Below are 56,653 nucleotides of genomic sequence, written 5' to 3' on the forward strand. Positions count from 1 at the left end.
CGGGATGGGCGAACAGAAGTCAGCCGAGGCCGTAGTAGTTGCTCGAAACTGGAGTGACGAAGGGCTGAACCTGCCATGAGTGGACAGTCGGGTGTGATCTCTGTTGGATCGTAAAGCAGAAACTCCGCGTAGCGGGGGTCGAGACCATCAGGAGGTAGGAGCCGGAAGCTCCGAGGGCCGGTCTGGGCGCTTAGATACCGCAGGCGACACATCAACGGAACCAAGCTCGCTGACGCTGTTGGTTAGTAGGCAGGAACCGCCGTATACGGAACCGTATGTACGGTGGTGTGAGAGGACGGCGGGGGCAACCCCGCCTCCTACTCGATTCCCGTTCCTGGCGCCATGCCGCTGCGGCCTTTCGGTCCGCAGAAAACCCTGTTGCTTTCGCCTTCACGACCTGTACCGCGACCATAGTGGCTGGCTGGGGTCGGTGTCGTCGCGCGAGGATTTTCTAGGGGCTGCGGCAAACCGTCATCTTGTGTTCATCTGCCTGCTCTAGCTTGATTGGCATGCTCCTTGTAGAGCCTGGAGTAGCAGTCACGCAATCAAGCAGGAGGAACCGGCAATGGATGATTATCAAGAAGAGTTGCTCGAGTCGCGCGGCGTTGAGCAGGACCTGTCGGAGTGGGATGAAGACGCCACCGAGCTGTGATGGTGCGCGTCACACCTGCGCCGCTCGGCGTCAGGGCTCCTGGTTGGCCCTGCGCTGGCTGCGACGGAATTCGCCCGGAGTCTGCTGGCTCCAGCGTTTGAAGGCGCGCTGGAAGGCTTCGGCCGAGGCGAAGCCGAGCAGGTAGGCGATCTCGCCGAAGGCCAGCTCGGTGTCGCGGATATAGGCCATGGCCAGGTCGCGGCGGGTTTCGTTGAGGATGGCGCGAAACTGCGTGCCTTCCTCGGCCAGCTTGCGCCGCAGGGTCCAGCTTGGCAGTTGCAGGCGCGCGGCGACTTCCTGCAGGTCGGGCTCGCGGCCGTGCAGCAGCGGCCCGAGCAGGCGGGTGATGCGCTCGCGCAGGCTACGGGTGCGGGTCAGGTGCTCCAGCTCCCCTTCGCAGAGTTCCAGCAGCTGGCGCCAGGTGCTCGGGCAGTGCTCGGGATTGCGCAGGTTGAGCGTGCTCTGCTGCAGGCGCAGTTGATTGTGTTCGGCAGCAAACTCCACGGGGCAGTCGAACAGCTCGCCGTACTGTGCGCCGTAAGCGGGCGCGGGAAACTCGATCTGGATTTTTTCCACGCTCAGGCGTCGCCTGGCCAGGCTGCCCAGCTGCTGGGTCCAGCCGGCCAGCACCGAGTCGACCACGAAGCGGTTGTAGGCGTTGTACGGGCTGATCGAATAGAAGCGCAGCCAGGCGCCGCGGGCATCTTCGTGCAGGCTGGACTGGCCGCGGCAGTTTGTTGCATACAGCGGCTCGAAGCGGATCAGGGCGCGGGCCGCCTCGCGTACGGTTGGCGCCTGGGCTGCGGTGACGCCGGCCAGGCCGACCTGGCTGAGGCGGCTCAGGTCGCCCATCAGCAGGCCGAGGCCGGGTTCGCCGGTCAGTTGAATGGCCGCATGCCCCAGGCGCATGTAGCGTGGAATCGACAGGCGCGCGCCGGGTTCGGCCAGTCTGGCCGGGTCAAGGCCATAGTTCTCGAGCAGGGGCTGGGGATCCTGTCCAAGCTGGCGCACGGCATCGGCCAGGCTGTGGACGAAACCGACCGAGAGGTCGCCGAGGCGCACCCGTTGCGGTTTCACTCGGCGGCTATCCAGATGTTCAACAGATGACTGCCTGGCGCCGGGCTGGCTTGCTCGACCTCGCGGGGGATCAGCAGAATGTCCCGCGAGGCGCCGCCAATCGGCCAGTCCAGCTTGCCGCGCAGGAACAGCGCCGGGCTGCTCAGGTCGCCGTCGACCAGGTGCAGGCTGCTCTGCGGATAGCCGGGGCGCCAGTCGCGCTCGACCCGGTAATCCACTGTGCCGACGCTGAGGCGTTGCGCCGGGGTGGCGTCGGCACGCCAGGGCCAGGGTTCGAGGTGCGGGCTGCCCTGGATCGTGCCTTGTGGGGAAAACACCAGGCTGAGATTGCGCAGCGGGCCTTCGCCGCTGAGCAGCCGTCCATCCTCCACGCGCGGCTCGGGCAGCAGGATGGAGCCGGCCAGTAGGGTGACGCGGTACTCGCGGGCCAGCCCGCCGAACAGCTGCTGGTAGTCCTCGGCCATCTGCTCGGCCTTCATGCGTAGCAGGGCTTCGTCCAGGCGTTCGGCATCCAGGTTCAGCAGCAACGCCTCGATGGCCAGCAGCGGGTTGCCGAGCAGCAGCCAGTCGCGCACTTCCTGGCGGCTGCGCGCCTGATAGAACTCGACCTTCTCGCCACGGGCCAGCAGCCAGGTGCCGATGTGCTCGGGCAGCGCCACCAGGGTATCGGGGCCGAGCAGGCCGGCGTCCCGGGCGTTATCCAGGGCGGCGGCAAGCTTCAGGCGCAGGTGGGCCGGGCTCTGGTAATCCATGGGATAGAGCTGCGGGCGGATCAGCAGCAGGTTGCCACGTGTCTGCGCCGGGGCCGGCGCGCTGCTGATCGAGCTGCGCAGGTCGGACAGGTAATGGGCGGCCGGGCGCCGTTCGGCCCAGATCAGGAAGGCGACCAGGCAACTGCCGGCGATCAGTGCGATCAGGAGTATCGAGAGTTTACGGATCATGGCTACAGGGTAGGTCGATGAGTGGCGGTCTGCCAAGTTCTGGAGTTCATTTTGATCATAAAGTTGTGATTTTTGATCATTGAGGCGCCTGCTCCGGCTCTTTATCGTCTAGTGCATACCGACTGCGGTCCAGTTGAGACCACGGCATTCCGTGAAACGCATACGCTCGATGTGGAGATATCCATGACTGCTCGCTACCCGCACCTGCTCGCCCCGCTGGATCTGGGCTTCACCACCCTGAAGAACCGCACCCTGATGGGCTCGATGCACACCGGTCTGGAAGAGAAGCCGGGTGGCTTCGAGCGCATGGCGGCCTATTTTGCCGAGCGCGCCCGTGGCGGTGTCGGCCTGATGGTCACCGGCGGCATTGGGCCGAACGAAGAGGGCGGCGTGTACTCGGGGGCGGCCAAGCTGACCACCGCGCAAGAAGCGGAGAAGCACAGGGTCGTCACCCAGGCGGTGCATGAAGCCGGCGGCAAGATCTGCATGCAGATACTGCATGCCGGGCGCTATGCCTACAGCCCCAAGTCGGTGGCGCCGAGTGCGATCCAGGCGCCGATCAACCCGTTCAAGCCCAGGGAGCTGGACGAGGAGGGCATCGAGAAGCAGATCCAGGACTTCGTCACCTGCTCGCTGCTGGCCCAGCAAGCCGAGTACGACGGCGTCGAGATCATGGGTTCGGAAGGCTACTTCATCAACCAGTTCCTCGCTGCCCACACCAATCAGCGCAACGACCGCTGGGGCGGCAGCTACGCGAACCGCATGCGCCTGCCGGTGGAGATCGTCCGCCGGGTGCGCGAGGCTGTGGGGCCGAACTTCATCATCATCTATCGCCTGTCGATGCTCGATCTGGTCGAGGGCGGCAGCAGTTGGGAGGAGATCGTCCTGCTGGCCAAGGCCATCGAGGCGGCCGGCGCGACCCTGATCAACACCGGCATCGGCTGGCACGAAGCGCGCATTCCGACCATCGCCACCAAGGTGCCGCGCGCGGCCTTTACCAAGGTCACCGCCAAGCTGCGCGGCGAGGTGCAGATCCCGCTGATCACCACCAACCGCATCAACACCCCGGAAGTGGCCGAACAGGTGCTGGCCGAGGGCGATGCCGACATGGTCTCCATGGCCCGGCCGTTCCTCGCCGACCCGGAGTTCGTCAACAAGGCCGCCGAGGGCCGCAGCGACGAGATCAACACCTGCATCGGCTGCAACCAGGCCTGCCTGGACCACACCTTCGGCGGCAAGCTGACCAGTTGCCTGGTCAACCCGCGCGCCTGCCACGAGACCGAGCTGAATTACATCCCGACTACCACCGTGAAGAATATTGCCGTGGTCGGCGCCGGCCCGGCCGGGCTGGCTGCCGCGACCGTAGCCGCCGAGCGTGGCCACAGCGTGACCCTGTTCGATGCCGGCAGCGAGATCGGCGGCCAGTTCAACGTGGCCAAGCGGGTGCCGGGCAAGGAAGAATTCTTCGAGACCCTGCGCTACTTCAAGCGCAAGCTGGAAACCAGCGGGGTCGAGCTGCGCCTGAATACCCGGGTGTCTGCCGACGATCTGGCCCGGGGCGGCTTCGACGAGGTCATCCTGGCCACCGGTATCGCCCCGCGCACCCCGGCCATCCCCGGCGTCGACCATCCCAAGGTGATCGGCTACCTGGATGCCATCCTCGAGCGCAAACCGGTGGGGCAGACCGTCGCGGTGATCGGTGCCGGCGGTATCGGCTTCGATGTGTCCGAGCTGATCACCCACCAGGGCCAGGCCACCAGCCTCGACCGCGAGGCGTTCTGGCGCGAATGGGGCATCGACACCGCGTTGCAGGCCCGCGGCGGTGTGGCCGGCATCCAGGCCCAGCCCCACGCTGCGGCGCGCCAGGTGTTCCTGCTGCAACGGAAGAAATCCAAGGTCGGCGACGGCCTGGGCAAGACCACCGGCTGGATTCACCGCGCCGGTCTGAAGAACAAGCACGTGCAGATGCTCAATGCGGTCGAGTACCTCAAGGTCGACGATGCGGGGCTGCACATCCGTATCGGCGAGGGTGAGCCGCAGGTGCTGGCGGTGGATACCGTAATCCTGTGCGCCGGCCAGGATCCGTTGCGCGAGTTGCAGGACGGGCTGCTGGCAACCGGACAACGCGTGCACCTGATCGGTGGGGCCGATGTGGCTAGCGAGCTGGACGCCAAGCGGGCGATCGATCAGGGTTCGCGTCTGGCGGCGCAGCTGTGACGGGCGCGCCGAACTCGACTGCAGCGCTGGCAGTGCAGCCGGCGGTGGCCGAGGCGCTGGATAAATGGCATGCGATGATTGCGGCCGGCGATCTGAGTGGCTTACCGGCGCTGCTGCACCCGCAGGTGGTGTTCCGTTCGCCCATGGCCTTCAAGCCCTATGTCGGCACTGCGCTGGTGACCTTGATTCTTGGCACGGTAGTCAAGGTGTTCGAGGATTTCGTTTACCACCGTGAACTGGCCAGCGTCTATGGTTGCGATGTGGTGCTGGAGTTCGCCGCCAAGGTGGCTGGACGCGAGCTCAAGGGTATCGATATGATCCGCTTCGATGAACAGGGAAAGATTGTCGAATTCGAGGTGATGATCCGGCCAATGAGCGGCTTGCAAGTGTTGGGCGATGAAATGGCCAGACGTTTGGCGCCGTTGCTGTCGGGCCAAATGTCTTGATCGATTGCGGCTAACCCATCACAGTTTCGCTCCGTCGCCGGCTCGTTTTGCTCTGGCGGCCGAGCGACTGCCAACCCAGTCACATTGCCGGAGTCGGCTTTTCCCCTAGACTTGCCTGAATATAGGAACAGCGGCTGCAGTGCGGGCGTGGTCTTGCGTGCCAAACATCCCGCCAAGCCGTGGCGTGGCTATGAGCGGAGCGCCCGTGCTCCGGCGTGTTGCCCGCATTAGCTGATTCCAGCGTATTGGCCTAGAGGGAATCCGATGAGCATGCAGAACAAGCCGCAGATGGTTGAGGCCGTGATGTTCTTCAGTGAGCGTGGCGGTGTCTGCAAGCAGATGTTCTTTGCCGAGTTCGAGGCCTTGCTCGACGGCGTGGTCAACATGCCGGAATTCGCCGATCAGCAGATGCGCATTGCCTATGTGTCAATCAATCCGCGCCTGTTGATCCGCGCGGCAGTGTTCTTCTATCTGGACTTCGACGAGAAAGGCGCACCGGACTCGGGCTGGAATATTCCCCTGCAGCATCTGTCCGAGCGTGCCGGCCGCGGCCCCGACTTAGGCGCCGGACCCATTCGGCTGGCCTGCCGCAGTCAGTGCCCGGTGTCGTGGCATCAGATGCACCTGTGGGATCCGAATCTGGCACCTGGGCACAACGACCTGGTGCTGCTGCGTGACGCCGTCAAACGCAACAACCTGGGCTTGCTGATCGAGGATGACAGCACTCAGGCGCTTGCTCCCGAGCGCCTGCACATGGCGTCGGAAGACAAGTGGTATGCACCCGATGCCGCCGCGGAGGCGGCTGGTAAAGTCGCCGAGACCATGGATCAGGAACACCGCCTGAAGACCGCGCAACTGATCAAGCAGCAGCGCTTGCGCATCAGCAGTCTGAGTCAGCAGCATGAAGAGGAAGTGGCCAAGCTCAGGTTGGCTACTGAAGAGCAGAACCAGAGCCTGCAGGCGCAGGCGCGTGAGCTGGATCAGGCGCTGCGCCAACAGCAAGAGTTGAACGTCGACCTCAAGGCGCAATTGGCCGCGCAGGCGGCAAGCATGCAGGCATTGCGCGAGGAAGTGGCCGTGCAAATGCGCGAGCTGGAGTCTAATGAGCGGAGTGCAAGCGAGATTCTGCGAGAGCAGTTCGAGAATGAGCTGCAAGCAAAAATCGCCTCGGCGGTGGCCGAGTACAAGGAGCAAGTCGCCATTCGCGATGTCGAACTCGCCTACCGCAATGAGCAGGACGCGCAGTTGCACGAGGACGTCGAACGGCTCAAGCGTGAGCGTGACGAATTGGCCAGCCAGGGCGGTGGGCAGATTCTCGAGCGGTTGGCCAAGCTCGGTGTGGTCTTCGTGGTTTATCACCCCGGCGCCGGCCACCTGACCATTCCCTTGCAGGACATCGGCAGCTATCGGGACAACCCCATGGCCTACGCCGCGGCCAAGTGCTTCGTTTCCGAAGTGCAGTACCGCCAGTGGCTGGCACACTACCAGCAACCGAGTTGTGAGGCGCTGCTGCCCAGCGGTCAGCGCTGCGCCATCCCGATCGACCGGGTCGACACCCCGAGCCGTTTCAGCGTTGGCAACTCCAACTGCTGCGAGCGGCACAAGTCCGCTAGTCGCTTGCGTACAGTCGGCTAAGCCTTGCCGCTGGTTGCCCCCGCTTGGGCGCCCAAGGCGCCGCTTCAGCCATTGCGACTGGACTGGCTGGCGCTGGCCGGCGTCGAGCTGGCGGTGTTGCGTCTGGATCTGATCGACCCGCTGATCAGCGGCAACAAATGGTTCAAGCTGGCGCCCTACCTGCAGGCGGCCTGCGCTGTCGGCGCCGAGGGGCTGATCAGTCTCGGCGGCGCCCATTCCAATCATCTGCATGCGCTGGCCGCTGCGGGCAAGCGCTTCGATTTTCCGACCGTGGGTTTGCTCCGCGGCACGCCGCAGGACACGCCTACCGTGCGCGATCTGCAGCGCTACGGCATGCAGCTGCACTGGCTGGGCTATGGCGGCTATCGTGCCCGCCATCGGCCGGGTTTCTGGGAGCCGTGGCGTGAGCGTTACCGCAGCCTGCATCCGGTGCCCGAGGGTGGCGGTGGCTTGCTGGGGGCCCTGGGCTGTAGCGGGCTGGTGAGTCAGGCGCAGGAGCAGCTGACAACGCTCGGTTGGGCGGACTATCACGGCTGGTGGCTGGCTGCGGGCACGGGAACGACCCTGGCGGGCCTGGTGCTGGGCGAGGCGGGTGCTCATCCGGTCTATGGCGCGCTGGCGGTGCCCGACGATCATGGCGTGGCGCAGCGGGTGCGGGCGATTCTCGACGAGGCGCAGGCGGCGGATTGCACCTACCAGTTGCTGGATGCCAGTCGCGGCGGTTTTGCCAAGGTCGATGCGGCGCTGCTGGAATTTCTCCTCGCCAGCGAGGCGGCCAGCGGGCTGGCGCTGGAGCCGCTGTATACGGCCAAGGCCCTGATGGCGTTGCGTCAGCGCGTCGAGGCCGGTTACTTTGCTCGCGGCAGTCGTCTGCTGTTCGTGCATACCGGCGGCTTGCAGGGACGCGCCGCGGCGTTGCGCCAGTATCAACGGTCGTGCACACGCGCTATTGGCGCGTCTTCCGAGTCTTGACCAGCGGAGCCTGGATACCCATGAACGCCCCCCTGAACCCCGAGCAGTTGCGCAGTTTTACCCCGCTCAATGTGCTGTCCGAACAGCAGTGGCGGGAGCTGCGCCGTCAGTTGGTACCGCAGCCGCTGCTGGCCGGACAACTGCTCTTTCGCCACGGCGAACAGACGGGCCTGACCTACTACCTGCTCGCTGGCGAGCTGCTGCTGCAGACGGCCGATGGCCAGCAGCAGCGTCTGCTCGCCGGCAGTGCGGCCAGTTGTCACCCGCTGTCGCCGAGCTTGCTGCGTCTGCATGAGGTGCGTGCCGCCACCGATGCCAGCCTGCTGGCGGTGGACACGGCAACCCTCGACCGGCTGCTGACCTGGCGCCTGGCCTATCAGGATTTGCTCCTCGAGCTTGGTCAGAAGCATGCCGATGTGGAGTGGCTGGAGCGACTGCTGCAGAATCCCCTGTTCGCCAAGGTGCCGCCGAGCAATGTGAGTAGCATGCTTGAGCGCCTGCAGCGCATCGAGCTGGCAGCGGGCACCACCCTGTTGCGTGAAGGGGAGTCCGGCGCTTGTTGTTATTTTCTCGAAAGCGGTCGTGCCGAAGTGATTCGCGGTGCCGGTAGCGAGCAGCAGGTATTGGCCGAGCTGGAAGTGGGCGCCTGTTTCGGTGAGGAAGCCCTGCTCGCCGATCGCCCGCGCAATGCCACTGTGACCCTGCTGGAGGAGGGCGTGGTGTTGCGCCTCGCTCGGCAGGATTTCTTCTCGTTGCTCAAGGCTCCGGTGGTCGCCGAAGTCTCCCTGGGCGAAGCGGCGCGCCTGCTGGCGGCCGGCTCCCAGTGGCTGGACGTGCGCCTGCAAGAGGAATACGAGCGCGGCCATGCATCGGAGTCCCTGCATATGCCGTTGCAGCTGCTGCGCCTGAAGGCGCGGCTGCTGGATAGGGCGCGCACCTATCTGTGCTATTGCGACAGTGGCAAACGCAGCGCCAGTGCGGTGTTCTTGCTGGCGCAGCTGGGCTACACCGCCTATGTCCTGCGCGATGGCTTGGACGTGTTGCCGGCCGTGCAGCGCGATGCCTTGCTCTGCGAAAGCGGCTCGGGCTACCTGGCGCGCTCGGGCGGGCGTACCGAACGCAGCGGCTGACAATTGTCCTTGGCGCTAGATCGCTGCGGGTTCGGCAATGCTTGTCGGCCAATCGTCGCTGACCAGAAACAGCCGCTCCACCTCCTGCCAGTCGTCCTGCGGGCCGTGCTGCAGCCTCACCAGTAATTGCGCCTTGGCCTGCGGCTGCAGGGCGTGTAACCAGTCATGCAACCTCTCGGCGGGCCACAGCTCGGCCCGGCCAACGCGCGCGGGCGCCAGCCAGGCCGCGCGTGGCAAAGGCTGCCAGCAGCCGTCGCTGTTCTGCGCGGCGAAAGCTGGCCAGTCACGCCGGTACAGCCAGCGCCCAGTCAAGTGCTGCGGATTGGCGCCCGCAGGCGGCAGGCACGGTTTCGGCCAGGGGTAGAACAGGTAACCGCCGAGCCAGAGCGCCGCCTGGGCATCGTCCAGGTCGAGTTCGGCCAGCGCCGGGCGCGCTTCGCCGCGGGCCGACATGGGCAACTGGTGCTGGCTGAGATGGTCGAGCTTGATATCCAGGCGGTCATGGCTGCCCGGGCCGATCCAGTGGGCGAGTTCGGCGCCGCTGTGCTGTTGCGGGCCGAGGTAGAGTTTGATCGCCAGTTCCAGGTGGTGCACGCCTTCCTCGTCGCGCAGCAGCAAGTCGAGTTCGCCGAGGGTCTGGCCGTTTTGGCGGATCGGCAGGTTGGCCGCCAGCAGCTCGATACCGGGGGCGGCGTGCAGGGCGAATTGCCAGAGACGTTCGTAATACAGGCCCAGGCGCCGCACCGAACTCTGTGCCAACCAGTCCGACAGGCCGCCTGGATCCTGGTCGAGGCGGGTCAGCCAGTCGGCCAGCAGGCCGGGCGCACGGCCCCATTGGCTGGCGCTGAGCGGGTGGCGTTGCGGCCACGGCAGGCTGCTCAGCAGCGGCGGCGAGAGCAGCACCCAGGCCAGATCCCGCACCACGGGTTGGCGCAGTTGCTGCTGCAGGTCGGTAAGCGCGGGAAAAGGTGTCATGGTTCGAGCATAGCGCCAAATCCTGGCGCGGCGGTTGCGGTTTGGTTTGGTGCAAATGCCGCGAGTTTGCCGCTGCCGCAGGCTTTCGCCCATAATCGAACCTCTCTAGATCCAGAGCCTGCGGGAGTCCCATGGACCAATTTCGTAATATCGGCATCATCGGCCGTCTGGGTAGCACCCAGGTGCTGGATACCATCCGCCGGCTGAAGAGGTTTCTGCTCGACCGTCACCTGCATGTGATTCTCGAAGACACCATTGCCGAAGTACTCCCGGGTCATGGCTTGCAAACGTCCTCGCGGAAGATTCTCGGCGAGGTCTGCGATCTGGTTATCGTCGTTGGCGGCGACGGCAGCATGCTCGGCGCGGCCCGGGCGCTGGCGCGGCACAAGGTGCCGGTGCTGGGGGTTAACCGCGGCAGCCTGGGCTTTCTCACCGATATCCGTCCGGATGAACTGGAACTCAAGGTCGCCCAGGTGCTGGAAGGCAACTACCTGACCGAGAACCGTTTTCTGCTGGAGGCCGAAGTGCGCCGGCATGGCGAAGCGATCGGCCAGGGCGATGCGCTCAACGACGTGGTGCTGCACCCGGGCAAATCGACGCGGATGATCGAATTCGAATTGTTCATCGATGGCCAGTTCGTCTGCAGCCAGAAGGCTGACGGCCTGATCGTCGCCACGCCGACCGGCTCTACGGCCTATGCGCTGTCCGCCGGTGGGCCGATCATGCATCCCAAGCTGGATGCCATGGTCATAGTGCCGATGTACCCGCATACCTTGTCCAGCCGGCCGATCGTGGTGGATGGCAACAGCGAGCTGAAGATAGTGGTGTCCAAGGATCTGCAGATTTACCCGCAGGTTTCCTGCGATGGCCAGAATCACTTCACCTGCGCGCCGGGCGATACCGTCACGGTGAGCAAGCGGCCGCAGAAACTGTGCCTGATCCATCCGCTCGATCACAACTACTACGAGGTCTGTCGCAACAAGTTGGGTTGGGGCAGTCGGCTCGGGGGCGGGGGCGACTGAATGCACCTCGATCCCGCGCGTGGCTACGACCTGATTGGCGACATTCACGGTTGTGCACTGACCCTCGAGCGCTTGCTCGATAGCCTCGGTTATCGGTGCCAGGGTGGTGTCTGGCGTCATCCGCGGCGCATGGCGATTTTTCTCGGCGATCTGGTCGATCGTGGTCCGCGTATCCGTGAAGCCCTGCATCTGGTGCATGCCATGGTCCAGGCCGGCGAGGCGCTGTGCATCATGGGCAACCACGAATACAACGCTCTCGGCTGGAGTACCCTGGCCGCGCCCGGCAGCGGCCAACACTATGTGCGCGAGCACACGCCGCGGCACGCGCGGCTGATCAAGGAGACCCTGGAGCAGTTCGCCGCCTATCCCGCGGAATGGTCCGAGTTTCTCGCCTGGTTCTATGAGCTGCCGCTGTTCATCGACGCCGGGTATTTCCGTGTGGTGCATGCCTGTTGGGATAGCGATCTGATCGAGCCGTTGCGCGCGCAGTTCCCCGATGGCTGCATCGACGAGCACTTCCTCCAGGCCTCGGCCGTGCCGGGCAGTTTTGCCAATACCGCACTGGATCGACTGCTGCGCGGTACCGACATGCGCCTGCCGCACGGCTTGACCTTGACCAGTGGCGAGGGATTTACCCGTGCGCATTTCCGTACCAAGTTCTGGGAGGAAGACCCGCAGACCTACGGCGATATCGTCTTCCAGCCCGATGCCCTGCCGGAACTGGCCGCGCAGACGCCGCTGAGCGAACTGCAAAAAGACCAGTTGCTGCGCTATGGCGCCGATCAGCCACTGCTGTTCGTCGGCCACTACTGGCGTAGCGGTAAGCCGGCGCCGATCCGCCCCAACCTGGCCTGCCTGGATTACAGTGCGGTGATGTACGGCAAGCTGGTGGCCTATCGTCTGGATCAGGAAACGCGCCTGGATCCGCACAAGTTCGTCTGGGTCGACGTCCAGCGCCCGGAGGCTCCGCGGTGAGTCCGGTTGCCGTCCTGCGTCTGCCGATCCAGGCCGATCTCAGCGGCTTTATTGCCCTGCTGCGGCGTTTGCAGGTACCGCACCGGGTCGCCGAGGAGGCTGGCGAACAGGTGCTCTGGGTCCCGGACGAATTGGCCGAGCAGGTGCGCGATCTGTATCTGCGCTACCCGCAGGGCGATGCGGCGCTGCAGTCGCCTGCGTCGTCGCAGGCCGCGGCGGGCTTGGTCCGGCAGTTGCGCGCCAGCCCGCTGACGGCCAGCATGCTCGGACTGACCCTGCTGGTGGCCGCACTGACCGCGCTGGGCGACAATTTTGCGGCGATCCGCTGGTTGAGTTTCGTCGATTTCCGCATTCAGGGCGATTACATCTATTTCGCCTACCTGGCCGAGATGCTCGAAACGCGGCAGTGGTGGCGCCTGGTCACGCCGATGCTGATTCATTTCGGCCTGCTGCACCTGGCGATGAATGCGCTCTGGTACTGGGTGCTGGGGCGGCGCATCGAGGCGCGCCAGGGGCCATGGATGCTGCTCGGGCTGACGCTGCTGTTCAGCCTGGCCTCCAATCTGGCCCAGTACAGTTTTTCCGGGCCGGCCTTGTTCGGCGGCCTGTCCGGTGTGCTCTACGGCCTGTTGGGGCATTGCTGGCTGTTCCAGCGCCTGGCCCCCACGGCCGAGTATCAGCTGCCGCGGGGGGTGCTGGTGATGATGTTGGCCTGGCTGCTGATCTGCATGACCGGGATCTTCGAGCTGCTGCAGTTCGGCGCGATTGCCAATGCCGCCCATGTCGGCGGGCTGCTCGCCGGTTGCGTTACCGGTCTGCTCGGCGGCGTGTTGGCGCGCCAGCGCAGCTGACAGCCTGTTAAACTGCCGCATCGTATTTCGGAGGTAGCCATGTCGTCCTTTCTCGAAGCAATCGAAAACATCACCCCGCAGATCTACCAGAGCCTGAAACTGGCGGTGGAAATCGGCAAATGGCCCGACGGGCGCAAGTTGTCCCTGGAACAGAAGGAACTCAGCATGCAGGCGCTGATCGCCTGGGAGTTGCAAAACCTCCCCGAGGAACAGCACACCGGCTACATGGGCGGCCAGGCCTGCGGCTCCAAGTCAAAGGCCAGCGCAGAGACCGAGCCGAATCCGCAGTTCAAGGCCCTGCACTGATGGCCGAGTTGGCCCGCGGTGCCCTGAGCAAGATGGCGGCGCGCCTGGATGCGCCCGTGCAGTACGCCTTTCGCCTGGACGAGCAAGAGCTGGCGGTCAACCCACTGCTCGGCAAGACCCTGCGCCTCGAGTACCTCGGCGCCATCCATTGCAGCCACTGCGGGCGCAAGACCAAGACCAGTTTCAGCCAAGGCTACTGCTACCCCTGCATGCAGAAGCTGGCGCAGTGCGATATCTGCATCATGAGCCCGGAGCGCTGCCACTACGACGCCGGCACCTGCCGCGAGCCGAGTTGGGGCGAGCAGTTCTGCATGACCGACCATGTGGTCTACCTGGCCAACTCCTCGGGCGTGAAGGTCGGCATCACCCGCGCCACGCAGATTCCGACGCGCTGGATCGATCAGGGCGCGAGCCAGGCCTTGCCGATCCTGCGGGTGGCGACCCGCCAGCAGTCGGGCCTGGTCGAAGACCTGCTGCGCACACAGGTCGCGGACAAGACCAACTGGCGCGCCTTGCTCAAGGGCGACGCGTCGCCGGTCGACCTGCCGGCAGTTCGCGAGCAGTTGTTCGCCAGCTGCAGCGCCGGGCTCACCGAGTTGCAGCAACGCTTCGGCATTCAGGCGATTCAGCCGCTGAGCGACCAGCAGGCGCAGGACATCCGTTACCCGATCGAGGCCTACCCGGCGAAGATCAGCAGCTTCAATCTGGACAAGAACCCGATCGCCGAAGGGACCCTGCTCGGCGTCAAGGGCCAGTACCTGATGTTCGACACCGGCGTGATCAATATCCGCAAGTACACCGCTTATCAGTTGGCCATCCACCAGATCGCCGCCTGACCACCACTTGCAGCCTGAAGCTTGCCGCTTGAAGCTGCCGCGAAGAGGCCTCCCATGCGCACCGAACAGCCGAAGATGATCTACCTCAAGGACTATCAGGCACCGGACTACCTGATCGACGAGACGCACCTGACCTTCGAGTTGTTCGAGGATCACAGCCTGGTCCACGCGCAACTGGTGATGCGCCGCAACCCCGAGCGCGACACCAAGGAGCTACCGCGGCTGGTGCTGGATGGCCAGGAGCTGGAATTGTTGTCGCTGTCCATGGATGGTCAGCAGTTGAGCGCCGCGGCCTATCAAGTGAGCGACAGCCACCTGAGCCTGCAACCGAAGAGCGCCAGCTTCGTCATCGACAGCAGCGTGCGCATCCACCCGGAGCGCAATACCGCCCTGGAAGGCCTGTACAAGTCCGGCAGCATGTTCTGCACCCAATGCGAGGCCGAGGGTTTCCGCAAGATCACCTACTACCTCGACCGCCCGGACGTGATGAGCAAGTTCACCACCACGGTCAGCGCCGAGCAGCACAGCTACCCGGTGCTGCTGTCCAACGGCAACCCGATTGCCAGCGGCCCGGAGGAAGGCGGCCGGCACTGGGCGACCTGGGAGGATCCGTTCAAGAAGCCGGCCTACCTGTTCGCCCTGGTCGCCGGCGACCTCTGGTGCGTGGAAGATACCTTCACCACCCTGAGCGAGCGGGAAGTGGCGCTGCGCATCTACGTCGAACCGGAGAACATCGACAAGTGCCAGCACGCCATGGACAGCCTGAAGAAGTCGATGAAGTGGGACGAAGAGGTCTATGGTCGCGAGTACGACCTGGACATCTTCATGATAGTCGCGGTCAACGACTTCAACATGGGCGCCATGGAGAACAAGGGTCTCAACATCTTCAACTCCAGCTGCGTACTGGCCAAGGCCGAGACCGCCACCGATGCCGCCCACCAGCGGGTCGAAGCGGTGGTGGCCCACGAGTACTTCCACAACTGGTCGGGCAACCGGGTGACCTGCCGCGACTGGTTCCAGCTGTCGCTCAAAGAAGGCTTCACCGTATTCCGCGATGCCGAGTTCAGCGCCGACATGAACTCGCGCACGGTCAAGCGCATCGAGGACGTGGCCTACCTGCGCACTCACCAGTTTGCCGAGGATGCCGGCCCCATGGCCCATCCGGTGCGTCCCGAGTCCTTCATGGAGATTTCCAACTTCTATACCCTGACCGTCTACGAGAAGGGTTCGGAAGTGGTGCGCATGATCCGCACCCTGCTCGGCGACGCGGGCTTTCGCCAGGGCAGTGATCTGTACTTCGCGCGCCACGATGGCCAGGCGGTAACCTGCGACGATTTCATCAAGGCCATGGAAGACGCCAATGGCGTCGATCTGACTCAGTTCAAGCGCTGGTACAGCCAGGGCGGCACGCCGCGTCTGGCCGTCAGCGAGGCCTACGATGCCGCCGCCAAGACCTACAGCCTGAGCTTCCGCCAGAGCTGTCCGGCCACGCCGGGGCAGCGCGAGAAGTTGCCCTTCGTCATCCCGGTCGAGCTGGGCCTGCTGGACGGACAGGGCGGCGAGATGCCGTTGCGCCTGGCGGGCGAGGCGAGCGCCGGTGGTACGTCGCGGGTGCTCTCGATCAGCGAGGCCGAGCAGCTGGTGACCTTTGTCGATGTGACCGAGCGGCCGCTGCCGTCCTTGCTGCGCGGCTTCTCGGCGCCGGTCAAGCTGAGCTTCCCTTACAGCCGCGATCAGTTGATGTTCCTCATGCAGCACGACAGCGACGGCTTCAATCGCTGGGAGGCCGGCCAGCAACTGTCGGTGCAGGTCCTGCAGGAGTTGATCGGCCAGCATCGGCGCGGCGAGACGCTGGCCATGGACCAGCGCCTGGTCAGCGCCCTGCGTGCGGTGCTGGAGAATCAGGCGCTGGACCAGGCCATGGTCGCCGAGATGCTCTCCCTGCCGGGCGAGGCCTACCTGAGCGAGATCAGCGAGGTGGCCGATGTCGATGCCATCCATGCGGCGCGCGAATTCGCCCGCACCCAGTTGGCCGAGGCCCTGTTCGAGCCGCTGTGGCAGCGTTACCAGGCCAACCGCGCGATCTCCCGCGGCAGCGCCTATGTCGCCGAGGCCGAACATTTCGCCCGGCGCAGCCTGCAGAACATCGCCCTGTCCTACCTGATGCTCGGCGCCAAGCCCGAGGTGTTGGCCGCCTGCCTGGAGCAGTTCGAGGTGTGCGACAACATGACCGAGCGCCTGGCGGCGTTGGCAGTGTTGGTCAACTCCTCGTTCGATGAGGAGAAGGCCAAGGCTTTGGCCAGCTTTGCCGATTTCTTCAAGGACAACCCCCTGGTCATGGACCAGTGGTTCAGCGTGCAGGCGGCCTGCAGCCTGCCGGGCGGCCTGGCGCGGGTACAGCAGCTGATGGCGCACCCGGCCTTCACCCTGAAGAACCCGAACAAGGTGCGCGCCCTGATCGGGGCGTTCAGCGGGCAGAACCCGGTCAACTTCCATCAGGCCGACGGCAGCGGCTACCGCTTCCTGGCCGATCAGGTGATCACCCTCAATGCCCTCAACCCGCAAATCGCCTCGCGCCTGCTCGGGCCGCTGACCCGCTGGGGCAAATACGATGACGCGCGTCAGGCCCTGATGAAGGCCGAACTGGAACGGATTCTCGCGTCTGGCGAGCTGTCCAGCGATGTCTATGAGGTGGTCAGCAAAAGCCTCGCCTGACAGCTGCGGTGCCTCCCTGGTGTCGCGTCAGCGTTGAACTGTCGGAATGCGGTGCTTGCTGCTTTTGTAGGAGCACGCCATGCGTGCGATCGATGTTCCGGCTACCGCCGGTTTCGCAGGCATGGCCAGCTCCTACAAGCACGCCATGCGTGCGATCGTGATGCTCCACTACTGCCGGTTTCGCAGGCGCGCCCACGCAAAGCGACAGATGATTGGTGTCGCGACAGCGTTGAAATTTCGGCAGCCCGCGTCGTCTCAGTACAGGCCGATGTTCGTGTAGTGTTGGCAAAAGGCCGCTACAGTGAGGGTGGCCTTTGCACATCAGTGCGTCGAGCAAGCGGTCAAGCTCGCGGCTCGGCCTTAACAAAACATAACGTCACGCCGATTGTCAGGCCTTTCGAAAGCTCGCTAGCATAGCCGGTCTGCTAAAAAGCAGGACCACCGATAACAACAAGGGGGAAGGTATATGAGTGAGCCCGTCATGCGGCGCACCCGGGCCGGTCTGTTCAACGCACCGGCGTTGCGCTTCTACTCGCCGCTGGCTAAAGCGCTCTCGCTCTGCAGTGTGCTGTCCATTGTGATTTTCGCTGCCGCGCCATTGCAGGCGCAAACCGCCGCCGACTCAACCGTCCGTTACTCGATCGAATCGCCGAAAGCAGTGGAAAAGCTGCTGCTGGACGTCACCCGCGTCGGTCAGCGCCTGGTAGTTGTGGGCGATCGTGGTCATATCCTCTACTCCGACGACAACGGCGCCAGCTGGATCCAGGCCAAGGTGCCGACCCGGCAGATGCTCACAGCGGTGTTCTTTGTCGATGATCAGCACGGCTGGGCGGTCGGCCACGATGCGTTGATTCTCGCCAGTAACGATGGCGGTGCTACCTGGGTCAAGCAGTTCGAAGACCTGGAGCGCGAGGCGCCGATGCTCGACGTCTGGTTCAGGGATCGCAACAACGGTTATGCCGTAGGCGCCTACGGCGCGCTGCTGGAAACCACCGATGGTGGGGCGAACTGGGAAGATGTCAGCGAGCGCCTGGATAACGAAGACGGTTATCACCTCAACGCCATAGTTGCAGTCAAGGATTCCGGGCTATTCATCGTCGGCGAACTGGGTGGCATGTTCCGTTCGGCCGATTGGGGGCAAACCTGGGAGACCGTCCAGGGGCCCTACGAGGGTTCACTGTTTGGCGCTCTGGGTACCAGCGAGCCCGGCAGTCTGTTGGCCTATGGCTTGCGCGGCCACCTGTTCCGTTCCGCCGATTTCGGTGACAGCTGGCAGCAGATCGAGCTGAATACCCCGAATAACGGCCCGCTGGAGTTCGGCCTGGCCGATGGCAACCTGCTGGCCGATGGCTCGGTCGTGGTGGTCGGGCATGGCGGCACCGTGCTGAAAAGCAGCGATGGCGGGCGTGTCTTCAGCCTGCTCAATCGCGTCGACCGGCTCTCGCTGGCGGGCGTCACTGCACTGGATAACGGCAACCTGATTCTGGTGGGGCAGGGCGGCGTCCACGTCGCTTCGCCGACTGGCGCTGGTCTGGGCCAACAACAATAAGCCGGGAGAGTTTGCATGAGTAAGCATCAACACCAACCAGCGTCTGTCCTCGAACGGCTGATCTTCAATAATCGTCCGGCCGTGATTGTGCTGTGCCTGCTGATCAGTGTTTTTCTGTTCTATCAGGCTGCTCAGGTGCGTCCACAAACCAGCTTCGAGAAGATGATCCCGCTGGGGCATCCCTATATCCAGAAGATGCTCGAGCACCGCAATGACCTGGCCAACCTGGGCAACACCGTGCGCATCTCGGTGGAGGCGGTCGAGGGCGACATCTTCAGCAAGGAGTACATGGAGACGCTGCGTCAGATCAACGACGAAGTGTTCTACATTCCCGGTGTCGATCGTTCCGGCTTGAAATCGCTGTGGAGTCCGAGCGTACGCTGGACCGAGGTGACCGAAGAGGGCTTCGCCGGCGGCGAGGTGATTCCGCAGACCTACGACGGCTCGTCCGACAGCCTTGAGGATTTGCGCAGCAATATCCTCAAGTCCGGGCAGATCGGTCGGCTGGTGGCCAACAACTTCAAGTCGAGCATCGTCGATGTGCCGCTGCTGGAGTCCTATCCGGACCCTGAGGACCAGAGCAAGCTGATCCCGCTGGATTACCAGAAATTCTCCCACGAGCTGGAAGAGAAGATTCGCGAGAAGTACCAGGCGCAGAATCCCAACGTCAAGGTGCACATTATCGGTTTCGCCAAGAAAGTCGGCGACCTGATCGATGGTCTGGTCGGTGTGGCCTTGTTCTTTGCCGTGGCCATCGGCATCACCTTCGCCCTGCTGTTGTGGTTCACCCATTGCTTCAAGAGCACCCTGGCGGTAGTCGTCACCACCCTGATCGCGGTGATCTGGCAGTTGGGCTTGCTGCATACCCTGGGCTTCGGCCTGGATCCCTATTCGATGCTGGTGCCGTTCCTGGTGTTCGCCATCGGTATCTCCCATGGGGTGCAGAAGATCAACGGCATCGCCATGGCCTCGGGGGAGGCGACGAGCCCGTTGGTGGCCGCGCGCATGGCGTTCCGTCAGCTGTTCATTCCCGGCTTGGTCGCCTTGTTGTCGGATGCGGTCGGCTTCATTACCTTGCTGCTGATCGATATCGGCGTGATCCGCGAGCTGGCCATCGGCGCATCTGTGGGCGTGGCGGTGATCATCCTGACCAACCTGATCCTGCTGCCGGTGATGATTTCCTATATCGGCATCAGCAAGAAGGCGGTCAAGATCAGCCGTGAAGAGGCGGCCAAGGATCATCCGCTGTGGCGTCTGATTTCCAACTTCGCCCACCCGATGGTGGCGCCGGTGTCCGTGCTGATTGCCGTGGTGGCCCTGGCTGGTGGCGTCTGGTATGGCCAGAACCTGAAGATCGGCGACCTCGATCAGGGCGCGCCCGAGCTGCACCCGGACTCGCGCTACAACCTGGACAATGACTTCGTCATCCGCAACTACTCGACCAGTTCCGATGTGCTGGTGGTGATGGTCAAGACCGCTTCGGAAGGCTGTTCGACCTACCAGACCCTGGCGGCCATGGACGAGCTGATGTGGACGATGGAAAACACCGAGGGCGTGCAGTCGGCCATCTCCATGGTTTCGGTGTCGCGTCAGGTGATCAAGGGCATGAACGAGGGCAACCTGAAATGGGAAACCCTGTCGCGCAACCAGGACGTGCTGAACAACTCGATTGCGCGTGCCGACGGTCTGTACAACGCCGATTGTTCGGTGGCGCCGGTGCTGGTGTTCCTCAACGACCACAAGGCGGAAACCCTGGAACGGGCGGTCGCAGTGGCCGAAGACTTCGCCAAGCAAACCAACAAGGACGGCCTGGAGTTCATCCTGGCGGCCGGTAACGCCGGTATCGAAGCGGCCACCAACGAGGTGATCGCCGCGTCCGAGACCACCATGCTGGTGGCGGTCTATCTCGCCGTGAGCTTCATGTGTCTGCTGACCTTCCGCTCGATTGCCGCCACCCTCTGCGTGATTCTGCCGCTGGTGTTGACCTCGGTACTGGGCAACGCGCTGATGGCCTACATGGGCATCGGGGTCAAGGTGGCGACCCTGCCGGTGATCGCCCTGGGCGTGGGCATCGGTGTCGACTACGGCATCTATATCTACAGCCGTATGGAAACCTACCTGCGCCTGGGGCTGTCGTTGCAGGAGGCCTATTATCAGACCCTCAAGTCGACCGGTAAGGCCGTGCTGTTCACCGGCGTGTGCCTGGCGATCGGGGTGGCGACCTGGATCTTCTCGGCGATCAAGTTCCAGGCCGACATGGGCCTGATGCTGACCTTCATGTTCCTCTGGAACATGATCGGCGCGATCTGGCTGCTGCCGGCACTGGCACGCTTCCTGATCAACCCGGAGAAGCTGCGCAACCAGGCCTGACAGCCAGGCGCAGCACTGAAAAACCGCGACCTTTAGTTCTTTGCAGCGACTAAGGATGTACTAAATCTACCAACAGCCCTCGCCAAGAGGGCTTTTTTTCGCAATTTTCATATTAATATTGACAGCCCTAAATATACCTTTAATACTACTTGCATGATGAGGTGAGGATCGTTCGATGCCGGCAGTGGATACCTATGCGAAGGTCGTGGTCGATGACTCAGGATTTCGTAGCGAAATTCCTGTCTTGCTGACCGAGAAAGGGGTTGTCCAGCCACTACTTGACTATCTGCTGAATAAGCAAACCGAACGCGGCCAGCACTGGCAGCGCCACGTGGTCAGTGCGGCGAAGATGCTGCTTGAGTACATGGAGGTCAATCAGCACAACTTTTCAGATCCCGTCACGCTGTTTCAGTCATTCGCAGCCCGGCTCTTTACCGGCACCATTGGCGATGACGGCCTTGATCCATCAGGCCTCTATTGGATACCTTCCAGTACCGCAATGGCCAATCGGCACCTCAATGCCCTCAAGGGGCTGACTGATTACCTGGCCGATCACCAGGGCGTTCAGCACATGAACCCCTTAGTTAAGGCCAGCAGTTATGATCAGCGCCTGAACTACGCCGCTTGGTATCGCCGCAACCAAAACGATTTTCTCGGGCACATTAAAGACAAGACAGTCAACGAAACGGTCAGAACAGCCCGCAACGTCAGGGGCCGGCGCGCATTGAGCAAGGCCGACGACGATGCTGTTGCCTTTCCCGAGCAGTTGTTCGAGCGTTTCTTCCTAGAGGGGCTGGGCGGCGCTCAGGATCGGCGCTGCGCCGTCCGCGACCAACTCATTACGATCCTGATGCACGGCGCTGGCGTGCGAGAAAGCGAGCCCCTGCACCTTTGGGTACAGGATGTGCTGATCGACCCGCATGATCCGACTAAGGTCATCGTCCGTATCTACCACCCCGAAGAGGGCAAGGCGCCGGACGGTTGGAGAAGTCGAACAGGAAAGACCAATCGCTCGGCCTATCTGCGGGAAGTTCATGCCCTTGCGCCGCGCAATCGGCTCAGAGGCACCCACAACGTGGGCTGGAAAGGTCGACAGCATGACCACCAGCGCGACCACTACATTCAGATGCATTGGTTTCCAGTCGACTTTGGCCGTCTGTTCCGAAAGCTGTGGCGCGAGCATCTGCACTACCTTTCCAGCATTGAACGCCATCACCCCTATGCTTTTGTCTCCTATGAGAAACGCACCTTGGGGCGGCCTTACACCCTGAATGCTTTCAACAAGAACTACGTTGCCGCGCTGGCCCGCCTGGGGCTGAGCGCCGCCAAGGTCGAGGGGCGTTCGCCCCATGGCCACCGCCATGCCTATGGCCGCCGACTGACCCGCGCTGGTGTTGACCCCGTGATGCGCAAGAAGGCGCTGCACCATTCATCGCTAGAGTCCCAGGCCGTCTATACCGCTCCCGGCATAGCCGATGTCAGCCAATCGCTGGAGCAGGCGAGCGGGCGATTGGATGAGCTTTCAACGGAGGGTCGGATTATCCAGCCCTTCAGCAACTGGGACGAACTGGTGAATACCGGATTCGAAGACATTGACCCACGGGGCCTGCTGTCGGGGCCACATGCAAAACTCGGGAGGCGCTGACCATGCCAGCAAAGGGAAATAAGAACAATGGCCGCACTACTGATCTAACCTTTGCCTGGCTGACGCAGGATCAGGGCGCGGATTGGGAGAAATGGCGCACGCTCATGGCGGGGTGGATGGCGGTTCAGCATCAATCCGTTGACTTGAAATTGGGCGCGCTGGTTATCCTTGTATTGCGCTATCTGCCCAAGGTGCCCAACGGGCACCAGCCTGCCGGGTTGTTTCTGGCGGATAAGAATGGGACGCTGCCCGACCTCGTGGGCATGATTGGCGAAACCCGAAACGGTGCGCAGGCTGTCAAGACACAGAACTACATCGTCGCTTTCATCGACTGGGTGATTGAGCAGCACTTCAGCGAACCGAACGACCGGGGCCGGATGCTACCGGTAGTGGACAACCCCTTCGATAAGGCCAGCAAGAAGGGCTTGAGCACCACGGAATCGGTGCATAACCCGCTGCCCTATGCCTACATCAAGGAGTTGCGCGGCATCCTCTGCCCGCAACCCTTTGGCGACTTCCGCGACTGGGCCTGGGCGCAACAGGCTAGCGGCCAGGAGCGGTCTAATGGAAGAACTGCTGGCGTAACCGGCGACTGGTTCGAGGTCGATCCAGCCCTGATCGACCCCGCCGACCGTGACTGCGTATGGCGCACCCGCACCGTGCATCGATACATGGCTGGGACAGGTAATCGGGCGGTCGAAATCCACGAACTCTGGTCGCCTGCGCGCGCCATGGCCCTGCTGCTCAAGCTGCATCTGCCGCTGCGCACCTATCAGGTGCGCTTTCTCGACTCGGGCGAAGTCGATACCTGGCGCTACGAAAAAGGCGAATGGGTGCTCAACCAGCAGCACCCGCTCAAGAACGGCAACGAGAAGAACCCCTGGAAGCGGGGTGTGTTCTGCCGTATTCGCAGCGCCGACATTGGCGAGATCATGACCGGGCTGTACATCAACACCAACAAGACCGCTGACCAGAACAAGGACGAGCGCGAGCGCGGCTACACCATCCCCTGGCAGCACGCCGAAGTGCTGCACTGGCTGGAGAAGCTGCGCAACTGGCAGGAGAAATACAATCCGATTGACTCGCCGACGCCCTGCACCGAACTGGAAGCCAAGCATTTCGGCAGACCCAAGTCGGAACAGCAAAAACGCGAGATGGGTGCCATCTGCTTCCTGTTCCGCGATGCCAGCGCAAAGGGCCATGAGCGCGACAAGCCTTTTCAGCCGCAGCAACTCAGTGTGCTCTGGTATCGCCTGCTAAGTACCTTGGAAGACCGGGTGGCGGCGCGCGGGCAGATGCTCAGCGACGGCTCGCAGCTGCGTTTCGTGCAGCCGTACCCGGACGACTACCGCTCCCAAAAAAAGGGCACCGAGTTCCCCCTGCACAGCCTGCGGGTTTCCCTGCTGACCTGTTACGCGATGGAAGGCCAGGTGCCCATGCCGGTGCTGTCCAAGCTGCTCGCCGGGCATTCGCGGCTGCTGATGACGCTGTACTACACTAAGCCGACGCCGGCCATGATGACCCAGGCGCTGGATGCGGCGACTGTGAAGGTGGATGCCGCCCAAGGCGAGACCTTGCGCACCTTCTTGCGCGATGCCGACCTACGCCAGATCACCTGCAAGGTTGCCTACCGTGACGAAGCCTCGCTGCAAGCGGCGTTGGCGAACCGCAATCCCATCGGCTGGGAGCATCGCCACGTAGGCCTGTGCCTGGTCGGCGGCAACAGCGCCAAGTCTGACGAATCGGGCAGCGTCGGTGGCTGCTGGAACGGAGGCGAGTTCATTCGTAGTTTGGGGAGTGCCGGGAGTCAATACGGCCCCGTCCCCAATGGCCCCGAGAACTGTGTGCGCTGCCGCTGGTTAGTCACCGATGCGCGCTATCTGGATGCGTTGCGGGCGCACTTCAACACCATCAGCTACAAGGCGTCCCTGGCCGTCAACCTGGCCATTGAACATGAGCAGGCGCGGGACGACTTGCTCGATGCGCGTTATATAGCCACGGAACAGGGCCGGCCCTTCCTCCAGCAGAATGATTTGCAGGAGGCCGAGCGGCGCTACGAGAAGCAGATCGTTCTCGCCGACCAGTATGCCAAGGATCTGGTGGCCTGCTTCCAGTTGATCGGTCGCCTCATCGCCATCGAGGAAGGCCGCGCTGAAGACGACAAGGCCACCAAACTGGTGGCCGTGGGCAGCATGCAGGACATCCATCAGCCGATCAGCTTCATCGAAACCCGGTCGGAGTTGCTGCAACTGGCGCAAATCTGTGAAGACGCCGAGATCTACCCCGATCTGGCCGATGACCTGCGCAAGACGCCGGCCATCGAAAAACGCTCGCGGGCGCTCAACAACTTGCTGATGCGCAATGGCTACAGCCCCGTCTTCATGCAGATGGACGAGCGCATGCAGTTGATCGCCGGCAACGCCATGCTGCGGGCGATGGCGCGCCAAGCCTCGCCCAACGACCAACTGGAAGGTTTCAGCTACGTCGTCGGGGTAATTGAAGCCGGCCAACATCTGAAGCTGCTCCCAGACGGCATCAAGTCCCTTGAAGAGGTCTACCAAGGCCCGGTGATCAAGCTGTCCGATCTGATCGCCACTTCCGCGAAAGCCGTTCGGGAGTTGAACCATGATTGATGCTCAGTCGATCTTTGAAGACCTCAAGGAACAGGCTTCAACGCGGCAGGCCAAGTCGCTGACGGCGCTTAATGACGTGCTGAAGGCGCAGTATGCCGCTGGCGAGCGCAACTTCTCGATTGCAGAGATTGCGCGCCTTTCAGCCGGGCGGGGCGGCCCCAGTGCCCAGACCATTCGTAACAAGACGGGGCAGGTCTTCCGTCAGCTCATTGAGGCGTGGGCCGCCCAAGCCGGGGCGTCGATGAAAGCCCCTATCAATCCGCTGGCCAAAGCAAACCGGGTTCCGAAGGACAACGAGTTGCTTGAGCGGATCGCAGACCCAGCATTGCGGGCGCTTTTTGGCCAGATCATTGCCGAGCGCAACCGCTACCGCAATGAACTCAATATCCTCAAGGCGCACAGCGAATTGATTGTCGATAAGCGCCCGGTGCGGCAATTCGAGCAGACCTCAGAGAACGGTGCTGTGCAGCTATTGCCCGCACTGAACCTCAACGATATGGAGATCGATGCGCTGAAGGCAGCTGTTTCGGATGAGTTCTTCCAACAGCGGGAGTGGACTGTCAATGCTGCCGGCCAGGTCAAGGACGAAAACAGACGCGAGATTTACAAACATGGCTATGTGAATGCCATTAAGAAGGTTCTCAAGGAAGTCTAACCATGGCTAACGGACAGCAGGCAGCCGAACAGAATCTGGCTGCATTCATCGCCTGGTCGGTATCGAAGTCGGACGATGACTTTCGTGAGTACGTCCACCGAGGCAAGCTAAAACGCTCAGAAATCGCCGCTGAATGCGCTTTTGGCAAAAGCGCACTGGTGCAGAACCCCTCGATTAAAAACGCACTGGAAACGCTTGAGGAACGCTTGAGGGGTGCTGGTGTACTGCCCCCGCTGAACGAAGCAATTCAGCTAACACACCAAGAGTCGCCGATGCGCGACCGCGAAGCCAATACGCGCCGCCAGGACGGCCAGCGCCTGAACTCGCTAGAACAGGAAAACGCGGCCTTACGAGCGGAACTTGCTCATGCCAAAGCCATGCTTGAGCGCTACAAGCTACTGTCCTCGTTCATGGAAGAAACCGGACGGATGCCGCGATGAATGCTCCTGCGCCCAATCTACTGACAGCCACCGTTCGCATCACTCGCATGCGCTCTAAAAGCCGCCAAGGCTGCATTGCATTCGGCCATCGTATTGACTTAACGACGGGCATCAACGACCGCGCCAGTGCGCTGGTAATCAGCGTGCCGGCTGCCATTGCGGAGCCCGCGAATATCATTGTTGGGTGCATCTACGAGGTCTATGGCGAAGCGCATACCATCCAGCGCACCCATGGCTCCTTCACCGTGTCGGAAACCCAGGTAGAGGCGCAGGATGTTCGCCTAGTTCGTCCCTCTGGCAGTCAATTGATTCAGTGGCTGGCCGACAATGCCAAAGGCATCGGTGAAGTAAAAGCCACAAAGCTATGGGATACATTGGGTGAGCGCTTGTATGAGGTGCTTGATAGCGCAGAGCACTCAGCCATCGAGGGGCTCATCCCGACTCTTGAAGTCCGTGCCGCCCTGTTCAAAAAATGGACTGAGAATGGCGACGCCAAGACGCTGCGCTTCGTACAGGAATGCAACATACCGCTGGATCTGGCCCGCAAAGCCATCAAGTTTCACAAAAAGAACACTATCACTGCCCTGACCGAAGACCCCTACCGGCTGCTGTCTTTCGAGGGCAGTTGGCAGCGCGTTGACGGCATCGCCCGAGACAAGTTCCACGTTGCACTGGACGACCCACGTAGGCTGGCCGCTGCACTGGAAGAGGCGTTGTACCGAGTGGCCGAGAAAGGCCATACCTGCGCCACCCTGAATGACCTGCAAGATACAGTTGGCCGGCTGGTCAAGCCCTATCGGGCACCCGAGGCGGCGCTGGCAAAGGCGTTGCTTCAGGGGAATAAAACCGGCCAGTTCGTCAGCCGCGAAACCGCCAACGGCGACCTGATGCTGCACGCGCCAGGCACTTTCCTAATGGAGCGTAAGTGCGCCGAGTTCATCCACGAGCTGTTGCGTAACCCCGAAACTCAGCAGCCGTTATTCCCGACCGATATTGACGCCGTAATTGGCGAGTTCGAGCGCACAGAGCGGTTGCACTTGGGCATCCCAGCCTTTGCGCTGAACGACGCCCAGCGGGCAGCGGTCAGGACTTCCTTTGAAAACCGCTTCAGCATAATCACTGGCGGTGCTGGTGTTGGTAAAACCACGGTGCTTAAGGCTCTTTACCGAGCGCTTGACACCTTGGGCCGACCCCGCTTCCAAATGGCCCTTTCGGGCCGTGCAACGGCCCGAATGATGGAAGCGACCCAGCAGGAGGCCACGACCATTGCGGGTTTCCTGAAACGTGTCAGCGCCGAGGAAATGGGGCCTGCGCCAATCATCGTTATCGACGAAGCCTCAATGCTTGATCTGGTGACCTTCCACCGGCTGGTCTGCAAGCTGCCTGCCGGCACCCACTTGATCCTGGTGGGCGACCCTTATCAGCTTCCGCCGATTGGCGCGGGCCTTGTACTTCATGTGCTGTGCGATCTTTCGAGCATGCCGGTTACGCGGCTCACCGAGGTCAAGCGCCAGGCCAAGGAGTCGGCCATTCCTGCGGCATCCTTAGCGATCCGCGAGGGGCGGTGGCCGGCATTCTCAGCGGATGCAGCGGGCGAGGTCGTGTTCCTACCTTGCGCCGACGACCAGATCATCCCGACCGTTATCGAGCTGTACGAGCGGGATCGCGACAATACCCAGATTCTTGGTGCCACCCGTTCATGCGAATTCGCCGGGGTGGAGACCCTGAACCGGGCCTGCCATGTGCGCTACACCGGCCAGGGGCGGCATCTGATGGCTACCAACCCGGAAACCGGCGAGATCGAAGCCACAGGCTTCTGCGAGGGCGATCTGCTGCTATACACCGCCAACAACTGGGATCGGAACCTGCAAAACGGCTGCTTGGGCAAACTTACTGATATTTTCGACCGGCCACAAACGGTCAACCTGGGCGACGATGAGAATCCCGACATGCGAATCGCCTTGGGCCGTGCCATCTACGAGGGGGTCGAGCACTATGTCCTCGACAGCGATGTGGATGTGATGCATCACGCTTTCGCGATCACGGTTCATAAAAGCCAGGGCAGTCAGTTTAAGCGAGTGATCGTGCCGGTACGAAAGTCGCGGGTGCTTGATCGCACCTTCGTCTACACAGCTGTCACGCGGGCGCAGATGCAGGTGATCCTCGTGGGGAATGCCGATGCGGTAAGAGAAGCTGTTGCGCTACCGCCGAAGGCATTTGGCCGGCAGGTTGGGCTAACCGAGATGCTGAATGCGAAATTGCATCTGACTCGACCGCCCATTTGCATGTGAATCGCCCCTGATTTCGTAGACGCCACGACCGACCCGTAACTGCCGGTGGAAAAGGCAGGAGCCGGCCAGAAACGGTCGGTCGATCAGTAGCAAATAAATCGGTCACCTTTTCCGGTAGGATCTTGCGTTTTGCCTTCACGAGAGCAATAAGTAAAAGGCAAGTCCTGCCCCCTATCACTTCCTTTGCTTGCTTGGGGATCATAGGCAGTAATGTTGGATTAGTGCATAGCCAAGTGAGCCGGGGTGATTACCAATATCAAGTGAGCTTGCTACGCGTTTGTCAAAGTGATTCTTGGATGTACTCTCTAGATAGCCTATATTTTTTTTGCTGCAATTGAGTGATAGCTTATAGACTGATTGTTTGATTTCGTTTTTTCTAAACATCATGCACATGCTCTTGGCAGATAGTGTGGTGTCATCGCTGCCTTCTAAATTATTGCAGTTTGTCTCGTCGAGGCTGAAGGTTGCTCGCAACCAGATAATTACTTCTTTAGAGAAAATTCCATTCTTCTCTATTAATATTGTCTCGTAGATGCCCTTGTTTTCAGGTGTACCTTGGAAAGGTTGCCACTCGTCAGCATATGCGCCTTGAGTTAAGAGGAAAGATATCAAGATTAGAAGCGACTTAGGCGTATGCATTATGGGATCCTTATTTATGCAGGAAATATGTTGTCGCAAGCTTCTAATGTTATCTTGCTCTCATATAAATAATTCCCTCGCATGTCGTACATTACGTGAAGAAGACTAAATCCATTTTCCATTAAACGAAGCGTGGCGGGCGTGGTGCAGTTTTGGTTCTTATATAAGGGGGCTACGTATTGATCTCCCCAGGCTTTCAGCCATTGATCAACGCTGCCGAATTTCTTTAGTGCATTGGTTGTAAGTTGATCGGTGCTTATATTTGCTTGTTTTGCGGCATCGTTGATGGTTTTATCAAAGTCGATGGCGTATTTGTAAAGTATAATCTTGCGCGGGGAGACCAGTATTGATGTTAGTGATGTAACACTGTCTAGCTGCATGGGTAGCTTTTTAACCAGAGGCTTCAACTCTTCTCTAAGCTGTTCCTCAGTGAGCTCTGCCAGCGAAAATGCTGGCGATATAAAAAATAGAGTGGAGATGATGGCTGTAAATTTTTTCATTGCTGATTATCTCTAAGCTTGAGATCATTATTGGACGCAACCTCCTAGGTAGCAGGGGTTTATAAACCAGCCAATGCTGATGTGCCTAACTGTACTGAACCTGCAAATAATGATTTAATAAGCTCAGCTATGGAGCCTTTTGCGCCTTCACTCACGACACCACGGAGCTGCTCTGCAAAAGGTCGTCGGTCTACTGCCCCATCTACTGCGCTGGGCACGCTTCCTAGCAGTGTGAATCCTTTAAGTGTAAGTCTGGCTCCCGGAAAGCCGGGGCCGCTCATGGTTCTTAACGAGGGTTCATAGCGGAGAAAACCCTCCTCAACAAGAAATGCAATAGAGCTGCTTGCTACCGTAGTAATGACGTCAAAGGCTTCATGCTCGTCATTTGCGTCGTGTGCAGCCTCATAGCCAATTTTTCCAGCATCGATATCTGTTGGAGTTGGGAAAGAGTCATATAGCTTTGCGAGCGTTAGCAAAACTACCCGATTGAAAATTTCAATATTCCTAGGCTGTTCCATTTGTGTATTCACCTCCAATCCTTGATGTTGGGCCTAACGACTAATTAGGCAACACGCAGAGTCGCGTTTGTAAACGGCATCGTGTAGCCCTGAAACCTCTTCCCCGTCCTCGGTGCTGTCGCAGCTGCTAGGTAGCCATGGAGAGCACAACAGAGACACCAGCAGCCTAGCCGCAGAAGCCATCTATGTGCCACCAGTTTGTGCATCATCGGCTCTTTGGTCGGGCCAGGGCGCCCAGCAAGACTGAACGTAGCGGGTATCCGCCGATTGGCTGCCAGGTTTGTTGGGCAATACCAATATGAAATTCGAGGTCAAAGTTGCCTCCGGACTTGTTCAACCAAGGCAGCCAACTCTGTGGCCATTGGCTCAGGTGCCGGGGTTTGCATTCCATGGATCCCCGTGGAATACCGCAAGAAATACGGCCGGTTGTGCAGATGACTCAGGCAATCGACCCATTGTGGGGGGTGGGGTTGAATGCTTAGACCTTCAGAGAAAGCGAGGAGCCACAGCTCTTTCAAGTCGTGTCGAATATTTGTTCTTTTCAAACGGGCGTCGTCGCCTGACCTAGACAGATAGGCTTTCAGCGCGCATTCAAGGACGTGCGCACTGACCATTGCCAGAGGTAGCGCTGGCAATGGTGAAGCAGTAGCGAGGACACAAACACCCGGCAACATCGCGTATGCAATCCCCAGGTATGTGTGCGGCGGGCCTGCTGGCCTAGCCGTTAAAGGAGCCAGTGTTGCCGATCCGTTGCCGACTATCGGTTTCATCGCTTCAATGTCCAATTACTATTATTAGGCGACGTGCCATGTCGCAGTAAGCGCGACATCTATCGAGGGGAAGCCCAACTGCGGTAAAGGTTCAGCGTAGCAGGTCGACATCGCTTATTGGCCACTATTCTGTCCAACGTTCGCTCTTCGCTGAGCGTCCTACCCCAGCACGGCTGAATCACCGTCAGCATCTGACGGGTAAGGTACAGGCACCAAAACTGGCGCTTAAAAATTCGTGGTACCTATCGTGGTAACCAGAAAGTATCGACCTGCTTTTAGCCAGCATTCATGGGCCTTGCAGCCATTTCTTTCGCTGCGTGAAAAGCAGGGGAGTTTAGTGAGCTAAATGCCCCTGCTTTTCACGTAGAGCAACGTCAGCAGCGGGGGGGGGGGGAGCGTCTGGAGGCCACGGAAAAGGTGATTTATTTGCTACTTACCGACCGGCCGCTTTTGGCACTTTTCTGCCGGTTGCCACCTGACCGCGCGTTAATGCAAATGGATGGTCGAGGCCATGCAATTACGCAGCTGATCGCCTGAAAAAGAAAACTCCCAGCGGCTTGCGCCAACTGGGAGTGGTACACCTAATGGTACATGTACTAAAAAGCAAATTAGCCTGAAGGCCTATCACTCACTCACTCACAGAGTTTTAGTACAATTTTGTGCTGTAAAGAGCTTGGGGTCGCGGTTTTTTTATGTCGGTTGTGCCCGCGATGAGCCATAGCTGTCGCTCGATGGTCGCCTCGAGGTTATCGTGGGTCATGTTCAACGCGCTCAAGGTGGAGTAACGCCATGCTCCCGAGTCTGGCTGCCGCTGCCGTGTTGCTCCTGCATCTGCTGTTCATTGCCTTCGCCCTGCTCGGTGGTTTGCTGGTGCTGCGCTGGCGTTGGCTGGCCTGGCTGCATCTGCCCGCCGTGCTCTGGGCGGTTGCGGTTGAATCACTGCAGTTGCCGTGTCCCCTGACACCACTGGAAAACAGCCTGCGTCAGGCTGCCGGGCAAGCAGGCTATGGCGCCGGTTTTATCGAGCACTACCTGCTGCCGATCATCTATCCGGCCGGGCTCACGCCCGCTATCCAGCTATGGCTGGCGGCCTTGGTCGTGCTGCCCAACCTGCTGGTGTATGGCTTTTTGCTCTGGCGTTGGCGCAGCCGTTAGCCGCTCTGCCAGTGACGGCAGTTTGCCTTGGTCATTCAGCAGCATGATGGTACGTGGGGCTGAATATTTCCTTGGCTACACTGCGCCTTGTCTTCTCTTTCAACGCACAAAACAAGGCGACTTCCATATGCAAAATCGCATGATGATTACCGGCGCGGGTTCGGGCTTGGGGCGTGAAATCGCCCTGCGCTGGGCGCGCGAGGGCTGGCGTCTGGCGCTCGCCGATGTCAACGAGGCGGGACTCGCCGAGACCCTGCAATTGGTTCGCGCAGCCGGTGGCGAGGGTTTCACCCGGCGTTGCGACGTGCGCGACTACAGTCAGTTGACCGCCCTGGCGCAGGCCTGCGAGGAAAAGTTCGGCGGCATCGATGTGGTTGTCAATAACGCCGGGGTGGCCTCGGGTGGTTTCTTCGATGAGCTGTCGCTGGAAGATTGGGACTGGCAGATCGCAATCAACCTGATGGGCGTGGTCAAGGGCTGCAAGGCGTTCCTGCCCTTGCTCGAGCGCAGCAAGGGCAAGATCGTCAACATCGCGTCGATGGCGGCCCTGATGCAAGGCCCGGCGATGAGCAACTACAACGTGGCCAAGGCCGGCGTAGTGGCGCTGTCGGAGAGCCTGCTGATCGAGCTGAAACAGCAGGAAATCGGCGTGCATGTGGTCTGTCCGTCGTTCTTCCAGACCAACCTGCTCGACTCCTTCCGCGGCCCGACGCCGGCGATGAAGGCCCAGGTCGGCAAGCTGCTGGAAAGCTCGCCGATCAGCGCCGCGGACATCGCCGACTATATCTACCAGGAGATGGCCAAGGGCGAGTTCATGATCCTGCCCCATGAGCAGGGCCGTTTGGCCTGGGCGTTGAAACAGAAGAACCCGCAATTGCTCTATGACGAAATGACCAGCATGGCCGACAGGATGCGCGCCAAGGGCAAGCCGGCGTAATTGAAGGCTATCCACCCGTTAACAGTTGAGCCAGATCGCAACCTGGTGGGAGGGGCTTTAGCCGCGAAACATTGTCAGTGTTTCGAAGATTTTCGCGGATGAAGCGCAACGCTGCCCGGCCGCTCCTACAAACGTTATCTCTCATGCAACGGATAACGGGTAGATAGCCTAATTGAATACCGAGCTGCGGCCAGCCTGGCGAGGCGTCACTTCCTTGCCAGCGGCTACTCAACGCGCCATGCGCGCCGAGAAGAAAATCGCCAGGATGATCAGCGTGCCGCCGAGGAGCATGCGCAGGGTCGGTATCTCGTTGAACAGCCACCAGGCGAAGGCGATGCCGTAGACCGGCTCCAGGGCGAAGATCACCGCGGCGCTGCGCGCCTTGATCACGCGCAGGCTGGCGACGAACAGGCTGTGCGCCAGGCCGGTACAGAACACCCCGAGCAGGGCCAGCCAGAACCAGTCGAGCAAGCGCAGGCCGGGCAGCAGGGGCCAGGCGAACGGCAGGAAGCACAGCAGCACCGTGAGGTTCTGGCAGAGCGCCGCCTGCACCGGATCCAGGCCGCGGGTGCTGGCGCGGTTGAGCAGCGACAGCAGGGCGAACAGCAAGCCCGAGAGCACGGCCCAGAGCAGGCCGGCGGTAGCCTGGCTGGCGAGGTCGAAATCCGGCGTGACCAGGATCAAGCCCAGGCAGACCACGGCGACCATGGCGAATTCGCCGGGCCTTGTGCGTTCGCGAAACAGTAGGCCTTCGAGCAGCACGGTAAACGCCGGGAAGCTGGCGAAACCGAGGGTGGCGATGGCCACGCCGGACACCTTCACCGCCTCGAAGAAGGTCAGCCAATGGCTGCCGAGCAACACGCCGCCGAGTGCCAGCATGGCCAACTGGTGGGCGCTTGGGCGCTGGCTGTGGTGCTGGCTGAGGAGGCGGGCGAACAGGGCCAGGGCGACGACGGCGAAGATCGCCCGGCCGCCGACAATGGCCATGGGTAGGGTATTCGCCAGCTTGCCGAAGATCCCCGACAGGCCGAACAGCAGCGCGCCCAGGTGGATCGCCAGCAGTGCCTTGCGCTCGGTCATGCCAGGCGCGCGCCATTGGCCAGCGGTTTGTCGAAGCTGGCCAGGACCACCTTGTTGTCGGCGTCGTAGACGCCGGTCACCAGCACCTCGGAACGGATACCGGCGATGCGCTTGGCGGCGAAATTACACACGCAGAGCACCTGGCGGCCAACCAGTTCGGCGCATGGGTAGTGCTCGGTAAGCTGCGCGCTGGAGGTTTTCACCCCGAGTTCGCCGAGGTCGATCCGCAGCACGTAGGCCGGCTTGCGGGCCTTGGCGTTCGGCTCGGCGCAGAGCACGGTGCCGACGCGCAATTCCACCCGCTGAAAGTCTTCCCATTCGATCTGCTGCATGGCGTTTCCCCGACTGGCTGATGCTGCATGCAGTCTAGGGAGAGAAGCGCGCCCTGTCTGTCGCGGGAGTCGCGGGTTTTGTCGCGTTACTCGTGGCGCTGGCGCAGCGCGCGCGGGGTGCAGCCGAACTGGCGCAGCAGCGCTGCGGTAAAGGCGCTTTGCGAACTGTAGCCGACCCGCGCGGCGATCTCGCCGACCGCCAGCTGGCTGGTGCGCAGCAACTGGCGGCCCAGGTGCAGGCGCCGGCTGCGCACATAGGCCATGGGCGTCTGGCCGGTCTCGTCGAGAAAGCGCGCATGAAAACGCGCCGCCGACAAACCGGCCAGCCGCGCCAGGTCGCCGACCTGCAGCGGGTAGGCGGCATGCCGGTCGATATGCGCGTCCAGGGCGGCCAGCGGCAAGCCTGGCACGCCCGGCAATTCGATGTGCTCGCTGGCCAGGCTGGCCAGCAACAGCGCTGCGCCTTGCCGGGCGATTACCGGATCATCGATCGGGCTGGCCGCCAGCCAACTGACCAGCTGGCTTTGCGCCGGGTTGAGGCTCAGGGCGCCGGGGCGCTCGAGCAGGCGGCGGCCGGCATCGGCATGCAGGCCCAGGTGCTGTTGCAACCAGTGCTCGGAGGGCACGTCGAGCACCAGGCACTGGCTGCCGCTGCTGCTGCCACAGGCGTGTTGCGCCGCCGCCGGCACCACGGCGAGGGTCTGGCGGATCACCTGACTGCCCAGCCCGGCCACTTCGAAGTCCAGCTGGCCACTCAGGCCGAAGACCAGCTGCGCATGATCATGGCTGTGGGTGAGCAGTTCATGGCTGTAGTGACACAAAGAGAGCGGCGACGGCATGGCAAGGTCCTCGTGACAGGCGGCCAGTTTAGCAGGCCGTTGCGTCTGTTCGTGGTAGGGCGTTGTCATCGAACTGCCACGGCCTCGTCACAGTCGTTTCACCGCAGGCAGGCAGGCTCGTGAAAACCCAGCCGGAGGCCGCCCATGACCAGCGCCCAGCTCGCCAAGCCGAGTCGCAAGCAACGAGTCCGTACCCTGTGGATTTCCGATGTCCACCTGGGCACCCGGGATTGCCAGGCCGAACACCTGGCGGCGTTTCTCAAGCGCTATCAAACCGAGCGGATTTACCTGGTGGGCGACATCATCGACGGTTGGCGGCTGCGCAGCGGCATCTATTGGCCGCAGGCGCACAGCAACGTGATCCGCCGCCTGCTGACCATGAGCAAGCGCGGCACCGAGGTGATCTATGTCACCGGCAACCACGACGAGTTCCTGCGCCGCTATTCGTCGCTGATGCTGGGTAACATCCAGTTGCTCGACGAGGCCGAGCACGTCACCGCCGACGGCCGCCGGCTGCTGGTGATCCACGGCGACCAGTTCGACGTGATTACCCGTTACCACCGCTGGCTGGCCTTCCTCGGCGACTCGGCCTACGAGATCACCCTGACCCTCAACCGCTGGCTCAATCACTGGCGCAGCCGCTACGGCTACGGTTACTGGTCGCTGTCGGCCTACCTCAAGCACAAGGTCAAGGGCGCGGTGAACTTCATCAGCGACTTCGAGCAGGCGATCGTCCACGAATGCGCCAAGCGCGGCTTCAATGGCGTGGTCTGCGGGCATATCCATCACGCCGAGATCCGCCCGATGGGCGAGGTGGAATACATGAACTGCGGCGACTGGGTCGAGTCCTGCAGCGCCTTGATCGAACACCTGGACGGGCGCATCGAGCTGTTTCGGCTGGCCGACGACCAGGCCCGGCAAACCCTGGCCTTGGCCGAGCAGTCGGCGGCATGAGGATACTGATCGTCTCGGACGCCTGGCTGCCGCAGGTCAACGGCGTGGTCACCAGCTTGCAGGCCCTGGTCGGCGAACTGGGCGAGCTGGGCCATCAGGTCAAACTGCTGTCGCCACAGGATTTTCACAGCTGGCCGTGCCCGACCTACCCGGAGATTCCGCTGGCGTGGAACCTCTGGCGGGTCGGCCCGGCGGTCCGCGAGTTCCAGCCCGACTGCGTCCATCTGGCCACCGAAGGGCCGCTCGGTTGGGCCGCCAGACGCTGGCTGAGCAAGCGCGGCCTGGCGTTTTCCAGCGCCATCCATACACGCTTTCCCGAATACATCCATGGCCGCTGGCCGTGGTTGCCGCTGCGCTGGGGCTATGCCTACCTGCGCGTCTTCCATCGCCCGAGCCAGGCGGTGCTGGTGACCACCGAACGTCTGCGTGCAGAGTTCGCCGGCTGGGGCCTGCAGCGTCTGCTGCTGTGGCGCAAGGGCGTCGATACGCGCTTGTTTCAGCCGCAGGTGCCGCTGCTCGGGGCGTTCAAGCCGGTGTTCCTCTGTGTCGGGCGGATCGCCGCGGAAAAGAACCTGGAGGCCTTTCTCGACCTCGACCTGCCCGGCGAGAAGCGGCTGATCGGCGATGGTCCGCTGCGTGAGGCCTTGCAGGCGCGTTATCCCCAGGTGAAATTTCTCGGTTATCGGCATGGCGCAGAGCTGGCCGAGGCCTATCGTCAGGCCAGCGTGCTGGTGTTTCCCTCGCGCACCGATACCTATGGCCTGGTGATGCTCGAGGCGCTGGCCTGCGGCACGCCGGTGGCGGCCTTTCCCGTGCCCGGCCCGCTGGATGTGCTGGAGGCGGGCGTCACCGGGGTGATGAACGAGGACTTGCGCGCGGCCTGTCTGGCAGCGCTGGAACTGGATCGGACGCGCTGCGCCGAGTTGGCGGCAGGGCAGTCCTGGCGGGTCTCGGCGCTGGAATTCCTGGCCCGTCAGCCCTTGCTCGACGGCGAGCCGTGCCTGGGTCTGGAGCCGGTCGTGGAGAGGTTGTAGGGGGGGGCGGGGGCAAAGTCCTTCGCGGCTAAAGCGGAGTGCCGCCCGGACCGCCCTGGATTCTGCTCTGCCCTGATCTGCCGGCCTCTGTGATGGGTATCGCTGCGCTCAACGCCATCCTACAAAAGCGCTGATCGCGCTGCGCCGACCCATTACCTCGAGTGTATCGAGGTCAATGGTGCGCGCGGCGCCCCCTATCCTGGCGAACGCAAACCCGGCGGGTTACATGATCACCTTGTCGCGCAATTTCTCGGCGGCCTGTTGCAGCGCCTGGATCACCCGTTGCTTGTCGAAATTCTGGATGCCGTTGGTGTCCAGGTACATGGAGAAGCCAGGCAGTTCATGCTCGACATAGCTGGAGGTGGCGCCGAGATCACGGCGGAAATCCACCACCTGATAGATCTGCACCGGCCGGGTGAAGCCCTTGACGCTGATCTGGCCCTTGTCGCGGCACATGATCAGGTCCTTGACCAGCGAGTAGGTCTCGTGGGAAATCAGGATGTCGCCGGCTTCGGCGGCGCTTTCCAGGCGGCTGGCGAGGTTCACGTCGCGGCCGATGATGGTGTAGTCCATGCGCGTGTCGGCGCCGAAGTTGCCCACCGTACAGTAGCCGGTGTTCAGGCCCATGCGGATTTCCAGCGGCTTGGTGATGCCCTGGGCGCGCCACTGCTGGCGCAGCACCTTCATGTGTTTGCGCATGGCCACGGCCATCGATACCGCGGCCACGGCATCCTGCTTGGCGCCTTTGCTGGCCGGGTCGCCGAAGAACACCATGACGCTGTCGCCGATGAACTTGTCGATGGTGCCGCCGTATTTCAGGCAGATTTTCGACATCTCGTTGAGGTAGCTGTTGAGCAGATCGGTCAGGGCCTCGGCTTCCAGTTCCTCGGACAGCTCGGTGAAGCCCTTGATGTCGGAGAAGAACACCGTGAGCTTCTTGCGCTGGGTCTCCAGGCGCACGCTCTTCTTGCCGGTGAAGATCGACTCCCACACCTGCGGTGACAGGTACTTGGCCAGATTGCGTGCCAGACGGGCGGCTTTTTCCTGTTCGCGCTTGATCTCGCAGCGTACCTGGGCCAGGCGCAAGCCTTGCTGGTGGACGAAATAGGCGGTGGTGCAGATATACAGGGTGCTGAAGGCGATGCTCGCCAGGGCGACCAGGGCCGGGGTGTCGAGGTTGAGTTTCAGCTCGATCAGCGCCGCGTTGAGCAGGGTGCTGCTGGCCGCGATCAGCAGGCCCAGGCCCAGGTAGCGCAGCCCCCCCGCCACCATCGAGCTGAAAGCCAGGATCAGCAGGCACATCAGGCTGGGCACGACCGAGAAACCGAACAGGACCAGCGCCGCGCCACAGTGCAGGGCGTCGATGAACAGCAGGATCAGGGTGGTGGTGTGCGCATGATCACGCTTGAAGCGTTGGCCCAGGTGGTAGGCCAGATGCGGGTAGAGCAGGGCATAGGGCACCATCCACAGAATGTCGTAGCCGAAATGCCGGGTGTAGGTGCCGGCAGCGATGCTCGCGGCCACGGCGATATAGGCCAGTGTGCGCGAGTAGTATTCGCGCAGAGGTGGCGCCGGCAAGGAGTGGAGCCGGTTCTGGGTGATGGTGTTCATGCGGTGGAAACGATCCCTGCTGATTATCCGACGTCTCTGCTGGACGTCTAATTAGCGCGGCAAGCGCTGGACCAGGATTGCGACAGAGCAGGGATCATAACCAAGCGCGGTGACACGAGCCAAGCTCCGCAGCCGAACGGCGTGAAGATGCCGGCCAGTGGGCGGCTGCGACGCAAGCTGGACGCTGGCGGATCAGAATCTGATGCGTCCGCTAAAGGCATCCTTGAGCATTACCCAGTCGCCCATGAAGCTGTACAGCGGGTATTGAAAGGTGGCCGGCCGGTTCTTCTCGAAGACGAAGTGACCGATCCAGGCAAAGCCGTACCCGGCGACCGGCATGGCCAGTAGCCATAGCCACTGTTGGGTGGCCAGGGCATAGGCGAGGAGGCCCAGTACCAGCAGGCTGCCGACATAGTGCAGGCGGCGGCAGATCGGGTTGCTGTGCTCTTGCAGGTAGTAGGGATAGAACTCGGCGAAGCTGCTGTAGCGAGCGCTGGTGTGGGTAGCCATGGCGTGCCTCCTGGTAGTGTTCTGGCCGCACCGATGCTTTGGGTCGGCTGCAGGGTTTTGCAGTCTAGGTCGCGTGTCCTGTTGGGCCAGTGACATTAGGTGCCAGTTTAGTATCCTTGCGCGCGGCCAGAAGCGACTTCCAGTTGACTCGAACAAGAATAACGCCATGAGCGAACGCACCCGGTCGCACGCTGAAGGATGGCTTTGTCCGGTTGGTGCGCTATCAGCGGATCATTGCCGAGGGCGCCGACCTCCGCTTCCGTCCCAGGGCCAAGGGCTACGAGTTGACATTGGCGATTCACGGCGACCGCCGGCCCGGCCCGGCAAGTGCTGTGCCGCCTGTTGCCCCAGGGCGAACCCAGGCGCGAGGCGGTGGCGCAGGCGCTGCCTGGAGTCATTAGCCGGTGGTCGCCTCAGTGCCTCCAGAACGCCGGCATCAACAGTACCAGCACGGTAAGGATTTCCAGGCGCCCGAGCAGCATGCCGGCGGTCAACAGCCATTTGGCCGTGTCCGGTAGGCTCGAGAAGTTACCAGCTGGCCCAATGATCGGGCCCATCCCCGGGCCGACGCCGGACACGGTACTGGCGGCACCGCTGAGCGCGGTGATCCAGTCCAGGCCGCAGAGCGTCAGGGCCAGCGCCAGCGCGGCGATGGTGATGGTGAAGAAAAACGAAAAAGTCAGGATCGAACGAACGATGTCCTCGTCGAGGCGGTGCTGGTTGTATTGCTGCTTGATCACCGCGCGCGGATGCACCAGTTGCAGCAGGTTGGCCTTGAGCAGGGTATAGGCGACCTGGAAGCGAAAGATCTTCAGGCCGCCGGCGGTCGAGCCGGAGCAGCCGCCGATAAAGCCCAGGTAGAAGAACAGCATGCCGGCGAAGCCCCCCCACAGGGTATAGTCGCCCAGGGCAAAGCCGGTGGTGGTCATGACCGAGGTGGTGTTCACCGCCACGTGCCGCACCGCCTCCAGCCAGTGCAGTTCGGTGGACAGGCTGTACCAGGTGCCGAGCGCCAGCCAGGTACTCACTAATATGGCGAGGAAGCCGCGCACCTGCTGATCCCTGAACAGCGCCAGGAAGTTGCCCCGCAGGGTCGACACATAGAGCACGAACGGCAGGCTGCCGAGAATCATCACCACCACGGTCACCCAGTGCACGGCCGGTTGCGGCCAGTTGCCGATGGAGCTGTCAGAGGTGGAGAACCCGCCGGTGGCGATCGCCGACATGGTGTGGTTGATGGCGTCGAACAGGCCCATGCCCGCGAGCCAGAGCGCCAGGCAACTGAGCAGGCTGATACCGACGTAGGCCGCGACCATGTACTTGGCCACCATGTGCGAGCGCGGCATGACCTTGTCCGAGCGATCCGAGGATTCGGTCTGGAACAGGCGCATGCCACCGATGCGCAGCATCGGCAAGATCGCCACGGCCATGGCGATGAAGCCGATACCGCCGAGCCAGTGCAGCAACGAGCGCCAGATCAGGATGCCCGGCGACATGCTGTCCAGGCCGCTGAGCACAGTGGCGCCGGTGGCGGTGATGCCGGACATGCTCTCGAAAATGGCGTCGGCGAGGCTCATGCGCTGGGCCAGCATGAACGGTAGCGAGGCGAAGATGCACACCAGCAGCCAGCTCGATACCGTGAGCATGTACATGTCGCGTGGTCGCAGTTCGACCCCTTTCGGGTGGCCTTGGGCGACCATGGCCAGCCCGACGACGAAGGTGATCAGGCTCGACCAGAGAAAGGCATTGAGCTCATGGGCACGCTCAAACATCACCAGGGTAAGCATCGGCACCACCAAGCTCACCGCCAGGGTGATCAGGAAAATGCCATTGATGAAGGCGATGATGCGTAGGGTCGGCACGGCCATCTAGTGGGTTTCCAGGCGAATAGTGACGTGATTCTAGGTGGAACTGCCGGCAATGCGCCGAGTCATCGGCAGCCTTACCGGTATTTAATGTCTCCAGAACGCTCGGGTGACCAAAACCAGTACGGTGAGAATCTCCAGGCGACCGAGCAGCATGCCGAGGGTCAGCAGCCATTTGGCCGCATCCGGCAGGCTGGAAAAATTGCCCGCCGGACCGATGATCGGACCCAGGCCCGGACCGACATTGCAGACGGCGGTGGCTGCTGCCGTCAGCGCGGTGGTCCAGTCCAGCCCGATCAATGCCAGCCCCAGGGCGATCAGGCCGATGGTGATGGTGAAGAAGAAAGAGAAAGTGAGAATCGAACGGACGATCTCCTCATCGAGGTTGTGCCCGTTGTAGCGCTGCTTGATCACCGCGCGCGGATGGACCAGCTGGTTGAGGCCGCTACGCAGCAGGGTATAGGCCACCTGAAAGCGGAAGATCTTCAGGCCGCCTGAGGTCGAGCCGGAGCAACCGCCGACGAAGGTCAGGTAGAAGAACACCATGACTGCAAAATCGCCCCAGAGACTGTAGTCGCCAAGGGCATAACCGGTGGTGCTAACCACCGAAACCACGTTGAGGGTGACGATGCGCAAGGCATCGAGGTAGGCGTACTCGGAGTGCATCCACAGCCACAGGCTGAACAGCAGGCAGGTGAAGACCAGCATCGAGACCAGGCCGCGTACTTGCTGGTCCTTGATCAAGGCCCGGCGATTGCCGCGGATGGTGGCGACGAAAAGGGTGAAGGGCAGGCTGCCCAACAGCATCAAGACGATGGCTACCCAGTGCGAGGCCGGGCCGAAGTTGGCCATGGAGTTGTCGGAGGTGGAATAGCCGCCGGTGGCGATAGAGGTCATTGCATGGTTGACGGCTTCGAACCAGCTCATGCCCGCCAGCCAGTAAGCCAGGGTGCCGACCAGGGTCATGCCGACGAAGATCGCGATGATGTACTTGGCCGCCATATGCGAGCGCGGCATGACCTTCTCGCCCCAGTCCGATGATTCGCTCTGGAACAGGCGCATGCCGCCGACGCGCAGCAGTGGCAGAATCGCCACCGCCATGCCGATGAAGCCGATACCGCCCAGCCACTGCAACAGCGAACGCCAGATCAACAGCCCCGGTGAGGCGTTATCGAGGCCGGTCAGTATGGTGGAGCCGGTGGTGGTGATGCCCGACATGGTTTCGAAGAAGGCATCGGTATAGCTGATGTGCTGAATCAGCATCATCGGCAGGGCGGCGTAGATGCACACCACCAGCCAGCTTGTGGTGGTCAGCATGTACATGTCGCGCGGGCGCAGTTGAGCGTCGCTCGGGCGTCCGCTAAGCACCAGGGCGAGGCCGCTGGCAAGGGTGATCAGGCTCGACCAGAGAAAGGCATCGAGATCATCGGTGCGCTCGAACACCAGCAGCGTCAGCATGGGGATGGTCATGCTGACGGCCAGGGTGATCAGAAAAATGCCGAGGATGAAACCGATGATGCGCAGCGTCGGCAAGGCCATGCAGAGAGCTCGGGTTGAGGGCGGCAAAGGGCGCCATTGTACTCGCGCGACCGGGCCTGTAAAACAGCCATCATTCGGCACTTTACAAGCGCATGGCTCGGCCTAGAATAGCCGCCAGGTGCCGGCCCTTGCCGGTTTCTGAGCCCTCTTGAATCATGTCGAACGTTAATCCTTGTCTTACGTGTGGCGCCTGCTGCGCGCATTTTCGTGTGTCTTTCTTCTGGGGTGAGTGCCAATCGGCTGGCGGCACGGTGCCGGATGATCAGGTGGTGCTGATCTCTGCGCATCGGGTTGCCATGCGCGGCACCGAGAGCAAACCAACCCGCTGTGTCGCCCTGCTCGGTGAAGTGGGCCAGGGCGTGCGCTGCACGCTCTATGATCAACGCGCCAGCCCATGCCGCGATTTCGAGGCGTCCTGGGCCAATGGCGAGCCTGAGCCGCGCTGTGACGATGCCCGGCGCGCCCACGGCCTGCCGCCGTTGACGCCACCGGTACGGCCGAGTGTGGCGCCGGAGCGGGTTGCGTAGGAGGCTTGACGCAGTCATGCGCCGGGCTTTGCACGCGGATGCTGGCAAAGACGGATTAGCAGGCTGTTGAAAAACTACCTGCGTTGCCATCGCCGCGTTAAAAACAGGCTCGTGTGCGAGCCCAGGCTAGGCGCCCCCGTCAAAATGCTCATTTACAACACGTAAACGCCGCTTTTGACTCGCTTCGCTCGCCCTGCGGGCCAGCCTACGGCTGTTACTCCGCTGCGCTGCGTTGCGCCTGTTTTTGCCTTGCGCTGGCTGCCTCGCCTACGTTTTTCAACGGCCTGTTAGCTGCAGGTTAGTGCCGCCGCCAGCAACGCTGGCGGCGGCAAGTCTGCGCGTTTGTTTGCGCTGATCCGTGCCGTTTATTTTCCGCTGGCGGTTTGCTCGCCGAGCCACAGTTTTTTCCCGCCATCCTGCGTCACGCTCTAGAATTCCCACTCAATTTTGTTCAAGAGGTAGCCGATGGATGCTCTCGATGCTCTGCTCAATCGTGTTTCAGTGCCGCGCTTGTGCGAGCCTGCACCGGACCAGGTTCAGCGCGAACTGCTGTTTCGCGCCGCCCTGCGTGCCCCCGATCATGGCCAGTTGAGGCCGTGGCGTTTTCTTACGATCGAGGGGGCTGCGCGTGAGCACCTGGGTGAGTTGTTTGCCCAGGTTCTGGCGGCCGGCGCAGGTGACGTCAGCGAGGAGGCCCTGGCCAAGGCGCGGGCCATGCCGTTGCGGGCGCCTTTGCTGGTAGTGGTAGTCGCACACGTGCAGGCGCATGCCAAGGTGCCGCCGCAGGAGCAGGTGATCGCCGCCGGTTGCGCCGCCCATGCCATCCTGCTCGCCGCCCATGCCCAGGGCATAGGTGCGGTCTGGCGCACCGGCGACCTGGCCTATAACGCTCAGGTGGCGAAGGGACTTGGCTTGGCCAGTGACGAACAAATCGTCGCCTTCCTCTACCTGGGAACTGCCGAACGCGAATTGCGCAAACCCGCGCCTTTGGCTGTCGCCGATTTCGTCAGCGCCTGGACGGGCGCGTAACGGGCGATTCGCAGGGGGGAGGGCGCAGGCTCATCGGCGCTACACAAAAGCTGGCGGGCTGTCGCTGCGCTCCGAATGGATCGCCGCCCGAGCCGCCCCTACAGTCTGGCCTGGGGCTTTAGCGGTAGCAGCAGGCTGGCGCTGAAGCCGCCTGCGGGATGATTGTTCAGCACCAGTCGGCCACCGTGGCGCTCGGCGGCGCGCCGGGCAATCGCCAGGCCCAGGCCATGCCCGGGGGTGCTCTGTCCGGGGGCACGGAAGAAGGGCTCGCCCAGGCTGGCCAGGTATTCGGCGACAACCCCAGGCCCGTGGTCGCGGACGCTGAGGCACAGTTCGTCGGCCTGGCGCTCGGCCTTGAGTTCGATCGGCTGGCCTGCCGGGTTGAAGCGCAAGGCATTGCGCAGAAGGTTGTCCAGTGCCCGTTCGAGCATGTCCGGCCAGCCGTGCAGGCTCACGCCGGGTTTCAGTTCGATCTCCACCCGCTGCTCCGGGGTGTCGAGTCGTGCCTCTTCTTGCAGCTTGCGCAGCAGCGCGGCGAGGTCGACCGGTTGCGCGGCGCCAGGATCGGCGTCGAGGCGGGCGAGGGCGAGAATCTCGCTGATCAGGGCCTCCAGGCGATCGCACTCGCGGGCCAGGCGTGGCCAGAGTTTTTCCCGCTCGGCGGCGTCGGCGCGTTCGGCCAGGGCCAGTGCTATGCGCAGGCGCGCCAGCGGCGAGCGCAGTTCGTGGGACACATCGCGCAGCAACTGGCGCTGGCTGCCGATCAGCCCTTGCAGGCGTGCGCCCATGCGGTTGAAGTCGCGGGCCAGTACGCCCAGCTCGTCGTGTCTATTGGCCAGGCGGGCCAGGCTGTTCTGCTGGTAGGCGGTCTGGCCGAGGTCGTGCACGGCGCCACGCAGGCGATTCAGCGGGCGGGTGATGGACAGGGTCAACAGCAGGCTGAACAGGGTCAGTACCACCAGGGCAATAGCGAGTGCGCTGAGCGGCCAGAGCAGGCTGTCACGGTGCCAGGCGGCCAGTTCGCGGTGCGGGATGCGGTAGATGAACAGGTAGGTTTCGCCGCTCTGCGGGCTGCTGTAGTCGGTGGTCAGGCGGCGCCAGGGCAGGCGCTTGTCATTCTGCTGGCGTGCCTCGAAGGCGGCGGCGCGGGGTGGGAAGGTGCCTCTGACCAGGGCTTGGCCGTTGTCGTCGAGCACCTGCACGTTGAGGCGCGAGGCCTCCTTGCGCTGCTCGAGAAAGGCCTGGGCGGCGCCGGCGCCCCGCTCTTCATAAAGCCGGGTCCAGGTTTCGGCCAAACCTTCCAGGGCCGGGTGCTGGCTGAGAATCCAGGCGTCCTGGTTCAGCGCCCGCCCCAGCAACATGGATAGCCCGGCAACCAGGGCAAGGGCCAGCCAGAAGCTGGCGAAGATGCGCCAGAACAATGAACGCACGGATGACTCCTTCCTGGTCGCGAGAAAACCCATCAAGCCAGGGCTTGATGGGTGGGCTGGTGTGGGCATGCACGGCTGGCCGGGGTCAGCCTGCCGTGGTTATTCTGCCTTGGCCTTGTCGGCCTGCTCGGCTTTCCAGGCTTTGAAGGCTGCACGCTCGGCGCGGCGTTCCTGCATTTTCTTCTGGTGCTCGTCGAAGGCCTTCTGCTGCTCGGGTGTGAGCAGGTCGCGAATGCTGCTGTGCTGCTTGTCCTTGGCGGCCTTCAGCTCATCCTGCATGGCCTTCTGCTCTGCAGCCGGCAGTTTTTCCAGGTAACGCTGGGTGATCTCGTGGCGGCTTCGCATCTGCTCGCCCATCAACTTGCGGATGTCACGCCGCTGCTCCTGGCTCAGGTCGAGATCCTTGAACATCCGCGAACCGTGTCGGTCGCCGTGTCCGCCGTAGCCGCCGCCGTGGTGCGGGCCGCCTTCGGGCATGGCCATGGCCAGCGTCGGCAGGGTCAGGGCGAGCAGCAGTGCGGTGAGAGTCTTGCGCATCATGGTGTGTCTCCTTGTCTCGATGCCGGTCAGTTACCGGATGTGCCCAGTTTAGAGCGGTCAAGGTCAAGGGCCGTCAGGCAAGGGTAAAGCCTGAGTAAAGGCGAGCCGGAATTGGCTTTACCCGGAGTCTCAGGCGCTGTAGTAGTAACCGCGGCTGCGCAAGGCGAGGATGCGCGGGCGTCCGTCAGGGTGAGGGCCGAGTTTCTTGCGCAGGTTGCTGACGTGCATGTCCAGGCTGCGGTCGTACAGGGTCAACTTGCGGCCCAACGCCAGTTGCGCCAGTTCCTGCTTGTCCACGGGTTCGCCAGGCTGCTGCAGCAGGGCTTCGAGCAGGCGACTTTCCGATAGGGTGAGAATGACCTCGTGCTCGCCGACAGTCGCCACGCCGCGCGCCTGGCTGAAGCACAGGTCACCCAGTTGCAGTTGGCTGGACACGGCGGGATGCAGGCTGCGGCGCAATACGGCGCGCAAGCGGGCGGTCAGCTCACGGGGGTCGCAGGGCTTGGCCAGGTAGTCGTCGGCGCCTAGCTCCAGGCCGAGGATTCGGTCCAGCGGCTCGCCGCGGGCGGATAGCATCAATACCGGCAGTCCGGGATGATCGCCGCGCAATTGTTTGAGCAACTCCAGGCCGCTGCCGTCGGGCAGCATCACATCGAGCACCACAGCATCGGGAGCCTGGTCGGCCAGGGCGCGGCGTGCGCTGTTGCCATCATGGCAGGCGCTGACCTGGAAACCTTCCTGGGTCAGCCAGTTGGCCAGCAATTCGCACAATTCGATGTCGTCGTCGATTAACAGGAGGGTGCTCATACGGGTTTCAGTTTATCCACTCACGCCGCGAGCGACGATTGCCACGCAGCAGTGCGCCGAGGATGACCCCCAGCAGCGCGGCGCCAGCGCCGGCGACAAACCATTGTTGCCGATCGCCGAGCAAAGGCTGGGGTGCATCGGCCTGGGTTTTCTTCAGGTGCAGCTTGAGGCGTTGGTTTTCCTGGCGCAGGCGCTGCAATTGCGCGCTTTCGCGTACGCCGGCGCTGGCTTGCAGTTCTGCGCCCAGTGCTTCGCGTTGTTGCTCGCTGGTGGCCAGGCGCTGTTTGAGGACATCGATCTGCGCTTGCTCTGCCGTAGCCGTTGCGGCGGGTGCAGGCGGGGTTTGCTCGGCGTGCAGAGCAAGAGGCAACAGCAACAGCGCAAACAGAAAAGACCACGGGCCTGGACGCATCGGAACTCCTATGTCCTATTAGATTGTTGTCAGCAAGCAGCGACTAGCAGGCTGTTGAAAAACTACCTCGGCTTTGGCTTCCTGCGTCGCCCTACCTCCTGCATCCATGCAGTCGTGCGTTGGCCCTCTTGATAATAGAGAGGGGCGTTAAAAACGGCCTCGCGTGGGAGCCAAGTCCTCTTTTGACCCGCTTCGCCTGCGTTTTTCAACGGCCTGCTGGCGGGTCAAGGCAGAACCAGTTTGAACGGCTTGACCAGCACCGAGGCGTAGACACCCGCAGCGCGGTAAGGGTCGGCATCGGCCCAATTTTGGGCGGCATTCAGCGATTCGAACTCGGCAACGATCAGGCTGCCGGAAAAGCCTGCCGCACCGGGATCGTTGCTGTCGACCGCGGGGTGCGGGCCGGCAAGTACCAGGCGGCCTTCAGTTTTTAGTTGCTCCAGCCGAGCGACGTGCGCGGGGCGAGCAGCCAAACGTTTTTCCAGGGAGTTTTCGACATCGGTGGCGATAATGGCGTAGAGCATCTCAATCCTTAATGGCTGGTGCACCAATCGGTAGTAGCGCAGAAAAGCAGTACGGACTGGCAAAGTCGAGGAATTGTTTAGCCGGCTGTAGAAAATTTACCCGACCTGCACTCTGTTGAAAAATTTAGCGGATGGGGGTAGGTGCCCCATCCCTACGTCCAGTTACAGCATCTGGACCCTGTTTCTGATTCGCTTCGTTCGCAAGTTTATTTCAACAGTCTGCTGTGCGATATCTGCAAGAGTTCGCCGGTGTCGGCATAATAACAAACATAAATTACCGAGAAAGCGTTGCTTATGGATGTTGATTTGCATTGCCACAGCACGGCTTCAGACGGTGCGCTTGCGCCAGCCGTGGTAGTTGCGCGGGCGCATGAACGTGGCGTGCGGCTATTGGCGCTGACCGATCATGACACCCTGGAAGGCCTCGAGGAAGCGCGTGCCGCGGCCCAGGCGCTGGATATGCAGCTGGTCAATGGCATCGAGTTGTCCTGCACCTGGGGTGGCGCCACCATTCATGTTCTCGGTTATGCCTTCGTCAGCGATGCGCCAGCGTTGCTCCAGTCGATTGCCGAGTTGCATGAAGGGCGCTGGCTGCGCGCCGCAGAAATCAGCAGGCGTCTGGACAACAAAGGCATGCCCGGTGCACTCGAGGGTGCGCGGGCCGTGCAACAGGAGTTGGGTGACAGTGGCAACGCTCCGGCCCGCCCGCACTTCGCCGAGTTCCTGGTGCGCGCCGGTCACGTCAAGGACCGCGCCGAAGCCTTTCGCAAGTGGCTCGGCTCGGGCAAGTTGGGTGATGTCAAACAGCATTGGCCGACGCTGCCGCAGGCCATTGATACCCTGTTGCAGGCGGGCGCCTTGATCAGCCTGGCGCACCCGTGGCAGTACGACTTTACTCGTAGTAAGCGACGCAAGTTGATCGCCGATTTTGCCGCTGCCGGTGGCCATGCGCTGGAGGTGGTCAACGGCATGCAGCCAGCCGAGCAGGTTGGCGGTCTGGCGATTCTGGCCCGCGAATTCGGTCTGCAGGCAAGCGCCGGCAGCGACTTTCATGCACCTGGTGACTGGTCCGAACTGGGTATGTACCGCCCTGTACCCGCAGACTTGTCGCCCCTATGGGCGCGTTTTCAGCATGTCCAACAGCCTACTGCAATTTGAACAGGGAGTTAGCGTGAGTCAATTTTTCCAGGTTCACCCGGAAAACCCACAGCTGCGCCTGATCAAACAGGCGGTGGAAATCATCAGGGCCGGGGGCGTGGTGATTTATCCCACCGATTCGTCCTATGCGCTCGGTTGCCATATCGGCGACAAGAGTGCGGTGGAGCGTATTCGCCGTTTGCGCCAGTTGGACGACAAGCACAATTTCACCCTGGTCTGTCGCGACTTGTCGCAGATTGGTCTGTTCGCCAAGGTCGATACAGGGGCCTTTCGTTTATTGAAGAACCATACGCCGGGGCCCTACACCTTTATTCTCAATGCCACGCGCGAAGTGCCGCGCATGTTGCTGCACCCCAAGCGCCGCACCATTGGCCTGCGGGTCCCCAGTCACCCGATTGCCCAGGCGTTGCTCGGCGAACTCGGCGAGCCGCTGATGAGCGTCAGTCTGATTCTGCCGGGCGAGACGTTGCCGCTGAGCGATCCCTATGAAATGCGGCAGATCCTCGAGCATCAGGTTGACCTGATCATCGACGGCGGTTTTGGCGGGTTGGAGGCCTCGACCGTGATCAATCTGGCCGATGACCAGCCGCAAATCATTCGTGTCGGCTGCGGCGATCCCGCGCCTTTCGGCGAGGCGTGAGAGCCGCATCGAAGGGCGTGGCGCATTACGCCGAGGCTAAATTAGCAATGCCACCAGGATAGCCACCAGCAAGATGATGATGAAGTCGTTGCCACTGAGTGCACCGCCGGCCGGCAACGCATCGATCCGCTGGGCCAGGGTGGCGACTTCCGCGGGCGTCAGCGCATCCACCCGGCTGTTGGCCAGGGCCGCGGGGACATCCATGGCCTGCAAGCGCTCCTCGACGTCGGCACGGTTGAGAAACTCACTGACTTTGTCGCGATCGGCCTGCAGGGTTTGCTCGGCGATGACTTCCTGGGTGCCGATCATGGCGGCCTGAGCGGTTAGCGGAGGCAGCAGCAACAGCAATGCTGTCAGCAGGGCGACGACGAAAGTTAGGGCGGGAGTTTTCATGCTGTGACCCTCGACGAATGGTCGGGATTCGCGCCGAATCGGCACTGCTGCTGGCGCGTGGTGCTGCCGTCAGTTTGCTTGGGCGGCTTCATTAATTATGACTGGCCTTTTGCCTGAACGGTTCCGCGGTCGTTTTTCCCGCGGCAGCTGCGGGGCTCGCTATACTTCACGCCTTGTCGATTCGCTTAGGTAACCCGGTTTGAGCCTTGTTGATTCCGAACGCCGCGTGCTGTCCGGCATGCGTCCCAGTGGCCGTTTGCACCTTGGCCATTATCATGGCGTGCTGAAAAGCTGGGTCAAGTTGCAGCACGAATACGAATGCTTTTTCTGCATCGTCGACTGGCACGCATTGACGATCAACTACCAGGAGGTCGGGCAGATCTCTCAGCATGTCATGGACATAGCGGTGGATTGGCTGGCGGCCGGGGTCAGCCCCAGTTCCGCGACCCTGTTCATCCAGTCGCAAGTGCCGGAGCACGCCGAGCTGCATCTGCTGCTGTCGATGATCAGCCCGCTCAGCTGGCTGGAGCGGGTGCCGTCCTACAAGGAACAGCAAGACCGGCTGCCGGGGCGAGAACTCGCCACCTATGGCTTTTTGGGTTATCCATTGCTGCAGGCGGCGGATATCCTGCTGTACCGGGCTGGGGTGGTGCCGGTTGGCGCCGATCAGTTGGCGCATATCGAATTCGCCCGCGAAGTGGCACGACGCTTCAATCATCTCTATGGGCGCGAGCCCGGCTTCGAGCTGAAAGCCGAGGCGGCGATCCGCAAGCTCGGCAAGAAAACCGCCACGCTCTACAACAACTTGCGCCGGGCATACCAGCAGCAGGGCGATGTCGAGGCTCTGGAGACCGCCAGAGCCTTGCTCAAGGAGCAGCAGAGCATCACCATCGGCGACAAGGAGCGCCTGTTCGGCTACCTGGAAGGTGGCGGCAAGGTGTTGTTGCCCGAGCCGCGACCGTTGCTTAGCGATGCGCCCAGGCTGCCGGGGCTGGATGGTGGGAAAATGTCCAAGTCCGGCGGCAATGCCATTTTTCTGCGTGACAGCAGTGCCGAAGTCGAGGAAAAGATCCGGCGCATGCCCACCGATCCTGCGCGGGTGCACCGGGATGATCCCGGTAATCCTGCCCGTTGCCCGGTATGGCCGCTGCACGAGATTTACACCGGCGCAGAGACGCGTGTTGCGTTGCAGCAGGGCTGCACGAGCGCCGGCATCGGTTGCCTGGACTGCAAAGGGCCATTGATCGAAGCGGTGCAGAAAGAGCTGCAGCCCTTGCAGGCGCGTGCTGCCGATTATCAGGCCAACCCCGAGTTGCTGCGCAGCATCCTCGCCGAGGGCGCCGAGCGCGCGCGCAATGAAGCGCGGGAGACCTTGACCGAGGTGCGTTTGGCCCTGGGTCTTAACTACCGTTGAGCAGGGATTTCAGAGATTAATATGCACAGCCAGTCCCCCGAACAGCCTGCCGACAGTCAAGCGGACGCCCAGCAAGAGCTGCCGTTCGCCTTGGTATACGGCCGGGCGGTGACCGAGATGCCGCTGGATCTGTATATCCCGCCGGACGCGCTGGAGGTGTTTCTCGAGGCCTTCGAGGGGCCTCTGGATCTGCTGCTCTACCTGATCCGCAAGCAGAATATCGATGTGCTGGACATTCCCGTGGCGGAAATCACCCGGCAGTACATGGGCTATGTCGAATTGATGCAGTCGGTGCGCCTGGAGTTGGCCGCCGAGTACCTGGTGATGGCAGCGATGCTCGCCGAGATCAAGTCGCGCATGCTCCTGCCGCGTTCGAGCGAAGCCCTGGAGGAAGAGGACGATCCGCGCGCCGAGCTGATCCGCCGCCTGCAGGAATACGAGCGCTACAAGGCCGCCGCCGAAGGCCTCGACCTGCTGCCGCGGGTTGGTCGCGACCTGACGGTGCCGCGCCTGGAGGCGCCGCAGGCGCTGGCGCGCAAGCTGCTGCCGGAGGTCGCTCTGGAGGAGTTGTTGTTGTCGATGGCGCAGGTGCTGCGTCGCGCCGATATGTTCGAGAGTCACCAGGTCAGCCGGGAGACGCTGTCGACCCGCGAGCGCATGAGCGAAGTGCTGGAGCGCCTCAAAGGCGGCGCTTTCGTGCCCTTTGTCGAGCTTTTCACAGCCGAGGAGGGGCGTCTGGGCGTGGTGGTGACCTTTATGGCGGTACTCGAGCTGATCAAGGAGTCCCTGGTCGAGCTGGTGCAGAATGACGCCTTTGGACCCATCCACGTGCGTGCGCGAGCCGAATGAGCATGAACCTGACCGATCCCCGTGAGCTGGCCAACCTGCTGGAAGCCTTCTTGTTCGCCTCCGGCAAACCGCAATCACTGGAGCGGCTGTACGAGCTGTTCGAGGAGGCCGAGCGGCCGGCGCCGGCGGTGTTCAAAAAAGCCCTGGAGCGACTGCGCCAGTCCTGCGAAGGGCGTGCCTTCGAGCTGGTCGAGGTGGCTTCCGGTTACCGCCTGCAGGTGCGCGAATGCTATGCGCCCTGGGTCGGGCGCCTGTGGGAGGAGCGCCCGCAGCGTTATTCGCGGGCCATGCTGGAGACCCTGGCGCTGATTGCCTACCGCCAGCCGATTACCCGCGGCGAAATCGAGGATATCCGTGGCGTGGCGGTCAACAGCCACATCGTCAAGACCCTGCTGGAGCGCGAATGGATCCGCGTGGTCGGCTACCGCGACGTGCCCGGCAAGCCGGCGATGCTGGCGACCACCAAGGCATTTCTCGATCACTTCAATCTGAAGAGTCTCGACCAGCTCCCGCCGCTGGCGGCCCTGCGTGAGCTGGAACCCGAACCGTCGCTGGCCTTCGATGACGAGCTTGCCGCGCCGCAGAGCCTGCAGGCTCGCGCCGACCTGGCGCTCGCCGATGAAGCGCTGGTGGAAGCAAGCGAGGAAACCAGCTTCGGCAGCCTGCTGGCCGAGCTGGACTCCATGGAGCAGGGCTTGAAGACCGATTTCGATGATTTTTCCGTCGCCGACGGCGATGAGCTGGCCGAAGCCGCGGACGAAGAGGAGTTGCCGCGTCACGGCTAGCCCGGTGCAATCCGGGGGCGGCTGACAATGCCAGTGCGGCTGCGCCGGCCGTCGAAAAGACCAATGACGGCTCGTCTGCCGACTAGCCTCAAACGATGCGTTCGCTGCGCGTTTCGCGTATGATCCGCGCCCCTTCGACGACTTGCTGTCGTCCATCACTAGAGAAACACCGGGAGGTGCCCAGATGAGTGAATCCGAAGAATACAGTCCAGCCGGCGAAAAACTGCAGAAAGTCATGGCGCGCATGGGCCTGGCTTCACGTCGCGAAATCGAAGGCTGGATCAGCGCCGGCCGGGTCAAGGTCAATGGCGCGGTCGCCGGTCTCGGTCAGCGCGTCGACCTGCACGATGCCATCGCCATCGATGGCCGTCTGATCAAGCGCGAAGAAGCCGCCGAAAGCGTGCGCCGCGTGATCATCTATAACAAGCCCGAAGGCGAGATCTGCACCCGCGACGACCCCGAAGGTCGCCCGACCGTGTTCGACCGCCTGCCACGGCCGAAAGAGGGCCGCTGGATCAACATCGGCCGCCTCGACATCAACACCACCGGCCTGCTGATGTTCACCACCGACGGTGAGCTGGCCAATCGCCTGATGCACCCGTCCTTCCAGATGGACCGCGAGTACGCGGTGCGCGTGCGCGGCGAAGTCGATGAGGAAATGATCGAGCGGCTGAAAGCCGGGGTAATGCTCGAAGACGGCCCGGCCAAGTTCACCGACATCAAGGAGGCGCCGGGCGGCGTCGGCTTCAACCACTGGTATCACTGCGTGGTGATGGAAGGCCGCAACCGCGAGGTGCGCCGTCTGTGGGAATCCCAGGGCCTGGTGGTCAGCCGCCTGAAGCGCGTGCGTTTCGGCCCGGTATTCATCACCTCGGACCTGACCATGGGCCGCTGGCGCGAGATGAGCCAGCGCGAGGTGGATATCCTCAGCGAGGAAGTCGGCCTCAAGCCGGTCGCCTTGCCGGACATGAAAGAGAAAACCCGCGACAAGCTCGAGCGTCTGCAGCGCAAGTCGGCCAAGCCGGTCGGTCGCGGCGAGCGCCCGCAGCGCACCCTGCGTCCGGCCCATGGTGGGCCGGTGACGGCTGAGCGTGCTGGCGCCGGGCGTAACCCGCATGGCGAAGAGGCTGAGCGTGCAGTGCGTACCCCGCGCCCGCCACGCGCCGACAAGGGGCGTGCGGAGCAAGGTCGTCCGGCTCAGGGCAAGGGGACACCGGTTGCCGAGCGGCCGCGGGATGTCAACAAGAAGACTTCGGGCAAGTCCAAGCCTGTGCGTCCGGGCGTCGAGCTGAGCGAGCGCCCGGGGCGCAAGCCGGCCGCGTCGAGCAAGCGCCGCAGCCAGCCAGCGGGCGAAGGGCAGCGTCCAGGCTTTGGTCGTGGCGGGCGCAAGCCGCAGTAAGCTGAGGCGTCGCGATCCTGGGGGCATAAAAAGGGGACTCGATCGAGTCCCTTTTTTGCGGGCTGTATTTAACCGGCCATGCTCAGGCGATTGCGCCCGTCGCGCTTGGCTACATAGAGCGCGCTATCGGCGCGGCGTAGCAGGCTCTCCGCCGACTCGCCCGGTAGCAGGGTGGCGCAGCCGAGGCTGATGGATACCTCTATCGGTCGGCCCTGGGCCAGGCATTGCAACTCTTGCACGGCATGACGCAGGCGTTCGCCGACCATGCAGGCGGCTTCGCGGCAGGTTCCGGAGAGCAGTACGAGAAATTCTTCGCCGCCGTAACGAAACACCATGTCGATGTTGCGCAGCTGGTTTTTCAGGGTGGCGGCAACGTCTATCAAGACCTCGTCGCCGATGCTGTGGCCGTGGTTGTCGTTGATCTGCTTGAAGTGGTCGAGATCGAGCATCAGCAGCGAGAGCGGTTGCTGGTTGCGGCGCGACAGATCGATTTCGCGTTGCAGAATCTGATCCATGGCAATGCGGTTGCCGGTGTTGGTCAGCGGGTCGCGTAGCGCGCTCTGGATCGCCGCGCGGTAGAGCAGGGCATTGCGCAGCGGGAACAGCAGGCTGGCCAGCAGGGACTCCAGTTGGCCGAGCTCCTCGTCGCTGAAGCGCTGCTGCCGGCGAAAAACCAGCTCGCCGAGGTATTCGCCCTCATGGCTCAGCCGGTAGCCGGCCGAGTGGCTGGCGCGTTCGCCCAGCTCCAGGCGCAGGTCGGCGGTCGGCTGCTGATAGGTCAGGGCGTTGAGCGGCACCAGGCTCTGCACGGCAGTGAAGAACAGTCTGAGGATGCGCTCGGCATCCAGGCTGGTCTGTAGTTGCATGCTGAGTTGCTGACGCAGTTGCGCCAGGCTGATCGGCTGCAGAGAAGGCGCGCGATTGCCGGAAAAACCCAGGCGCTGAAGCTTGGCTGTATCGAAGTCGATGGTGTTGGACTGGCTGGGGGTAACCATAAATGCTGAGCCTCTGGCGCATTGATGCGGCAACACTGCCTATAGAGCGAATTTCATGCCAGAGGGTTCAGGAAATATGAAAATTATTTGAAGTCAGTCACTTGCGCCGGTTTTGCGCGGCAAATGGCCAGTATCGGCAATTCCCTTGCCTGGTCGGCCGGCAAACTGTTGCCGGTTTGTGCCTGGGTCGCCATTTTTCTGCCGTTTCAGGTCGCGGATCCTGGCTTTACTGGGCGTCGAATGCCTGGCCATTGACGCCGCTGCTGTCGGGGCCCATCAGGTACAGGTAAACCGGCATTATCGCTTCGGGTCGCGGGTTGTTCGCCGGATTTTCCCCTGGATAAGCCTGGGCGCGCATATCGGTGCGGGTTGCACCCGGGTTGATGCTGTTGGCACGTAGCGGCGCCACGCCCTCGACTTCATCGGCCAGCACTTGCATCAGGCCCTCGGTGGCGAACTTGGAGACCGCATAAGCGCCCCAGTAGGCGCGGCCTTTGCGTCCGACGCTGCTCGAGGTGAAGACCACCGAGGCATCGCTGGAGAGTTTCAGCAGCGGCAGCAGGGTGCTGGTGAGCATGAAGGTGGCGTTGACGTTGACCTGCATCACGCGCATGAAGTTGTCGCCGGAGAGTTGCTCCAGCGGTGTGCGCGGGCCGACGATCGAGGCGTTGTGCAGCAGGCCGTCGAGCTTGCCGAATTCGCGCTCGATCATCGCCGCCAGTTCGTCGTACTGGTGCGGCAGGGCGGTTTCCAGGTTGAACGGGATCACCGCGGGTTGCGGGTGGCCGGCGGCCTCGATGGCGTCGTAGACCCGGCTGAGGTTTCCCTCGGTCTTGCCCAGCAGCAGCACAGTCGCCCCATGGGCGGCAAAGGTCTGCGCGGCGGTGGCGCCAATCCCGCGGCCGGCGCCAGTGACCAGAATCACCCGGTCCTTGAGCAGGTCGGGGCGGGCAGAGTATTGGAACATGAAGGGCTCCTTCGGAGGGCGGCAAGCCTCAAGCGGCAAGCGGCAAGTTAAAAGCTAGGGAGTGGGTGCGGGCTTCTGGCTGCATACCGGCTTGCAGCTGCTGCGTCAGCAGCCGCCCAGCGCCCGATCCAGCACCGCGCGCAATTCCAGTGGGTGGTCGACGACTAC

53 protein-coding genes (1 of these 53 cut by a window edge) are annotated in these 56,653 nt (G+C 62.3%); 31 read left to right on the forward strand and 22 right to left on the reverse strand.

All coding sequences use genetic code 11. The annotated features are described in order from the left end of the window. Positions 1-682: 682 nt before the first annotated feature. Together BM315_RS15095 and BM315_RS15100 are read right to left on the reverse strand one after the other, a co-directional pair. Complete coding sequence (locus BM315_RS15095) at positions 683-1,729, reverse strand: AraC family transcriptional regulator (RefSeq protein WP_090502414.1); 1,047 nt, start codon at positions 1,727-1,729, stop codon at positions 683-685. Continuing rightward, positions 1,726-2,670: a carbon-nitrogen hydrolase family protein gene (locus tag BM315_RS15100; RefSeq protein ID WP_244527311.1), complete on the reverse strand. Its 945-nt coding sequence runs from the start codon at positions 2,668-2,670 to the stop codon at positions 1,726-1,728. Before BM315_RS15100 ends, BM315_RS15095 begins: the two co-directional genes overlap by 4 nt. 183 nt (positions 2,671-2,853) lie before the next feature. On the opposite strand from BM315_RS15100, the gene BM315_RS15105 reads away from it, so the two are divergent. From BM315_RS15105 to BM315_RS15125, 5 genes are all read left to right on the forward strand, one after another. After that, on the forward strand, positions 2,854-4,887 hold the full coding sequence (locus BM315_RS15105; protein ID WP_090502416.1) for an NADPH-dependent 2,4-dienoyl-CoA reductase: 2,034 nt from the start codon (positions 2,854-2,856) through the stop codon (positions 4,885-4,887). Between the two features lie 74 nt (positions 4,888-4,961). Next, positions 4,962-5,333 (forward strand): nuclear transport factor 2 family protein, encoded by a 372-nt coding sequence (locus BM315_RS15110; RefSeq protein ID WP_090502542.1) that lies wholly within the window; start codon positions 4,962-4,964, stop codon positions 5,331-5,333. Between the two features lie 264 nt (positions 5,334-5,597). Continuing rightward, positions 5,598-6,968 carry a chromosome partitioning protein ParA gene (locus BM315_RS15115; protein WP_090502418.1) on the forward strand — a complete coding sequence of 457 codons (1,371 nt, stop codon included), beginning with the start codon at positions 5,598-5,600 and terminating at the stop codon, positions 6,966-6,968. A 3-nt stretch (positions 6,969-6,971) separates the two neighbouring features. Further along, positions 6,972-7,940 carry a 1-aminocyclopropane-1-carboxylate deaminase/D-cysteine desulfhydrase gene (locus BM315_RS15120; RefSeq protein WP_425287789.1) on the forward strand — a complete coding sequence of 323 codons (969 nt, stop codon included), beginning with the start codon at positions 6,972-6,974 and terminating at the stop codon, positions 7,938-7,940. Between the two features lie 20 nt (positions 7,941-7,960). After that, the gene (locus tag BM315_RS15125) at positions 7,961-9,070 is read left to right on the forward strand and encodes a cyclic nucleotide-binding domain-containing protein (RefSeq protein WP_090502420.1); all 1,110 of its coding nucleotides are present in this window, start codon (positions 7,961-7,963) and stop codon (positions 9,068-9,070) included. Positions 9,071-9,085: 15 nt separating this feature from the next. Here BM315_RS15125 and BM315_RS15130 read toward each other — a convergent pair whose 3' ends face one another. Further along, the gene (locus BM315_RS15130) at positions 9,086-10,045 is read right to left on the reverse strand and encodes a DUF1853 family protein (RefSeq protein WP_090502544.1); all 960 of its coding nucleotides are present in this window, start codon (positions 10,043-10,045) and stop codon (positions 9,086-9,088) included. A 131-nt stretch (positions 10,046-10,176) separates the two neighbouring features. On the opposite strand from BM315_RS15130, the gene BM315_RS15135 reads away from it, so the two are divergent. From BM315_RS15135 to BM315_RS15200, 14 genes are all read left to right on the forward strand, one after another. Then, on the forward strand, positions 10,177-11,067 hold the full coding sequence (locus BM315_RS15135) for an NAD(+) kinase (RefSeq protein WP_090502422.1): 891 nt from the start codon (positions 10,177-10,179) through the stop codon (positions 11,065-11,067). Next, on the forward strand, positions 11,068-12,042 hold the full coding sequence (locus tag BM315_RS15140; RefSeq protein WP_090502424.1) for a metallophosphoesterase: 975 nt from the start codon (positions 11,068-11,070) through the stop codon (positions 12,040-12,042). Next, positions 12,039-12,893, forward strand: a complete 855-nt coding sequence (locus tag BM315_RS15145) for a rhomboid family intramembrane serine protease (protein ID WP_090502426.1) — start codon at positions 12,039-12,041, stop codon at positions 12,891-12,893. Before BM315_RS15140 ends, BM315_RS15145 begins: the two co-directional genes overlap by 4 nt. Positions 12,894-12,932: 39 nt before the next feature. Continuing rightward, positions 12,933-13,199, forward strand: a complete 267-nt coding sequence (locus tag BM315_RS15150; RefSeq protein ID WP_090502428.1) for a YeaC family protein — start codon at positions 12,933-12,935, stop codon at positions 13,197-13,199. Then, positions 13,199-14,035 carry a DUF2797 domain-containing protein gene (locus tag BM315_RS15155; RefSeq protein ID WP_090502430.1) on the forward strand — a complete coding sequence of 279 codons (837 nt, stop codon included), beginning with the start codon at positions 13,199-13,201 and terminating at the stop codon, positions 14,033-14,035. The genes BM315_RS15150 and BM315_RS15155 overlap by 1 nt, the downstream gene beginning before the upstream one ends. Positions 14,036-14,089: 54 nt before the next feature. Further along, a complete protein-coding gene (gene pepN / locus BM315_RS15160; protein ID WP_090502432.1) occupies positions 14,090-16,750 on the forward strand; it encodes an aminopeptidase N in 2,661 nt (886 codons plus the stop codon). A gap of 79 nt (positions 16,751-16,829) precedes the next feature. Further along, positions 16,830-17,030: a hypothetical protein gene (locus tag BM315_RS15165; protein WP_090502434.1), complete on the forward strand. Its 201-nt coding sequence runs from the start codon at positions 16,830-16,832 to the stop codon at positions 17,028-17,030. A gap of 186 nt (positions 17,031-17,216) precedes the next feature. Next, positions 17,217-18,299, forward strand: a complete 1,083-nt coding sequence (locus BM315_RS15170; protein WP_170862229.1) for a WD40/YVTN/BNR-like repeat-containing protein — start codon at positions 17,217-17,219, stop codon at positions 18,297-18,299. 15 nt (positions 18,300-18,314) lie between these two features. Then, complete coding sequence (locus BM315_RS15175) at positions 18,315-20,669, forward strand: efflux RND transporter permease subunit (RefSeq protein WP_090502438.1); 2,355 nt, start codon at positions 18,315-18,317, stop codon at positions 20,667-20,669. Between the two features lie 175 nt (positions 20,670-20,844). Further along, positions 20,845-22,314, forward strand: coding sequence for a gamma-mobile-trio recombinase GmtY (gene gmtY / locus BM315_RS15180; protein WP_090502440.1), 1,470 nt, complete (start codon positions 20,845-20,847; stop codon positions 22,312-22,314). Positions 22,315-22,316: 2 nt separating this feature from the next. Then, positions 22,317-24,947, forward strand: coding sequence for a gamma-mobile-trio integrase GmtZ (gene gmtZ / locus BM315_RS15185; RefSeq protein ID WP_090502442.1), 2,631 nt, complete (start codon positions 22,317-22,319; stop codon positions 24,945-24,947). Continuing rightward, on the forward strand, positions 24,940-25,602 hold the full coding sequence (gene gmtX / locus BM315_RS15190; RefSeq protein WP_074857874.1) for a gamma-mobile-trio protein GmtX: 663 nt from the start codon (positions 24,940-24,942) through the stop codon (positions 25,600-25,602). The genes gmtZ and gmtX overlap by 8 nt, the downstream gene beginning before the upstream one ends. A gap of 2 nt (positions 25,603-25,604) precedes the next feature. Further along, the gene (locus BM315_RS15195) at positions 25,605-26,042 is read left to right on the forward strand and encodes a VPA1267 family protein (protein ID WP_074857877.1); all 438 of its coding nucleotides are present in this window, start codon (positions 25,605-25,607) and stop codon (positions 26,040-26,042) included. After that, the gene (locus BM315_RS15200) at positions 26,039-28,333 is read left to right on the forward strand and encodes an ATP-dependent DNA helicase (RefSeq protein WP_090502444.1); all 2,295 of its coding nucleotides are present in this window, start codon (positions 26,039-26,041) and stop codon (positions 28,331-28,333) included. The genes BM315_RS15195 and BM315_RS15200 overlap by 4 nt, the downstream gene beginning before the upstream one ends. Before the next feature lie 198 nt (positions 28,334-28,531). Here BM315_RS15200 and BM315_RS24335 read toward each other — a convergent pair whose 3' ends face one another. The 3 genes from BM315_RS24335 to BM315_RS24340 are packed head-to-tail and all read right to left on the reverse strand — an operon-like array spanning position 28,532 to position 30,002. Then, entirely contained in the window at positions 28,532-28,972 is a 441-nt protein-coding gene (locus tag BM315_RS24335; protein WP_141123954.1) for a hypothetical protein, read from the reverse strand. Positions 28,973-28,986: 14 nt separating this feature from the next. Beyond that, entirely contained in the window at positions 28,987-29,472 is a 486-nt protein-coding gene (locus tag BM315_RS15205) for a hypothetical protein (protein ID WP_090502446.1), read from the reverse strand. A gap of 59 nt (positions 29,473-29,531) precedes the next feature. Next, positions 29,532-30,002 (reverse strand): hypothetical protein, encoded by a 471-nt coding sequence (locus BM315_RS24340; protein WP_141123955.1) that lies wholly within the window; start codon positions 30,000-30,002, stop codon positions 29,532-29,534. A 1,547-nt stretch (positions 30,003-31,549) separates the two neighbouring features. On the opposite strand from BM315_RS24340, the gene BM315_RS15210 reads away from it, so the two are divergent. Both BM315_RS15210 and BM315_RS15215 read left to right on the forward strand, forming a co-directional pair. Further along, the gene (locus tag BM315_RS15210) at positions 31,550-31,915 is read left to right on the forward strand and encodes a DUF2784 domain-containing protein (RefSeq protein WP_090502448.1); all 366 of its coding nucleotides are present in this window, start codon (positions 31,550-31,552) and stop codon (positions 31,913-31,915) included. Between the two features lie 127 nt (positions 31,916-32,042). Next, a complete protein-coding gene (locus BM315_RS15215) occupies positions 32,043-32,852 on the forward strand; it encodes an SDR family oxidoreductase (protein WP_090502450.1) in 810 nt (269 codons plus the stop codon). Positions 32,853-33,080: 228 nt separating this feature from the next. On the opposite strand, the gene BM315_RS15220 is transcribed toward BM315_RS15215, so the two are convergent. The 3 genes from BM315_RS15220 to BM315_RS15230 form a co-directional block, all read right to left on the reverse strand. Then, on the reverse strand, positions 33,081-33,932 hold the full coding sequence (locus BM315_RS15220) for a DMT family transporter (RefSeq protein ID WP_090502452.1): 852 nt from the start codon (positions 33,930-33,932) through the stop codon (positions 33,081-33,083). After that, a complete protein-coding gene (locus BM315_RS15225; RefSeq protein WP_090502453.1) occupies positions 33,929-34,264 on the reverse strand; it encodes a tRNA-binding protein in 336 nt (111 codons plus the stop codon). The genes BM315_RS15220 and BM315_RS15225 overlap by 4 nt, the downstream gene beginning before the upstream one ends. An 86-nt stretch (positions 34,265-34,350) precedes the next feature. Continuing rightward, complete coding sequence (locus tag BM315_RS15230; protein WP_090502455.1) at positions 34,351-35,103, reverse strand: AraC family transcriptional regulator; 753 nt, start codon at positions 35,101-35,103, stop codon at positions 34,351-34,353. A gap of 144 nt (positions 35,104-35,247) precedes the next feature. On the opposite strand from BM315_RS15230, the gene BM315_RS15235 reads away from it, so the two are divergent. Together BM315_RS15235 and BM315_RS15240 are read left to right on the forward strand one after the other, a co-directional pair. Then, complete coding sequence (locus BM315_RS15235) at positions 35,248-36,057, forward strand: UDP-2,3-diacylglucosamine diphosphatase (RefSeq protein ID WP_090502457.1); 810 nt, start codon at positions 35,248-35,250, stop codon at positions 36,055-36,057. Continuing rightward, positions 36,054-37,091, forward strand: coding sequence for a glycosyltransferase family 4 protein (locus tag BM315_RS15240; protein ID WP_090502459.1), 1,038 nt, complete (start codon positions 36,054-36,056; stop codon positions 37,089-37,091). The genes BM315_RS15235 and BM315_RS15240 overlap by 4 nt, the downstream gene beginning before the upstream one ends. A 222-nt stretch (positions 37,092-37,313) precedes the next feature. Here the strand turns inward: BM315_RS15240 and BM315_RS15245 are convergent, their stop codons facing one another. The 4 genes from BM315_RS15245 to BM315_RS15265 form a co-directional block, all read right to left on the reverse strand. Beyond that, positions 37,314-38,702, reverse strand: a complete 1,389-nt coding sequence (locus BM315_RS15245; protein ID WP_090502461.1) for an adenylate/guanylate cyclase domain-containing protein — start codon at positions 38,700-38,702, stop codon at positions 37,314-37,316. A 192-nt stretch (positions 38,703-38,894) separates the two neighbouring features. After that, the gene (locus BM315_RS15250) at positions 38,895-39,212 is read right to left on the reverse strand and encodes an Mpo1-like protein (RefSeq protein ID WP_090502462.1); all 318 of its coding nucleotides are present in this window, start codon (positions 39,210-39,212) and stop codon (positions 38,895-38,897) included. 413 nt (positions 39,213-39,625) lie between these two features. After that, a complete protein-coding gene (locus tag BM315_RS15260; RefSeq protein ID WP_090502466.1) occupies positions 39,626-41,080 on the reverse strand; it encodes a TrkH family potassium uptake protein in 1,455 nt (484 codons plus the stop codon). An 84-nt stretch (positions 41,081-41,164) separates the two neighbouring features. Beyond that, a complete protein-coding gene (locus tag BM315_RS15265; RefSeq protein WP_090502468.1) occupies positions 41,165-42,616 on the reverse strand; it encodes a TrkH family potassium uptake protein in 1,452 nt (483 codons plus the stop codon). A 155-nt stretch (positions 42,617-42,771) separates the two neighbouring features. Between BM315_RS15265 and BM315_RS15270 the strand changes: the two genes are divergently transcribed. Further along, entirely contained in the window at positions 42,772-43,143 is a 372-nt protein-coding gene (locus BM315_RS15270; RefSeq protein WP_090502470.1) for a YkgJ family cysteine cluster protein, read from the forward strand. Positions 43,144-43,608: 465 nt separating this feature from the next. Then, a complete protein-coding gene (locus BM315_RS15275; protein ID WP_090502472.1) occupies positions 43,609-44,172 on the forward strand; it encodes a nitroreductase family protein in 564 nt (187 codons plus the stop codon). 98 nt (positions 44,173-44,270) lie between these two features. On the opposite strand, the gene BM315_RS15280 is transcribed toward BM315_RS15275, so the two are convergent. The 5 genes from BM315_RS15280 to BM315_RS15300 form a co-directional block, all read right to left on the reverse strand. Further along, a complete protein-coding gene (locus BM315_RS15280; RefSeq protein WP_090502474.1) occupies positions 44,271-45,602 on the reverse strand; it encodes a sensor histidine kinase in 1,332 nt (443 codons plus the stop codon). Between the two features lie 99 nt (positions 45,603-45,701). Beyond that, the gene (locus tag BM315_RS15285; protein WP_090502546.1) at positions 45,702-46,139 is read right to left on the reverse strand and encodes a Spy/CpxP family protein refolding chaperone; all 438 of its coding nucleotides are present in this window, start codon (positions 46,137-46,139) and stop codon (positions 45,702-45,704) included. A gap of 132 nt (positions 46,140-46,271) precedes the next feature. Continuing rightward, positions 46,272-46,949, reverse strand: a complete 678-nt coding sequence (locus BM315_RS15290; RefSeq protein ID WP_090502476.1) for a response regulator transcription factor — start codon at positions 46,947-46,949, stop codon at positions 46,272-46,274. Positions 46,950-46,956: 7 nt separating this feature from the next. Next, positions 46,957-47,361, reverse strand: coding sequence for an SH3 domain-containing protein (locus BM315_RS15295; protein ID WP_090502478.1), 405 nt, complete (start codon positions 47,359-47,361; stop codon positions 46,957-46,959). A gap of 224 nt (positions 47,362-47,585) precedes the next feature. Then, positions 47,586-47,885 carry a YciI family protein gene (locus BM315_RS15300; protein ID WP_090502480.1) on the reverse strand — a complete coding sequence of 100 codons (300 nt, stop codon included), beginning with the start codon at positions 47,883-47,885 and terminating at the stop codon, positions 47,586-47,588. Between the two features lie 294 nt (positions 47,886-48,179). Here BM315_RS15300 and BM315_RS15305 point away from each other — a divergent pair, with 294 nt between their 5' ends. Further along, complete coding sequence (locus BM315_RS15305) at positions 48,180-49,043, forward strand: PHP domain-containing protein (protein WP_090502482.1); 864 nt, start codon at positions 48,180-48,182, stop codon at positions 49,041-49,043. A 13-nt stretch (positions 49,044-49,056) separates the two neighbouring features. Further along, positions 49,057-49,683, forward strand: coding sequence for an L-threonylcarbamoyladenylate synthase (locus BM315_RS15310; protein ID WP_090502483.1), 627 nt, complete (start codon positions 49,057-49,059; stop codon positions 49,681-49,683). Positions 49,684-49,719: 36 nt separating this feature from the next. Here BM315_RS15310 and BM315_RS15315 read toward each other — a convergent pair whose 3' ends face one another. Beyond that, positions 49,720-50,076 carry a PA2779 family protein gene (locus tag BM315_RS15315; protein ID WP_090502485.1) on the reverse strand — a complete coding sequence of 119 codons (357 nt, stop codon included), beginning with the start codon at positions 50,074-50,076 and terminating at the stop codon, positions 49,720-49,722. A 199-nt stretch (positions 50,077-50,275) separates the two neighbouring features. Here BM315_RS15315 and BM315_RS15320 point away from each other — a divergent pair, with 199 nt between their 5' ends. From BM315_RS15320 to rluB, 4 genes are all read left to right on the forward strand, one after another. Further along, a complete protein-coding gene (locus BM315_RS15320) occupies positions 50,276-51,490 on the forward strand; it encodes a tryptophan--tRNA ligase (protein ID WP_090502488.1) in 1,215 nt (404 codons plus the stop codon). Between the two features lie 150 nt (positions 51,491-51,640). Continuing rightward, positions 51,641-52,339 (forward strand): segregation and condensation protein A, encoded by a 699-nt coding sequence (locus tag BM315_RS15325; protein WP_170862232.1) that lies wholly within the window; start codon positions 51,641-51,643, stop codon positions 52,337-52,339. A gap of 2 nt (positions 52,340-52,341) precedes the next feature. Then, on the forward strand, positions 52,342-53,124 hold the full coding sequence (scpB, locus tag BM315_RS15330; RefSeq protein ID WP_090502492.1) for an SMC-Scp complex subunit ScpB: 783 nt from the start codon (positions 52,342-52,344) through the stop codon (positions 53,122-53,124). 184 nt (positions 53,125-53,308) lie between these two features. Further along, entirely contained in the window at positions 53,309-54,523 is a 1,215-nt protein-coding gene (gene rluB / locus BM315_RS15335) for a 23S rRNA pseudouridine(2605) synthase RluB (protein ID WP_090502494.1), read from the forward strand. Positions 54,524-54,591: 68 nt separating this feature from the next. On the opposite strand, the gene BM315_RS15340 is transcribed toward rluB, so the two are convergent. From BM315_RS15340 to mupP, 3 genes are all read right to left on the reverse strand, one after another. After that, positions 54,592-55,518, reverse strand: a complete 927-nt coding sequence (locus BM315_RS15340; protein ID WP_090502496.1) for a GGDEF domain-containing protein — start codon at positions 55,516-55,518, stop codon at positions 54,592-54,594. A gap of 226 nt (positions 55,519-55,744) precedes the next feature. Continuing rightward, positions 55,745-56,485, reverse strand: coding sequence for a YciK family oxidoreductase (locus tag BM315_RS15345; protein ID WP_090502498.1), 741 nt, complete (start codon positions 56,483-56,485; stop codon positions 55,745-55,747). A gap of 105 nt (positions 56,486-56,590) precedes the next feature. Beyond that, positions 56,591-56,653, reverse strand: the end of a protein-coding gene (gene mupP / locus BM315_RS15350; protein ID WP_090502500.1) for an N-acetylmuramic acid 6-phosphate phosphatase MupP. The gene runs 609 nt beyond the window's last position; 63 of the gene's 672 nt are visible here — the last part of the coding sequence; its start codon lies beyond the right edge, outside the window; it ends in the stop codon at positions 56,591-56,593.

The sequence above is a fragment of the Pseudomonas borbori genome (assembly GCF_900115555.1).
GTDB lineage: Bacteria > Pseudomonadota > Gammaproteobacteria > Pseudomonadales > Pseudomonadaceae > Aquipseudomonas > Aquipseudomonas borbori.

Coding starts and splice junctions, on each gene's coding strand:
- BM315_RS15345 (WP_090502498.1), bottom strand. CDS start 56,485: ATGTTCCAATACTCTGCCCGCCCCGACCTGCTCAAGGACCGGGTGATT.
- BM315_RS15155 (WP_090502430.1), top strand. CDS start 13,199: ATGGCCGAGTTGGCCCGCGGTGCCCTGAGCAAGATGGCGGCGCGCCTG.
- BM315_RS15230 (WP_090502455.1), bottom strand. CDS start 35,103: ATGCCGTCGCCGCTCTCTTTGTGTCACTACAGCCATGAACTGCTCACC.
- BM315_RS15275 (WP_090502472.1), top strand. CDS start 43,609: ATGGATGCTCTCGATGCTCTGCTCAATCGTGTTTCAGTGCCGCGCTTG.
- BM315_RS15135 (WP_090502422.1), top strand. CDS start 10,177: ATGGACCAATTTCGTAATATCGGCATCATCGGCCGTCTGGGTAGCACC.
- gmtX (WP_074857874.1), top strand. CDS start 24,940: ATGATTGATGCTCAGTCGATCTTTGAAGACCTCAAGGAACAGGCTTCA.
- BM315_RS15205 (WP_090502446.1), bottom strand. CDS start 29,472: ATGAAAAAATTTACAGCCATCATCTCCACTCTATTTTTTATATCGCCA.
- BM315_RS15290 (WP_090502476.1), bottom strand. CDS start 46,949: ATGAGCACCCTCCTGTTAATCGACGACGACATCGAATTGTGCGAATTG.
- BM315_RS15215 (WP_090502450.1), top strand. CDS start 32,043: ATGCAAAATCGCATGATGATTACCGGCGCGGGTTCGGGCTTGGGGCGT.
- BM315_RS15100 (WP_244527311.1), bottom strand. CDS start 2,670: ATGATCCGTAAACTCTCGATACTCCTGATCGCACTGATCGCCGGCAGT.
- BM315_RS15315 (WP_090502485.1), bottom strand. CDS start 50,076: ATGAAAACTCCCGCCCTAACTTTCGTCGTCGCCCTGCTGACAGCATTG.
- BM315_RS15105 (WP_090502416.1), top strand. CDS start 2,854: ATGACTGCTCGCTACCCGCACCTGCTCGCCCCGCTGGATCTGGGCTTC.
- BM315_RS15245 (WP_090502461.1), bottom strand. CDS start 38,702: ATGAACACCATCACCCAGAACCGGCTCCACTCCTTGCCGGCGCCACCT.
- BM315_RS15235 (WP_090502457.1), top strand. CDS start 35,248: ATGACCAGCGCCCAGCTCGCCAAGCCGAGTCGCAAGCAACGAGTCCGT.
- BM315_RS15220 (WP_090502452.1), bottom strand. CDS start 33,932: ATGACCGAGCGCAAGGCACTGCTGGCGATCCACCTGGGCGCGCTGCTG.
- BM315_RS15225 (WP_090502453.1), bottom strand. CDS start 34,264: ATGCAGCAGATCGAATGGGAAGACTTTCAGCGGGTGGAATTGCGCGTC.
- BM315_RS15125 (WP_090502420.1), top strand. CDS start 7,961: ATGAACGCCCCCCTGAACCCCGAGCAGTTGCGCAGTTTTACCCCGCTC.
- BM315_RS15200 (WP_090502444.1), top strand. CDS start 26,039: ATGAATGCTCCTGCGCCCAATCTACTGACAGCCACCGTTCGCATCACT.
- BM315_RS15165 (WP_090502434.1), top strand. CDS start 16,830: ATGCGTGCGATCGATGTTCCGGCTACCGCCGGTTTCGCAGGCATGGCC.
- BM315_RS15210 (WP_090502448.1), top strand. CDS start 31,550: ATGCTCCCGAGTCTGGCTGCCGCTGCCGTGTTGCTCCTGCATCTGCTG.
- BM315_RS15270 (WP_090502470.1), top strand. CDS start 42,772: ATGTCGAACGTTAATCCTTGTCTTACGTGTGGCGCCTGCTGCGCGCAT.
- BM315_RS15300 (WP_090502480.1), bottom strand. CDS start 47,885: ATGCTCTACGCCATTATCGCCACCGATGTCGAAAACTCCCTGGAAAAA.
- BM315_RS15240 (WP_090502459.1), top strand. CDS start 36,054: ATGAGGATACTGATCGTCTCGGACGCCTGGCTGCCGCAGGTCAACGGC.
- BM315_RS15170 (WP_170862229.1), top strand. CDS start 17,217: ATGAGTGAGCCCGTCATGCGGCGCACCCGGGCCGGTCTGTTCAACGCA.
- BM315_RS15285 (WP_090502546.1), bottom strand. CDS start 46,139: ATGCGCAAGACTCTCACCGCACTGCTGCTCGCCCTGACCCTGCCGACG.
- BM315_RS15265 (WP_090502468.1), bottom strand. CDS start 42,616: ATGGCCTTGCCGACGCTGCGCATCATCGGTTTCATCCTCGGCATTTTT.
- BM315_RS15110 (WP_090502542.1), top strand. CDS start 4,962: ATGATTGCGGCCGGCGATCTGAGTGGCTTACCGGCGCTGCTGCACCCG.
- BM315_RS24335 (WP_141123954.1), bottom strand. CDS start 28,972: ATGCATACGCCTAAGTCGCTTCTAATCTTGATATCTTTCCTCTTAACT.
- BM315_RS15250 (WP_090502462.1), bottom strand. CDS start 39,212: ATGGCTACCCACACCAGCGCTCGCTACAGCAGCTTCGCCGAGTTCTAT.
- BM315_RS15305 (WP_090502482.1), top strand. CDS start 48,180: ATGGATGTTGATTTGCATTGCCACAGCACGGCTTCAGACGGTGCGCTT.
- pepN (WP_090502432.1), top strand. CDS start 14,090: ATGCGCACCGAACAGCCGAAGATGATCTACCTCAAGGACTATCAGGCA.
- BM315_RS15115 (WP_090502418.1), top strand. CDS start 5,598: ATGAGCATGCAGAACAAGCCGCAGATGGTTGAGGCCGTGATGTTCTTC.
- scpB (WP_090502492.1), top strand. CDS start 52,342: ATGAACCTGACCGATCCCCGTGAGCTGGCCAACCTGCTGGAAGCCTTC.
- BM315_RS15150 (WP_090502428.1), top strand. CDS start 12,933: ATGTCGTCCTTTCTCGAAGCAATCGAAAACATCACCCCGCAGATCTAC.
- BM315_RS15140 (WP_090502424.1), top strand. CDS start 11,068: ATGCACCTCGATCCCGCGCGTGGCTACGACCTGATTGGCGACATTCAC.
- gmtZ (WP_090502442.1), top strand. CDS start 22,317: ATGCCAGCAAAGGGAAATAAGAACAATGGCCGCACTACTGATCTAACC.
- gmtY (WP_090502440.1), top strand. CDS start 20,845: ATGCCGGCAGTGGATACCTATGCGAAGGTCGTGGTCGATGACTCAGGA.
- BM315_RS15175 (WP_090502438.1), top strand. CDS start 18,315: ATGAGTAAGCATCAACACCAACCAGCGTCTGTCCTCGAACGGCTGATC.
- BM315_RS15295 (WP_090502478.1), bottom strand. CDS start 47,361: ATGCGTCCAGGCCCGTGGTCTTTTCTGTTTGCGCTGTTGCTGTTGCCT.
- rluB (WP_090502494.1), top strand. CDS start 53,309: ATGAGTGAATCCGAAGAATACAGTCCAGCCGGCGAAAAACTGCAGAAA.
- BM315_RS15340 (WP_090502496.1), bottom strand. CDS start 55,518: ATGGTTACCCCCAGCCAGTCCAACACCATCGACTTCGATACAGCCAAG.
- BM315_RS15260 (WP_090502466.1), bottom strand. CDS start 41,080: ATGGCCGTGCCGACCCTACGCATCATCGCCTTCATCAATGGCATTTTC.
- BM315_RS15130 (WP_090502544.1), bottom strand. CDS start 10,045: ATGACACCTTTTCCCGCGCTTACCGACCTGCAGCAGCAACTGCGCCAA.
- BM315_RS15195 (WP_074857877.1), top strand. CDS start 25,605: ATGGCTAACGGACAGCAGGCAGCCGAACAGAATCTGGCTGCATTCATC.